Source organism: Bacillus sp. FSL L8-0199 (genome assembly GCF_038005705.1).
In the GTDB taxonomy this organism is placed as follows: domain Bacteria; phylum Bacillota; class Bacilli; order Bacillales; family Bacillaceae_G; genus Bacillus_A; species Bacillus_A cereus.
Genome location: NZ_JBBOTS010000004.1, coordinates 173,014 through 230,684, shown reverse-complemented (window position 1 = coordinate 230,684; position 57,671 = coordinate 173,014). Strand labels below are relative to the sequence as shown.

Here is a 57,671-nt window from a genome sequence, read left to right as displayed (position 1 = left end):
CACGCAGAATGTTTATATTTTTGGTATCAGGATTGGTTGGATCAATGTAGTAAACAGAGCTTGCTGGGATCTTATGTGCTTGTACCAATTTAAATACTTTTTGACATAAATCATTACTCGGTTCAATAACAGTCACACCATTTAAAAATGTTCCTTTTACTTCTTCTGTATCATAATCATTCTTTTTATACGCTGTTTCAAACTTATTTATAAAACGTACCATCCAGTGTAGATCTTGATTAATCATGGGAATAATTAAACTTGATGTTTTACCAGAACCGATTGGACCAATAATGATTCCATTTAGCGTTCTATCTTTCCCCTTAATACGAACCATCTCTTTATGCTCAATATGCGGTCCAATTTCTACGTCAGGGTATATTTGTTCCTCTTGGCTATTAAACCATTTTTGTAACTTGTGATTTTTATATTCGTATTTTTGTACCCACTTTAATATTTCTTCTCGGTAACGTACAATATGGCCACTATACCAAAGTGTAAACAAAATCATAAATACTGTAGGTAAAAATACAAAGATCATAGTGAGTGTGTGAAAATTCCCTGTTAAAACATGACCTATGGCCTCATACTCCCCAAAATTAACATGCTTTGATTTATCCGTAAGATACGGAATAACCTTTGCATGGATCGGAGCAGTTGCAAACCATAAAAATTGAATATCAACTGCAATATGAGAAGTGATCAAAATTATTAATTTCCCATTTTTCACATGCAAAGCAGGAATACGGCTGTAAAACCTAAAGCTGAATTCTCCTAATAGCAAAGAGAAGAACATTAAAATAAGCGGTACATATGTAATTTCTATAGGATAAGACGGTGGTTCAAATGCATAGTAGAGTAACTTGATGTAGTTTACTAAACCGAATCCAAATGAAAGAATAAATCCACTAATTAAGCCAATTGTAGTAAATAACGGTATTCGTTGTTTAAATGTCTCCATATAGACTCACCTACCTCTTACAGACATAATTGAGCTTTATGTTTAAACTTGAATCGATTATTGAATTCTGGTTGAAATAGTTCCTTTGATTTTTTTAAAAAGAATTTTGCTGCATCTTCAGTTTGTTTTAAATATAAATCAATACTATCTCTTGCACAGAGCTGGTTATATTCTTCCTGAGAAAGTACCGCAATATTTACTTCTATTTTTTTATTTGTTGCTGTTTCAATGATTACATCATACCAGTAGTAATTCGGTTTTCCTGGGATTTTGATATCTTGTAGAGAAACACTAAACGTTGCCCCCTCTTCTGTCATATGGTTGAGGACTAGTTCAGGATTTTTAAAAGCTTCTCTAGCAGAGAACACTCCCCCAGTAGTAGTAGTTGCATATTGTAAATCCATTTTGATTTTCCACCTTTCTCCATATAAAAAAAGGCAAGCGACACCCACTGTAAAAACAGCGTGTGTCGCTTGCCTTAATTTCATATGTTCTGATTTGATTGTAGTTTTTTGTGTTTAGTTCAAACGTAATTCTATCACCTTAAATAATAAAAATCAATAAAATTGTATAAAAGTATATAAAAAATATACGATTAATATAATTCAACAAGCTTGCGTCTTTTCGGGTGTATGTTATTTGCAGTACGTGCCATGATTTGTTCATCCGAGTCGATAGTAACACTTTCATTTTGGAGCGATAGAAGTAGTACATTGTCATAGGTGTCCATTAAAAGTATATCTCTAGCCTTTTTGCGCTTTGGATAGATCACAACAAGTGGCACCCCCTCATCACCTTCTCTTCTTGAAAACACAACATCGTCTAATCTAGCAATCATTCGGTAATCATTTTCATTGCCAAAAATAAAGAAGAAATCTTGCATAGCATCTTTATCTCTCCTATACGTTCGTCTAAGACCACCATCTATTGTTTCCTTAAATGTTTGAACTTTTTCAACAAATGCGTAGCGCCAATCAGCATCTCCTACTGTACGTTGAGATAAAGGCAAAAGAATATCTTGTTCAAAGTTTTGATTATCATCTATTCCTAGAATGATATCTGAAATAACATCTCCAGCTTCTTTCAAAGAGCAGATGTATATATTTAGATTTGGTAGATTCATTAAAAGTTCATGATACTCACGCATAGAAAATAAGAGATTTTTCATGCGTCCGTATGGTGGTTCTGCATCTTCCGCAAGGAACATCGATTTATCATACATAACAAAAACAACAGTTATATTTTTAGTGTTTTTTTGTGCATATTCAATATACTTCCCCACCTTTTCAACTAAGGTAGTATTGGTTTCTTTGCACATATCCATTTCAATATAAATATTTTTGTCTTGATATGAAATATGTTCATCGGGAATTAAGAGTAAACCTGCATCTTCAATTTCTGTTTTCTTTTGTTTTTGATGATATGAGCGAATATCTAGCTCGCATAATATCTTATTCGTATTGGTCTTCTTTGACACTTCTAAAAGTGTGCGTACTAATATTTCTCGTGAGCAGAGTGTATGTAGTGAGATTGAAGAAGAATATCTACGTTTTGATGATCCTACAGGAATCCTTCCTAGTTCTTGAAGGTAATCAACCATTCTATCTTTTAAGGAGAATGTCGCACGTCTGGTTATACTATCATCTCTTTTATCAATTTTTTTAGTTAGGATAGCACCATATTTTGAAAAACGATTTAGTTTTGTAAACACACTATCCTCAGAAAAATCCCTGCCTTCGAATGCACTATAAAGCTGAGTAATTTGTCGTGTAGTAAGATGTCTTTTGTAATATAAAAATGTAAATACAAATATATCAGCCTCTTTTAAACGAAAAGATTTCTGTGTGCCTTTACTTGTATATTTATACGTTTTACTTTTCATTATATGCAACTCCATAATTCGAATTTATTTTCAATAAATAACAACTATTTCTATATATCTTATTACAGCAAAATTTTGTTGTAAATTATTAAAATTTTAAACTGAATATGCGCTAATCTAGATACTAAAACTCGTACGCTGAAGTTTGGATTACTTCTCTACCTTCAAATTCGCTAAAAACATTGATTTAAATAGTCTTTTGGTTCTTTTAAAATTGTTCGGACGGAAGACATGTTTTAACCGAACAATTTTTTTAAGGATAAAGTATACGTATATAATTGTTAGGACGGCCTAACAATTTATTTAAACTATCATATTATGCAAAGCCGTGTTACACATACAGAAAATATAATAGATTACTTACTTGTGCATTGTAGATTTTTTTATAATCGGTGGTGATTTCAATAAAAAAAGCAGGTCATTTAGACCTGCTTTTTTTAACGTTTTTTAAATGGATTTGAAGTTTTAAGAGTGCTAATAATATTCTCTTCTTCTTGCTGATTTTGTGTTGTAGTAGCATCACTAGTCTGACGTTTAAAAGCAGAGTTTTTACCACCACTGAATCTTGATGCCCCGCCAAATCCTTGGTTTTTATTATAAGGATTGAATGTGTTTTTTTGAACACGATTTGTTGCAAAAGAAATATCTACTTTTTCTTCGTCCTGTTTACGTTGAGCTTCTGCTCTTAATTGCTCTTGTTTTTCAGCCAACTCTTTTCCTTCTCGCGCAAGAGATATATAGCGTTTAGGCATTGTCATACCAGCAAATATAGTGTAGCAAACCGCATATTCATTATCCCAAATTGGATCACCAAATTTACCAGCGATTTCATCTAATCGTTTATACTCTCCTAAGGTATTACGAATTCTATTTTCCGTATTAACATCTTTGAAGAAGTCTGCGTTAGAAGGTCTTAAAACGAAACCACCATACATTGTTGCTGTTTCAAATTGATGTTCCGCTGAGAAGAATCCCTCATCTAAGCTTCGCTTAATACTATTTTCAAGTGAATGTAAATCGAATTTAGCAATTCTCGCTTTTCCAATTGTTAAGAAACGTCCTGGAATACTTAATAGTTTTATTAAATCCGATGGGTCATATGTAACGTTATCAGAACCATAGTTCTCTGGGATTATGTTTATTTCATGTAAAGTACTCACTACATTATCGTTCGCAACTTCTTTCCAGTTTACATATCTGTTTTTCAGATCTTTCGTGCCTTTTTGTGACTCAATTATACGTTGCATTTGCGTATTATCATTAACAATTACATTTGCTAAAGGCTTTATATCAGAATTTCCAAATAATCTGTCTTGCTCTCTCATAAATTCATCAATTTCACTTAGTAATACAAGTGCATTGTTAATTTCATCAGGATCACCGGATGGTAAAGAAATAAGCATAGATACTGGACAAGGGAAAAACTGTTCACGAATTAATTGTAAAACAAGTGAACCCCAACCTGTTCCAACGCCACCACCAGCTCCAAGACAAATTAAGAATTGGTCTACAATTACTTCTCCCTCTTCATTTGTAAACTTTCGACCGAGCTCTTGGGCTAATTTATCAAGGTATCCATTAGCATTAGGATTAGTTTCAGGGTCAAATAAGTCAGTAACTACAGAAGGTGTACGTGCAGCCCCCTTTAAACCGTCAAAATGAATACGATCTTCTTTAATAATATTTTGTAAATGCATCATATCTGACTCTGCAAAGTTAACAGCTAATGTCGGATAGCAAGTAGTTCCATTCGAAAACTTGTAACCTGCGAATAAATCAGCCTCTTTATTACCTTTTTGACCAGCACCAATAACTCCCCATCGTATACTAATATCATTTACACTATGGTTAGTTGAATGGATATGTTCTAGTTCATTACTGTTTAATAACATATAAAATTCCTCCCCTATACTTATAAATTACGCATTTCCATTGCTTTTTGTTTAAAACACTCTACTATTTCTACACCTAAATCCGATAAGGTATAAATCTTAGATCTTCCTACCCTAGTTTCATCAATATATCCTGCACAATAAAAACTATTTACGGTTGCAAAAACAGTCGGTTTACTTAGCTGTATCATTTCTGCCACAGCCGTTTTATTCAGCATTTGCGCTTCACCATTTTCATTGATAAATGCCATTAATACTTGATAGGCACAATCATCATTACCAATTCTTTCTGCAATTTCTGCAATGTTTAACGTATAAAAGTGATCCCTATTCATTGTTTAACTCCCATCTATTTAATTAATTCTTGAGAGTGGAAAAATTCACCTAACCTATTTATATCACACTGGGAATGGTATGTAAACTGAAAGTTAAACTTAAATTTAAACTGTTATTTAAACCTTGAACCACACTAGATATACATATATCTTTCTATAACCTCCATAAATTTAAACCTAAAATTAAACTTAAATTTAAACCGTTATTTATTTTTGTTAAAATTCTTCTATATTTATATAAACTTAATGTCTAAATTTAATAATTGTATAGATTCATAGGTATTAAAAATAACATCTTTAAAATTATTAAAATAAAAAAGTAGCAAGTCCATTTTTAGACTTGCTACTTAAATAAACCAAACTTAGAATCTAGTTCAAAGTTTACTTTCCAAATATTTTTTGTAAGAATGATTTTTTTGATTCTGTCTCAATTCGTTCTTGACGTTCTTTTCTTTTTTCTTGAATTAAAGTATCTATAAGATCCTGATTTCTACGTGCCACGATTTGCTCAAGTTCTTGTTTCTCGGTCTTCAGCTCATGCATTTGTTTTACCATTTCCACTTGTAGTTTGATACTTTGATCCAACTTTTCAGTCAAATCTTGAATTAATTCTGTTTGATATTCTACTTTTTTCTCTAGGTTTGTTTTAACCTGGTGTTCTTCTAATGCTACTGGTAGCTCGTCACCATTTAACCAAGAGCGAACTTTCTTATAGCTCCAATTTTGTTCTTGGATCTTCTTCTTAATAGATATAAACTTATTAATGTCATCTTCCGTGTAGCGACGATGCCCACCATTAGTTCTATTTATTTGTAGATTAAACTCTTCCTCGTAAACTCTTAATAAGTCATTCGAAAGCCCAGTAAGTTCAGATACTTCTTTCATTTTATACTCATTTTGTTCTTCGTTTGTTTTATTCTCACTCATAGAAACAACACCTCCTTACAACCAAAAAACTTAGAAAATCTCTTCCATGTTATATTCTACATAGAATGGGCATTATCTTCCTATAGATTACTCTACCATAGAAAAACTAGAAAATCTTAATATAATTTCACTAAAAATCTAGTATTTTTATGTCTATAGATTACATTGTTTATCTATAGTATTCTACATTCTAATATTCATTCTACTTTTATATATCTTCTATATGGTTATTTAGCAAAACTTAGATAAGATTAAATGAAGAAAAACATTGATGTATCAAGGTTTTTTGGAAAGTTAGAATGAACTTATGCCAATTTATGTTCCAACTTACTAAAATGAACTTACCGGTTATTTCTTCAAGTTTTTCTTCTAAAATTGTACTCTCGTCCACTAAAAATAATTTTCCTTGAGTATTATAAATTTGTGGAAAACGAATAGAAAAATATATCTATACATTTAAATTAATTAAAACATAGTACAAAATTTAGCTATTAATAGAAAATATATAGAGTTATTTTTTTGTATATATAGTGATTCATAGGCGGCAACAATAAATACGAACTGTATAATAAGAACCAAGTGACCTAAACAATATGCTATTAAGCTACAAACAACTCTTGTATTTGCACTTAAATGAATACCTAGTTTCTTACTAAGTTTTTAAGTCTACATAAATATTTTTATTTAAAATTAGAATGCACATATCGTTATAAAAGCCTTTTAAATAAAGGGTTTTATTAAAGTTCGAATTAACTTATTCTAGATTTAAATCTAACTTGTTTTAATTCGTGTTTATATCTCATTTTAACTTTTATTCCAGTAATGTTTTTTGTTTTGATTTAAAAATCATATTCATCGTGCAAAAAAAGAGAAAATCAGTTTAATACGGTATATATTTATGGATTCTTGAATTTATAAAATTAGAATTGATATGTTCTAGCATTGTTTCTATGTTTTTTTTTTTTTGATCGTTTTGTTATATCATTTCTATGTTTTTTTCTTTGTTTGATATGCTAATTTATGTTAAATTAGAATTGTAAGTATTGGTCATAATCATTGTTATAAAAGGTTTTTTATTAATATTAGAATACACTTTATCTAGTTTTAAAACCGTTTTATAATAATCTTTATGTTCTACATATGGTTCGATATATTGAAAGGTTTGTCTATAAATGAGATTAAAAAACTAGAAAACTTTTTTTTTCGAAAATAGAACTATAGAATAACTGTATTAAACTTTAAATTGTTATATAAAAAAAAGACGATTTTATAAAAAATCGTCTTGCAAGTACCAAAAAATGCATATATGATTACATTAAAATGCGCCAAATCTTAGCTATAGTTATAGTTTTGCCGCAATTGACTAAAAATAAACATAAAAAAGCAAAAAAAAAGATCTTTCAGCTTGATGAAATAGCGCCAACTATTTCATCGAGGTTAATCTCTAGGAACCCACGAAACTCTTATTGATTGAAAGTTAAACTTACAATGTTACCTAGATTAAACTTTAGCTTCAAAACCTTTTTTGATTTGTATAAATTTATAAGATAATTTTACTTGATCTTATAAATTTGTGCAACTGAAAAAGGCGATTTTCTTGCGTATTTTGAGCATTGTTTATCTAGAAATATACAAAAATCATCTAGATTTGAGAAGATTTTTGTATATGTGATATTACAGTGTCTTTTTTTGTGCTCTTTTCGGAAGGAGTCATTTTAAACAATGAGTACACATTTGAATTTTTCTCAGCAGAATTTTAAAGTCCATGGAGTTAAGTTTTTTGATGGACTTTTTAATATTATAAAACTCGAAAATGAACGCAAAGAATTACCATCCTCAGCATTAGCGACTTATATCATGCTTCACTTTGAATGCAATGATATAGGAATGCTACCACGTGAATTTCAAATAATGGATCTTGCTAAAAAAAGTGGGATTCCCTACACAACAATTTATACAGAATTTCAAGTTTGCTTGGAGCGTAAGCTCGTAAGAGAAGTACCTGTTGGAAATCGTACTGTTTATGAAATTGTAGATTATGCATTGTACAACCACACTGCTGCAGAAACTACAGATATGATAAATATATCGTTATCGTATTTCCGTATTCCATTTTATTTAATTCAAACAACTATACTAAGTAGCCTTGTAAAGGCTCGAGATAATAGAGGAATTATGTTTCTTTTAGAATTAATCAACACATTTTCGAGAAAAATTGGTATGGAACATTATAAGCACAAGATTGAAGATTTCGAGATTACGAGAAAAATGGCTTTTCTAAAGGAAAAGTTGAATCGTAATGCAAAGAAAGTGCGACAATACATAGAGATTGTAAAGCCTATTATTAAATTTAATGCAGTAGATCCTAAAGATAAGAAACCAAGTGAGTCTCGTATTACACGTGTTAGAAGGCAGGTACAACAAGTTATTATTGAAAAGTTTAATGTCATTTTTTCTTCGAATTGTGTTATTGAAAATGATAAAAAAGAATTACATAGACCTATAGCGAAGTGTAGAAAAGAAGCAGTATCTCGTTTGAAACATATGGGACAAGCGTTAAGAAAAAAAGATAAAGAAAATATAATGACTGCATTTAGACAAGAAATTATTGATATCGCAATCTATTTACCAACAAAACAAAAACAAAATGAATTATTAATATATGCAATGACTTATGCATTAGATCAAGTTGAAAGTTGTACAAAAGATCAAGAAATATTCTCTATCCCAGCATTTATGCGAGTTCAGTTTAGAGAAGCCTGGACACATTTTGCTGAGAAAAGTTTGTCAGAAGAAGAAAGTATCGAGACAAGGACAAATTACCATAGGAAACAGGGGGTTTATCCAGACTTCATGTAATATTTTAAAAAAATATATAGAAACAGCCCTTCTTAAAAAATCACTAAAAAGCAAGGGTTATTTGGCATGTTCTTTACTTTGAAGACATGCTTTTTTGTTTAGGAACACGTAGCTACGAGCATTTTTACACAAGTATATAAGTTGCTTATGCTATGTTTGAGTACGATTCAGTTTGTTTATAATACGATTCATTACTTGTGAGTATCTTAGTAATATTATTTTAGACTTGTGAATTCTGAGTAATATGGTATTTAACTTCTTATTTTGTGATTTATATGATATAAAGCTTGTTTGTATTGGGGATATTACGATAGGGAATTTATCTTAATAGCAAGGAACGTATGTAATACAAGGATTTAGAGGTATTTTTGAATCTCTTTATAATTAATAATTGTGTTTAGTTATATATATATCTTGTTAATCTTATATAAAATACTTGTGATTATTTATATTTAATTTATTGAATTTTTTTAGATTAAATACATAGCAAAAATAGAGAAAAAGGAGTAAATATATGTTCACACGGATTCGATAAAAGTATTGACTTTTAAAATTCATAGAGGTATTCTTGTATGTGAACAACAATTAACTAAGAGAAATATATAAATTAATAGATTTAATTTTTAGCTAAACGGACACACCGAAGGCACATAACCTGCCATCGGTGTGTCTTTTTTTGTTTAAAAACCATAATCTTTATAAGGAGACGAGAAAAAATGAATGAAATTATTAACGAAAGCAAAGAAAGATTTGAAAAGTATTGTAAAGACAATACAGATTTTGAAACAAAAATAGAATCTCTTATTAATTACTATTTTTTATTAATTGCTGATCGAGCAAATATTTTACAAGATAGAGAATTTGGTAATGAAATTGAAGAAAAGAAATTTAAAAACGATCTTAAAAAATTTGAAACTTTATTCCCAGCTGCAAGTAAAAATGCATTTCTTAAGGGATACCAACTAGGATTAGAGTTCTTAAGACATCCAGAAACAGTAATACCAGATGAGCTATTTATTAATCCTAATTTTGTACAAGATATTCCTTTTGCAATTGTAAATGCTGCAGAGTTTAATATTTATGAATTAATTAGAACAGATGAAACCCAGGAATTTAGCGTATTTGCTGTTCGTACTTATGAAGGAATAAAGCCACTTATGGAACAAATATTTAGTGAAATAGCATTATATGGTGCAGAAATGGCAATTGACCATGAAAGAAAAGAAAAGGGGCTGCAAATAGAAGAAGGGAAAAGAACAACTCTTACAAATGTACCTCTTGATCGTTTATTTACTATTACTCCATCTATTACTGCAAATGTTGTACATGCAGAAAAACAATGTGAAATTTGGAATTTAAATTGGAATACGAAACTAACTCTAGATAATCCATTTGTTGAATTAGCGCAAGTTACCATTGTATATAAAGAAAGAACGAATATACAAAAGAATCTTCAAGAAGGATTCCTATATGAACAAATTTTATTTGGTAACATGCCGTTAGAAGAAATACAAGATCACTTTGAGGTTCGAGTGAAATACAGTCTTCTTGATAATGCCCCACGTAATTTAGAAGATTTTGAAATACAAGCACTTCTTACGGAACTACTAAAAAAATTACAAGCTGAAACACAGGTGCCATTTGAAAATATGGTATTACTTTAAAAGTATTTTTCTATAAAGAGGGGATTTTATGACGAAAAAAATCGTTTTGGCTATTAGTGATACTGTATATACGGCATATTTACGTGAGGATTTTATTGGTGCGGGATTTGAAGTAGCTGATAGTGATGTGATGCACATCAAGTATCTAGATGAAATTCTAGATACGGAACAGCCTAATATTCTATGTATTAATGACAAACGATTAAATATTGATGCGGGACATGAAGAGAAACGTGAATTGATTATCTTACAGAAATTAAGAGATATTCGCTTTAATCGCGATATTCGTATTGTGGTATTTACAGAGCGTGAAAATGATGATGAGTTTTTGGCGAAACTGATTTATCTAGGTATCTATGACATTTTTAACTCTCGTAAAATTGATATTGATAATAAAGTCATCCCGCAGCTGCTACAGGAATCGGATATTAAAAATGTGGCGGAAATTGTAGGAGCAAGTCAGGCACCGCAACAAACAAAGTTGCCCGAGGTTCCTCTTGATGAGGAAGAAGAGGAAGCATCAAGTGAATTAGGGGAAGGCGGCAACTGTGAACCTGCCTCTAATTCCAACAAACTATTTAAAAACAAACAAAAGCGTAAGTCTGTCTCAGAGAAGATGCCAAAAGCACCTGTTATTAAAAAACAGTATAAATTGGCTTTTGAGCCGGTATATGAAAAACAAATCGGTATTGCTATTCCAAGAAGAACAATTGTTGTGGCCAGCATGAACAGGAGAAGTGGTGCTACTTTTGTTTCACATCTTTTAGCAGCTTACTTAAATGAACTACAGATTGATGTGAATTATATAGAGAATCTATATGATGATGGCTATACGTATCCGTTATTAAAGGGATATACAGAAGCACCAGAAAACTATCGTAGTGAATTTATGTTGCAGCGGTATAAAGAGATGTTACAGAAGGAATCTGATATATTATCAATTCCAAAATGGAAGCAAGGAAGAATAAATTATATCGTAAAGAATCCTATAGTGGACCAAGAGCTGAAAAATGAAACAGAGCAGGACTTTGACCATTTTATTAAGGTTTTATTGGCCAACCAAGAAGCACCTATATCTATTATTGATGCAGGGAGCGATTGGGATAAGAATTTATACCATGAGATCTGTGAAATGGCAGATTACATATTCTTTGTAGCGGAACCAGATCTGCATCAATTGCTAAAGATAGCGCATCCTCTTACACCAAAAGAGAGAAAGCTCGTTTCTTACTTAGATTTAGAGAAAACGAGAATCATTGGGAATAAGTTTTCTTCTGCACTTTTAAAGCATGAAGTAATAGAAGAATGTTTTGGAGATAAGGTAATAACTGCTTTACCACCATATGAGATAGAAGATGTATTTGAATCTCAATTAAATAGTAGTACGTTACTATCTAGTCGGAACTATTATAAAGAGTTAGAAGGAATAATGAAGGAAATAGCAGAGTTATTGCTACCAAACCAATTGTTGAACCAAAAGAAAAGTTCCATTTTAAGTGGATTTCGATTTCGAAAGTCTGAAAGTTAAGGGAGTGTGAAGAGGAATGCAAAAGTTTATTATTGCAGCAAGTATGTTGCTGTTATTTGTAGGTTGTCTATTCTTTGTAACTGATATGGTGATTGGAGATACAACACATACTGATAATAAATCGTCTTTAGAAAGGGGAGGCGAGATAGCTGTGGCTAAGTCTGTAAAAGTAGGTACTCTGCGTGCAGAAGAAGAAATAGCTATTGATTCAGAAAAAGCGAAAAAAGAGTTTGAAAAAGCTTATAACGGTAATGCGGATTTTAAAGATCCTGCTTCAAAACGTAACTTTACTGTCCATGATGTACAGGAGAAACCAGCAATGATTGCTGTCGAAGGTGATGCAGAAGCTGCTAGCTATTTTAAGCAATTTGATGAGAAAAAAGAAACAATAAAGAGTAAAGCAAGAAGTATTATTATCTATGATGCAAATGCAAAAGAAAAACAATTAGGTGGAAACGTAAAATAAAGAAAAAGAGTAGGTGCATTAAGAATGCAAAATACAGTAACTACAGCTCTATTCCTTACACTTTCTTTATTATTAATCAGCCTTTTACCCGAAGGTGTTTTGTATGGAATACAGTTAGTGAAAGCACATAACTTTGCTTCTGATATGGTTGAAATCGCAGAGAATAAGGGTGGATTTCAATATGATTACAATGGAAAAAGGGTGGATTTAGTCCCCGGGATAGAGAAAAGAATGAAAGAAGAAAAGATGGATGGCTGGAAGTATGAGTATACAAAGGGACGCATTGATCATAGTCAACCTCTTTCTTTTAAGGTGAAAGCAGAACACCATTTCTTCATATTTAAGCTGATTGGGGTAGATGGCATAAAGGCTCCGATATGGGCGAGTAAAGATGGATTGGGACAAGTGTATTTTAAGTGATAAAAATTCTAAGATTTTCACTATAAAAAACTATGCTGAAAAGTATGGTTTTTTTGCTAGAAAAATATATTTATAAATAAATATATAAAAATACTTTACAAGCCCATTTCTATATGGTAATATTTTCCATATAGAACAGCGGTTATAAAAAACGCTAATTAATAAATTAATATGTTAAAGTATCTGGATTTTATGTTTAAATTCGGTACAATAAAAGAATCTATGAAAAAACTAATATATTTGGAGGAACAAACAATGGCAAACAAATTTTTAAAAACAGCAACAGCACTAACAATTATGGGTACATCTTTATTAGGAGCAGGAGCATTTACTGCTAAGGCTGATAACACAGATTCACTAAAATTCAGTGATGTTCCAGCAAATCACTGGTCAACAAAAGCAATTTATGATTTAACAAATCGTAAAGTAGTACAAGGTTACGGAAATAAAATCTTTGGTTTTGGTGACAATGTAACTCGTGGGCAAGTTGCTCGTATGATTTATATGTACGTTAAACCCGCAGATGCAGATGCTAGCTTCAAAAATCCTTTTACTGATATTAAAGGGCATTTGTTTGAAAAAGAAATCTTAGCACTTGCTAAAGCAGGACTTGTTAATGGATTTGGTGATGGGAAATATGGTCCAGATGATATTTTAACTCGTGAACAAATGGCACAAGTACTTACAAATGCTTTCAAATTCAAAGCTACTAAGACAACATCGTTTACTGACATTGATAAAAACTCATGGGCATTAAAAGCAATTAGTGCATTAGAAGAAAATGGCGTTACTATTGGTACAGGAGATAATATGTATTCACCATATACACATGTAACTCGTGAACAATATAGCCAGTTCTTATATAACTCTATTAATGCAGTAGAAAAAGAGACTAAGCCAGAAGTGAAGCCAGATCCAAAACCTGAAACAAAACCAGAAGAAAAGCCAGAAGTGAAGCCAGATCCAAAACCTGAAACAAAACCAGAAGAAAAACCAGAAGTGAAGCCAGATCCAAAACCTGAAACAAAACCAGAAGAAAAACCAGAAGTGAAGCCAGATCCAAAACCAGAAACAAAACCAGAAGAAAAACCAGAAGTGAAGCCAGATCCAAAACCTGAAACGAAACCAGAAGAAAAACCAGAAGTGAAGCCAGATCCAAAACCAGAAACAAAACCAGAAACTAATTTACCAACGAGTTTAGACAAAGTTTTAACTACAGATGATGTAGTTTATAATCCGATTGCTATGGATAATCCAATTTCTCAAAAATCCATTTCTACACAAGCGCAAAACATTATTAAGAGTGTAAATAGTAAATTTGGTACTAACCTTAAATATGCAGATTTAAATGGAACTATTAGAATCCTTGATAAAAATATGTACTTGCCAGCAGGTACAATTGGTGCGCAAGTTTATATTGATGCAAATAATGAAAACGATTTTAAAATTATTTTCTTAGATAATAATGAAGCCACTATTGAGTTAACTAAAAAATGGGTTACCATGTTAAATTCTGATTTAGTTTTAGATAAAGAAATTCAGGAAAGTGTAGATGCTCAATCAATTAATAACTATGAAAAAGGTAAATATAAAATTCGTGTAGGCCATTCTACAGCAGATCACATGATGTATGTAGAAGTAGAGCCTAAATAATCATTTAGTATTTACAGGTCGAGTTGGATATTGTATAATTATATAAGTTTAATATAATAATAAATACGTAAAGGACAAACCTTACGTACCTTACCAAGGTACAGGTTTGTCCTTTTTTTGCGTTTAAGGAGGATTTTATGAAAATGAGAAAAGGATTATTATTGACTTGCGCATCATTAATGTTGGCATTACCATCAGTTGCAAGTGCGGCGAATAATGACATACCATTTTTTGATGGCAGTAAAAATTCGATTTTAAAATCTGATGAATTGCAATTAAGCGGTAATTTGCTTAGACCGGGTAGTGGCTATAAATCAAAAGAGTTCAATTATAAAGCTGACTTACATTTTCCTGCCGTTTACAATGGCTCTTTCAATTGGGGAAATCCATGGGAAAATCTAGTCCAAAATGAAGATACATCGGATCCTTATGTTCGAATTTCAAATGATGGGTACATTAACAGTGCAGTTATTGTTGGGGATCGAATGGTAACAGAAGTTGAACAAGTTACGAAAACTGTTATTAAAGATAAGTATTGGGGAGAACCCAATTTTGTTTTGGGGAATTTGAAGAAACATGATATTAAAAAATTTAATGGTCCTAATGTTACATTAGGAAAGTTTTATTGGATTAGGGATATAGCTTACCTTTCTGGTGGTTATGCAGGAGCTGGTGGTGTAGATAGTGTGAATAGGTATAGCTTGTGGTATGTACGTACAAGTAAGCCTGAGATAATTGATTTTAAAGTTATGAGTGGAAAAAAAGATGTACCTGTGAAATTTGCGTTTAACGGTTTTGAATATGTCAGCAAGGGAAAAGGATATAACGATAGAGATCCGAATGGGACAACAGTAAATCCATATCAATCAGCTGCTGGAGAACGGAACCGAGTTAAATGGCTGTTAGATATTACAAAAGATGGCGAAACTGTGCATCATCAAGAAAATTATTTACGTTCAAATCCACAAAAAGATAATCAAAAACCAAATGAAGGTGATGCAGGGCAATTTAAGTCAGAAGAATTAAAGTGGCAGCCACAAATGTGTGGCCGATATACTGCGAAAATTAAAGTTCTTGATGCTGTTCAGAGGGAATCAAACGAGAAAATCGTTGATTTCACTATAGATGATAACTGTGGTACGGAAGTAACACCTAACCCAGATCCAGGCGATGAAGAAGACTTTAAATATAAAATTGATTTTTCTGCTGACCGAATTGAAGGAGAAACAGCAAGAGAAGGAAAGAATATTAAAACAAGAGTAGATGTATCACGTGATAATTTTAAACCAGAGCGTGATCAATATAGAGCAAAGGTAAATAACAATATTAATAAGTCCCAGCAAGAAGTAAATACTTCTGAATCTGATAGGGATAGTGCACAGTCTAGTCTAAGTTATTGTCGTCGTAATCCAATTCATGAGGTAGATGCAGAAGGGAAGGATCACTACTATGATAGAGACTGCTCTTGGGAAGAAAATAGATTGGATAGTGCTGCAAGTAGGCTAGATACAGCAAGGCAGAAGTTAGAAAAAGAGAAAAACAAAATTAAAAAGTTAGATGCACTAGAAGCAAAATATGCAAATTCTGAAACAATAGTCGTGCTCAAGCATAACGGACAACAAGTAGCATCAGAAAAGGTAAGGTTAACTGAGGGAGAAAAGAAAACCCTGAACCTTGAATGGCAACATAAAGGTAAAGGAACAATTCAAGCGGAAATTAACCCTGCTGGTAATCGTATAGACATCGAAGAAATTACGTACAAAAATAATCCTATTAAAACAGCAATCTATGAGCCTTCAAAAGAAAAGGCAATGTGTGGTGTAACGAGTGTAAAAGGTGTAGTAGAAACAGTAAGTGAACGTGTATCAAAAGAAGATATAACTGGGGAAATGTATTATGAAACTTTGACAGGGAGTATTGATAATTTAGCTCCTTCTAAGCTACATTCTGGTTATGGATTTTCGTATGAAGTAAACGGTAAGTACAAAAATGATTGGAATGCAAATTACCCTGGTGTATTTACTGCTGCTAAGGCACAATACCCATTTGCAGACGAAGGATTAAAGTCTACTCAAGATTTAGAGAAGAAAGAACTTAAAGATAATACAGCAAAATTCTTACCTAAAAATATGTATTTATCTGAAGCAACAGGACATGTTTTTGATAGTAAAAGACCAACTAAGTCTTTATATTGGGATGGACAAGAGAAAATCATTGATGGCGGCCAAAAATGGTATTCACCACTGAAGACAAAAGATGGTGTATACACTTTTAATGTAGAAACAGCTCCAGCAGGTATCAATGAAATGAGTTTATGTTTAACTGAGCAAGTAGAGATTAAGGGTGTTGCGTACGATGATTTCATAAAAAGAAGAGTATTTCCTGATGATCCATTCCCTGGAGGAAGTGGAGTAGGATGGAACTGGGTAGGGAAAGAAGAACTACTTCATAAACTGACTGATTGGTATTACATGAAGAATGGGAAATAAAAATAAAATATAGTATAATTTGATGAATCGACACAATAATATATCCATCATAAACTAGTAGCTGAATGGATAAACCAAAGGCACATCCCTTAATGGGATGTGCCTTTTTTTCATAGAAAGGGGAAATTAGAGTGGATAAAAAGAAAAAACAACGTGTTAGACGTGTAATTATTATGGGGGTTGTCGCAATGATTGTATCGCTATACATTGGAAGCGAATTTCAGGATCGGAATGGGAAGAGTTATGCTCCAGCAAAGTATTTTGAAACAGGAACAAAATTGATTTCGTTTTGATAATAATTTGGTCTCTTTTACCAACTATCGTAAACAAATCTGCATGACATGTACTATAGTTGATGTTATAATATGTGTAGAAGTATTATAACAATAGTTTTTGCATAAACTAAAGAAGACGAAGTGCTGGTAACACTTCGCCTTATGTAACTGCTACCGCAAGGTGGATGGTTGCTAAAAAAGAGTTTATTTTTTCTTAGAATCACCCTTCAAACGCTTGCCGGCATTGTGGGTGGTTCTTTTCGTTTTTCGTCGCTTTTTTTGTATTTGCTTCCAAGACGTTGATAGGTATTTACCTACTCGTTTTGCAAAAAATACAGCGACTTCTCTAGCAATTACTTTCAGTATCTCAATTGCTATCGTGAAAAGTATATCCATTCGATCACCTCCTTTCTCCATAAAATCAAAGAGAAAGGATAGCAACCGACCACCCTGAAATATTCAGTTACGTTATATTCATTATACCATATTTGAGGGTGGGTTAATAGCTTGAAAACCTTGATATGACAACGTTTTTAAGGTTTTTCAAGTTTTGGGATCAGAGATTTGAAATGGTAAAAATAATATTTTTTTTAGAAATGATTGACATGAAACTCTATATATCATAATATTGAAATTGTAATATTAAAGAAACCAAATCCAACATTTTCATATAGACTTTAGATTAGCTAAAAGGACACACCTAAGGCGCATTATGCCATAGGTGTGTCCTTTTTTTGCGTTTAAAGGCTACATAAGGAGGAATACAAACATTGAAGCCATCTAAGTTTCAAAAGAAGCAGATTGCTGCGGTAGGTTTAGCTGCTGCAACAGTAGCGGGGATCTATGGATACAATCATTTCGCGGTAGAAAATGCTGTAAAACCAACAAAGATTGTTGTAGCCGCAAAGGATATACCTGCGCATACAGAAATTAAAGAAGACATGCTAGTGGAACGAACATTACCTGGTGATGCCATTCCACCAAATGCATTACGTGTAAACAAAAAAGATGTTGTAGGAAAGTGGACAAATGATGGGCAGCCCATTACAGAAAATAGCTATCTCTTTAAAAACAAGGTAGTAAAGAAAGAGGAGTTACCTGACTCTGCCATTTTAAATTTGAAAGATGGAGAAGTTGCTTTTCCGTTACTCGTTGATTTGGAAACAAGTTCAGGGAATAGTATTATTCCGAACACGTATGTGGACTTGTATTTCAAACAGGTTGTAAAAGAAGGGGACAATGAGAAGGTTGTATTCGGTGGTCTATTCCAACGTGTACGTGTGACTGCTGCAAAAGATAGCAATACAGAAGATGCATTTGTATTAGAAAAGAAAGAGTCAAAAGAGGAACAAGAAGGAAAACAAAAGCCAAAGGTAACGCGATTATATACACTGGCTGTTTCACCTGAACAACTTCAATATCTAAACCGTGCGAAAACACTTGGAGATGTAATTCCTGTTGCAGTTGGACAAAAGGTAGAACAAACAGGGAAAGAATTAGAACCTGCTGAAGGATTCTCGCAAATATCTGATCAAAAGAACATTTTAGACTATGTAGAGAAGCATTCGACCAATCCAATTTCTAAAAATGTAAAAGAGTATGTATCGCAGTATCTGAGCGAATCTAAGTGAGAAAGGAGTTTTTAAGATGGATCGGCAAGTAAGAATCATTGCCTTTTATGCCACAAATGAAAACGTAGGAAAAAGCTCGTTAAGTATTACGATGGCGAATGAATTGGCTCATTTAGGGAAAAAGGTGCTTTATGTAGAAGCGGACCAAGTAAGACCAAGCTTTGCGGTTACAACTGGTCTTAGCCATGAGAGTAAGAACATGCTAGAGCTTGTAAGAAAAGAGAATGAATACAATCTCTTGCAGTATATTTGTACCAAGCAAGATTTACTAGAGAAAAAAGTAAATCCAAGGTTGATACAAAAATTACACGATAAGATGGATTTTCTGGTATTTCCATCAGGCTATAACCTAGTTCAATTCCCTGAGATTCAAAACAAAGAATTGTTTGTAACGGCATTTATAGAATCACTTGTAGACACAGAATATGATTATATCATTCTATCGGTGCCAACTGAATTATCGGAGGTGTTGAGTTATCCAATCCTATATCAATCAGACCTTGTTGTTCATGTGCTAAATGGAAATCCTCGTGGTGCATTAGCTATCAAACGTGAATTACAACTAATAGAAGATGCAAAGTTAACATTACCGCGAATGATTCATGTGCTAAATATGGCAGATGAGAATTATGTAGAAGATATTGAAAAGCTTTCTTCCCAACATATTGCGGTGACAATTCCGTATGACAGAGATCGTACGAGTTACGAATGGGGGATGCAATTTGGCTCCCCACAAATTAATACAAAGGTCCATCACATTATGGAAGCAGCTGGTCTTAATATTCCATCCCAGCAATCCTCTATGAAAAAGGGTCTCTTTGGTTTACGAAGTTAAAAGGGGGACAAGGAGTATGTGGGGCTATTTACAGGAAAAACAAGTCGCCTTAAAGCGAAATCGAGTGGATTTATATCATTTTGGTTATAGGATTCGTGCCAAAACAGCTCGAAAGTTAGGTACAACTACAGCTCAACAAATCAAAGATATTACAGATGAAATTCGCGCATTTTTAGTAAAAGACCATCGTGATATTTTAAGTGAATCCTTTATGAATAAAGAAAAGAGAGCAACTGTAGAACAAATTATAAAAAGCTTTCTATTAAGCAATCAAGTTGTCATTTCAGAGGTACCTTCTGAACAGTTACTAAATATGGTGTGTGACGATATTGTGGGGTTTGGGATTATAGAACCTTTAAAAGAAGATAAGGATGTAACCGATATTTATATCAATGGCACAAAAGAAATCATTTACGAAAAAATTGGAGAGGGAGAATGTACATTTCCTTACCGATTTGAGACGGAAGAAGAAGTGAAAGCTCTAGCTTATAAGATGGTAAACAGTACATCAGAGTCATTAAATACAGCAAAGCCATATGTGGACTGCGTGTTTCCGTATATCCGTATCAATATTGCGTTAGATGAACTTGGGGGACTCGGAACAACAATAACGATTCGTAAGAATGCAGATCACCTTCGTGCCTCTGAAGAACGTATGTTATCTACCAATCAAGCATCGAAAGAAATGCTGAACTTTTTGGCTGCAGCTGTGAAAGCCAAAATGAATATTCTAGTTGCTGGAGCTACAGGTACCGGAAAATCAGAGTTTATGAAATATCTTGCCTCTCACATTCCGAAAGGAAAGAAAAAAGAACGTACTCTTGTAGTAGAAGATAACCCTGAATTATATTTGCATCGCATTTTTCCGGAACATCATTTTGTTCCGATGCAATGTAGGGCATCGGAAGTAGAAGAAAATGCAATCGACTTTGATAGATTGTTAACAAATGCTTTACGTCAAGGGCCAAAGCGATTAATTGTAGGGGAATCGAGGGGGAAAGAAGCATTAAAAATGATTAACTTTTTCCAAACAGGACATCCTGGTTTCACCTCTGTCCATGCAAGAAGTGCAAAAGAAGCAGTTAGGCGTTTAATGCTTATGTGTCTGCAAAGTGGTGCGAATATTGATGCCCAGTATTTATATGAATTGATTTCACAGACATTTGATGTAATTGTCTTTTTAGAAAAGAAAGATGATGGAAATCGCTATATTACAGAGATGATTGAGTTATTGGATTATCAAGATGATATACAGTTCAATCAGCTTTCTCAATTTATCCCTTCGGGTGAGGAATATGATGAAATGAATGAAAGAGTAGGAAAGATTCATGGAGATCATATCATTACAGCCAAGATGTCAGCTGAAATGGAGAAGAAATTCCGTTCTTCTACTGTAAATCCAGCTCTTTATGCATCATTCCTTTCACAACAGGAGGTGCAGTATGCATAGTTTATTGGCTTATGGATGTATATTTTTAATCTTTATTAGTGTTGGATTGCTCGTTTTACTTTTTACAAAATCTAAGGGTTCTGCTCTCTCTCAATTTGTACAAGAAAACGAGAAAGAAGAAAGGCGCTTGGAATTAAGAAATATTAAAGGGATACGAATGTATCTACCACAATCCGTTATCCAAGAAGCTCAAAAGTACGAATGGAAATTGACAAAGAGTATGTACTGGATATATACGATTCTTTCTGGGATGAGTATTGCAGCAGTATTCTATTTTTCTTTTGGTAGAGATCCTTTTACGCTGATTACCGTTTTATCTGGGTTTTTAGTTCCAAGGTTTCTTCTCTATCGAAGAAAAAAACGTTACTACTTGGTTGTCATTGATCGTCTTTCTATCTATATGAAAGCTGTAGCAAATGCACTTCAAATTAGTAACAATGCAAAACGGGTGTTAGTTCAGGTGAAACCAATGATGCATGAAAGCATTCAAGAAGAAATAGAAAAAGTTTCTCTTTTATTAGAAGGTGGAACCACAATGCATCGTGCATTTAGAGGATTCAATGAAACGTTTAACTTTAGAGAATTGGTTTTCTTCCATGAAATGTTGGAAGTGTGCAGTCGAGAAGGTGGAACAAATTCAGTACAAGTCCTACTAGATATTGCAGAAGATTTTGAAAAACAAAAACTATACCTGGCAAGATTGCGTTCTAGTTTGTCACAAGCACAACGTGCTTTTGTACAGAACTGCTTAATCGTTATCGCCATGCCAATTGTTATTATGTTGATGTCAAAAGAAGCATATGGATTTTTAGCAGGTTCTATGATGGGGAAAATCGCGTTAGCGGTAAATATGTTCATTGTCTTTTTCTTAGCAACCCGTGTAGAAAAGATTGCAAATTATAACCCAACAGAAAGAGGGGAATAAGGTGGCTACGATTTTAGCTGTAGTGGTATTCGTTGTCGTGTACTGGGTATTCTCTACCTTTCTACAAAGTAAAAAAGACAGTGGTAGCTTACTTACGAACTATGTAGAAAATGCAAAACGAATTGAAAAGAAGAATTTAAATCAAATGATGCTCGCTCCCTTCCAGTCGTTATCACATAAGTATCTGACAGAAGAAAAGAAAGAGCAGATTCAGAAAAAATTAGAAGAAGCTGGCCTGGATACGAAACCAGAAGAATATTTAAAAATGAAGGTAGCATATCCCATCATTTTCACCTCTGTTTTCTTGATATGTACGGTGTTCCATGATTACTACTTATTTAAAGTGGGTGTTTTGGTTTCACCGCTGCTTTATTTCTATCCTGATTATCTATTAAAGAGAAGAATCAAGCAGGCGATAGAAGCTAGGAAGTTCGAATTACCAGAGTATCTAATTCCTATGCTGCAGTTGTTAAAAACACATACAACATTAGAAGCAGTAAAAAAGGCGCAAATATATGCTGGAAGACATCTTCGTCCGTATGTATCTACACTTACTGCGGAATTAGAAATGTATGCAGGATCGGATCAACCATTTCGAAACTTTGCAGCAGCCTTAAATAGTCCAGAAGTAAATACCTTTACGATTGCATTGCAACAAGCGCAAAAAACGGACAAGGTACAGAGTCTTCGTATTATGGATGCACAGATTAAAATGATGCGTGAGTTAAAACATGAGAATTATAACCGTCTCATTCAAAATAAGCCAATGGAAATGAATAAATTTAACGTGGCTGTTATTGGTTGTATTGTGATTTATCCGATGGTGATTGTTATTCAATCTTTAATGCAAGGATTTGCAAGTTTATAGAAGGCATTGTCAAAAATGGAATAGGTAAAGGAGCAAAATATATGTTAACGAAAATGAAGAATTGGTTAAAAAATGAAGACTCACAATTATCATCAGAAAATGGTATGTTAATCGCCTTGGCGGTGATTATCGTATTAGTCATTGGCCCGTTTGTATGGAAAGCAATCCAAGGTGGTTATGATACGATTCTAGCTCGATTTACAAAAGCATCAAATAATGCAGATGTGAATTCTTGGAACAAGTAATAGAAGTTTTAGATGAATGATGTTTTTTATGTATAGCTCAAATAAATGGATAAGGGAGATTTAATCATGTTAGCAAAAATGAAAAATTGGTTAAAAAATGAGGATTCACAACTATCATCAGAAAACGGTATGTTAATTGCTTTGGCGGTCATTATCGTATTAGTAATTGGGCCATTTGTATGGAAAGCGATCCAAGGTGGTTATGATACGATCCTGGCACGATTCACAAAAGCATCAAGCAATGCAGACGTAAATTCTTGGAATAAGTAATTAAAGATTTAAATAGATAAGTTCTAATTCAAGTAAATTCTTAAAATCGATATATAAAGGAGACGAAATGAAATGTTAGCAAAAATGAAAAGTTGGTTAAAAAATGAAGACTCACAATTATCATCAGAAAACGGTATGTTAATCGCGTTAGCGGTGATTATCGTATTAGTTATTGGCCCATTTGTATGGAAGGCAATCCAAGGTGGTTATGATACGATCCTGGCACGATTCACAAAAGCATCAAGCAATGCAGATGTTGATTCTTGGAACAAAAAATAAATATAAAAATAAAAGAGGGGGCTACTCTAAAAGTGGTTCCCTTTTTTACTCAGCATTTTTTTTGAAATTAAGAGGGGAGTAAAGAAAATGGGTCTGTATATTGTGGGATTATTACTAAGTTACATGTTCCTAAATGTATTTACTGATTTGAAATATAGAAAAACAAAGAATATGTGGCATCTACTATTCTTAATATTGGGGATAGGAATCACGTATTTTGCTGGAATAAGAACAGGGAAAGAGATTGCAATTGTACTAGTCATGGCCTTAGCGTGTGGTTTATTGCTAGAGACATTTAAATTTTCTTCACCTGGTGATACCAAAATGCTTGTGGTGGTAGCTCTATATGTTAGCAATGTAGTAGAAGAATCGGCTATGCTTACCGCCATTACATTAACAGCTTTCCATTTACTATTCTTTTGGATTGCTAGTGTGTATCGATTAATTAAAATTTTAGGGTTTGTAGGAGCGATTAAAGACCAATTGGAGCATGCTGCTTCTATATTTGGGGCAAAACTACCAAAAAAAGAAATCAAGCTGATACAGAGCTTTCCAGGGGCTTGTTCTATTTTATTAGGAGCAATTGTGTATGTTGCGTTCACTATCTATCAAAACGGAGGTATGTTAGCTTGAATAGTAGAATCATTCATCAAAGAGAAACATATATTTATTTCACGATATTCGCACTAGTAGGGGTACTTATTGCAAATATGTTTATTCATATGGTGTTTATACTAGCGTATCCGTTACTTATCGGATTAATTGTACAGGTTGTTCTGCTTCAGAAGATGAAAAAACCTTTTTATCGGAGCGGAAAAGAATTAACGGAACAGTTAAAACTAAAGAATATATTTCTAGTAGAATCAAACATTTTAGGGGATGAAGAAGGAACCGTCTATGAGGTGCATCAAATGCCTTTTTCATTTTCTAATGGATTAATTAATAAAGATAAGAGTTATAAAGTCATAAAACAAGAGTATGATAGAAAAGTCAAAGAGGATCTAACGAAAATTGCAAAATGGCAAGTTACCACAAAAGCTAGACTTGTTACGACAACACATTTTCGTTTATATACAATTTGGCAGAAAAATAGTACGGGTTATCAATTGAAAAAAATAGAGGATTGTGTTGATCCATATGCAAAGATGAATCTCATACAATGGATGATTGCATCATTCTGTACGACTGGTCGTATCAAGTATGATAAGAAACCAAAAGAGTGGGAAAGCTACGAATGGATTGCGTTAAAATAAAAAGACAAAAGTACATAACTTTTGTCTTTTTATTAATTTATACAGCTCAATGAACTATGCATTTTTTTTAGCTAGTTCTAAATATGCTTCATGTTTAGTTATTCCACTGATATCAAGTCCGAAATCAAAATCATCATTTTTTGATTGGTAACCATAAGATACTAAACCGAAATCCTTATGATTCTCAGGGAAGTAAATTAGTACTTTTGCATTTTTATAGTCTTTTAAATGCAATAATTCGTACAGTTTTTCAATTAGATATTCGCTAATTAGGTTAATAGCACTTGTTCCGCCAACAATAGTATAAAGGTCATCATAAATGTGCAATGCATGATTTTTTCTATCAACGAATAGTAAAAAGTGATTGTAACCTACGTGGAAGTTTTCTATTACTAAATGGTATTGCTCATCATGGCTAGTAGGAAATAAGAAAATATCAAATGAATCTTTAGTTACCAAAATAGCTGTTTCTTCATTATTTGGGTCCTTTTTGAACATTTTAAACATGAAAATCCTCCTCTAAAGAACATGTGTTTGTTTCAATTGTAACACGAATTGGATTTAGTTAATAGTAAATAAAGGAAGAATAAAAATAAGGCCTTATTTTTTTATATAGGCCTTATTAAATGACGAATGAGATATGACTCAATATCTCATGTAGGATAATTTTATTATACATAATTTTCAAAAGAAACAAAAATAAACAAGTTCATTTTTGTGAGAAAACATAAAGTTATTGAAATTTAGATGCGAATTGATTAATATAAATATATATTTAATGTTTAATTGATTCCGTTTATTCCCACACCTTATTGTGTTGTGGTTGAGTTGTAGAAGCAAGTTGCGTCTTGTTTCATTTATGAAAGGGCTTCTTTGAGCCGATTAGTGTATATATAGCTTTTTTTGCTATGCACATTTTTAATCGACTTGAAGGAGCCCTTTTTGTGTTGTTTTCAAGTTAGGAATCACTTGAAAAAGGTAGTTAGATTTAGGTATACAAATAAAAAACACTGTGAGAAAAAACACAAGATTTGTGTTTTTTTTGCTTTGGAAGGGGATCATTATAATGAAATACGAACATGCAATTACACTAGATAAACCATTACTATCATTAGACGAGATAATAAAAATTTTTCAGAGGAATGAAGTTACTCAACCAATTCGAAAGCGTGATTCTAGCATTAGCTATGATACAGAAGATTATATTGCAGATAAAATGACAGCCTTACACATCAACTCTGATGAGTATTACAATACGATTTTTTTACCAATTTTAAACCATGATTGTGAAGAAGATTGTTATTTTCCATTTGAAAGGAAGTACTGTTTAGAGGTGTATGGCTATCCATGTACGTTAGAAGATGCGTTTAAGGAATGGGGTCTTTATATTATTAACAAAATGGATTGTACATTAGAAAAAGTAATGTCTGAGTATGTAGAGGTTACAAATCCTTTATTTGATCCGACTGTAGAAGAATTGGCCAGAATTATTAAATATAACAAAGAGCGTACTAAGGAGTGTAGTAGATTATTTAATATATCTCTTGAACCATTGAAGAAATTATTAAAGGAGTCCCCCCATACCGTTATTGAGATCATTCAAAACATTGAAATGGAGGACATATCAAAACTTCCTACACACTTAGGTGTTCAATTTGCTTATAGAAGGGAAACGAAAGAACTTTACATGTATTATGGAGAAAAACATTTGCCGTGGCTTTATCGAGTATTACTTTTTCTTCATATTTTTGAGTTATCTATTCTAAGTGTAAAGTGATCAATTGTTGTGAAGTAGAAAAATAATAAATATATAACCTGGGGGAAATTGAAATGAAAATGAGTTATGAAGTATCTATATTTTGTTCTGCACATCCAGATGATTTTATGCCAAATTTGCGTGCATTACGAATGCGAGTTACAAAGGAAGGAGCATTTTGGGAACGAGATTGTTATCAGTTTTCCATTAAACCATCAAACTTGTCACAGCGAGCAGCCAAACAAGCAGGGGAAATCAATTTGTATCATGTCTATTTCAATGGATGTATACGAGATTTCCTTTTTTTATTGGAGCGATGCTTTAGAGGGACAAGTTATCGCTTTACTGCAATCCGCGGTTTCCTAGAAATAGAAGGGTATTCCCTTAAGAAATGGAAACCGATTCTACACAGCCATTATGTAAAGCCTGCAGATGTGGATTGTCTTTTTAAGAAGGATGATCTAGCTATGATTGTGCATCATAATGGAGTGTTAGAAGTGGTTAAGCGTGCAGAAAAAGGTGAAGAATTAAAAAAAGTAAACTTTCTAAATGTAGATAGCTGGTTACAGGTACTAAATCCGACAAAAGAAGATCTATTCTCTTTAACAGGTGTGAGTGTATCTTAATGAGTAATTTGCAAAATCATGTGAAAGTGTACAGACAGAGGGAATGACAGAAATCCGTAGTTAAAAACGACTATGAATTTCTGTCTTTTTATTTTATTAAGGAGGATTTTAGCATGAATTTATTTGAACTGTTCGATTTAGAGGTAAGAGAAAACATAATAGTACAAGATGTGAGGACAGATAAACAAGTTCGCAATCGATACAGCTATGATGTTGGTGAGAAATTAGTAGGAGCTAAGAAAGAGCTAAGAGCCTTAAAAGAATCATTTTTAGTATCATTTTCTTTAGAAGTTTTAGCAGAAATTGAAAAAGAATCTCCAGTAGAGGCGCTAAATGCATTGGATCGAAATACATTGATTCCATTTTCCTTTGAACTAGAAAAAGAAAATGATATCCCGGCACGTGTTGCAAAGTTAAAGCAATTACTAGTGGGCAGAATTGATAAGAAGCCAATTGTAGATACACCGACTGCAAGGAAACTGTATGTGCAAGCGTGTAGAAGAATATGGCATGATATACAGTCAGTACATACCTCAGAACAATGGATAGATCTTGTTGGTTCTTACGGTAAGGAAATGAAAAATGGTTGGTATGCATTTAAAAGAGATAAGAATGTCACGTACACATTTAAAAGAATGGTAGAAGAATATTTTGATGAGTTTGTTGATGCGGATGGTATGGAGTTATTAATATTAGGTAAGAAATTCATATCACTTTGTACAAATTCAAAAAGTATTAATTCTACGTATCTTCGTGTATCACATGAACTAACATGGAATGATTTACTTACAAAAAAGGTTACGACTCGTAAGAAGTCTGCAGCTGCTTGGAGTAGGAAACTGCCAGAAACTCTCCAGAGAAAAGGACCAGGAATAGAATTTGCTACCAAACCTGAAGAAGTAGTTGCTATGTTTGGGTTAAAGGGGATGCAATTTGGTCATTATTGCACCGAACAATATGCAAAAGAGCATATTAGTCATGTATTTGAAGCGTTACATGATGTAGCTCGTATATTGGGAATTCCACCTGAGTATATAGGGCTAGGAGGACGCTTAGGGCTGGCAATTGGTGCGAGAGGAAGCGGCAATGCATTAGCACATTATGAACCTTCTACCAAAGTCATTAATTTAACTCGTGATAATGGAGTCGGGGCATTGTGTCATGAATGGGGACATGCACTGGATCATTTCTTATATGATTGTAGTCATGATTTTAAAAATGGTAGCCTTGCTTTCCTATCAAGTGGGAAGAGTATCGGAAATATTTTGCCTGCTATTATCAAGGAAAAGATGCAAGCTGTGCTAGATGCCTGTAAACAAGGAAAAGTGGCCAGAGTAATTAATGTGGAAAGTGCTTATGATAGAAAGTGGTATTTCTATGGTAGTGTCATCAATAGTTATGATGTATGTAAGGGAAATGTGTCAGGTATTCTAGAATCCTATCACTTAAGTTCGTACAAAAAGCTGGATACCTTATCAGGGGCAGCTAAGACGCGTATGGAACGTAAGGTTGAAAAAGAATTTGAGAAAACCGCACAAATGTTGGCTGCTTATCACTATAAAAAAACAGGCGAAAAACTTAATGAAATATCGTATCAAGCGAAAGGGTCTGTATACTTTGATACAGCCATTCAGTTAGATAAGAAGAGAACCAAAAAGTATTGGTCTACGAATCATGAGATGTTTGCTAGAGCATTTGAAGCATATGTAGAATCAGCTTTGCTAGATCAAGAACATAGAAATGATTATTTAGTTTGTGATACATATTCTTTTGTATATCCGTTAGGAGAACAAAGAGAATATCTGAATAGAAGTATAAAGAGTTTAATGGAAGTAGCAATTCCATATATAATAAACAGTATACAAGGAGTGGGGAATAATGAATTATAACATTCAAAAAGGTCAATTTCGTTTAACGAGTGCTTATCCAAGAGGTAGCTGGTGGGAATTTTACCGTGTCACGTGTCCGATTTGTCATGATACAGGTAATTGCATGCTGCATATTTCGCAAGAGAAGGTTGCATGTACGCGTGTAGAAAGTAAATGGATTTATGGAAAAAATACGGGAAATCCAAGCTACATTCACTACATTAATGGAAAAGATAAGTATCAATTGCCTGAGGCGGATGAAGTTCAGATTCATGATAAGAAAAGTAATGAAGAATTAGATGTGTTTAATCGTAAGTTAATGGATTTTATACCATTACAGGAGCATCATCATACACATTTATTACGAGATAGAAAAATGACTGAAGAACAAATACAAGTACGTCAATATCGTTCTTTCTTAAAACAACAAATTGTGTTAGAGGAGGATAATACGTATACCACCGTTTGGGAACAGTTATTTAAGCAGATTGGTGAGAAAAATTGCTGGCAGGGTGTTCCGGGCTTTTATGAGATGAAGAAAGGTCAACTTTCTCTTCGTTTGATGTCAGGATCTCCTGGTATATTGATTCCTTTTCGAAATCAGTACAATCAAATTGTTGGATGGCAGGTTCGTGTGGATGAAGTGAAAAACTCAGTTCATGTGAAAGCGGCACCCACTGGAGTTCAAGCGGAATTAATCGAGCAGCCTAACGTTGTAAAGATAACTAAAGATGGTGATTGTATCTTTGAAGGCGAACTAGAAGTGAGCAAAAAGGTAGAGATTCCATTTCAAGAGGGACAAATAGTTGTAAAGATTCATAAAGGGCAAAAATATCTGTGGCTCTCATCAGCAAATAAAAATCAAGGGACAGGGGCAGGCGGTAGTGAAAATCCACTTCCTGTACATGTAGCGGTACCAAGTTCTCATTTAAAACATTGGAATTCTGGTACATTGCATCAAACGAAATCAGTAATGATCACAGAAGGACCTATGAAAGCTGATTTGATTGCTGATTTGATTCCAGAGAGATTTAATAAAGAGGAGATTTCTGAAATAGGAACAACGGTTCTTGCGATTCCTGGTGTAAATGCTTGGCGAATTGCCATGCCTGTATTAAAGGATATGGGTATAGAAAATGTCTATTTAGCGTTTGATGCCGATTTAGTAGAGAATCAAAAAGTAAGGAAAGCTCTTATAGACTTTGCGACAGAGTTAAAGCGAGTGGGCTATAACGTAATCATAGCTGCATGGAATCCAACGCAAGGTAAGGGGCTGGATGAGATGATGCAAGCTTCTTTCAAGCCCGTTTTCCGTACACTATAATAAATCATATTATTTTAGCTAGGGGATTTTATATAAAAGAAAGGTGTGTATGAAGTATATGGATATTATGCAACAATTAATGGACGTAGACAAAAAAGCTAGGGAACAAGAAAGAATGGAACTCATTCAACGATTTTATAGTGAAGGAGTTTCTATCACGACAATAGCAAATGCGACAAATATGTGTGAAGAGGATATTTCGTATATATTAAATAACTAGTATCCATATTTGATGAGATGAATAGAGGGGGGAAAGATAGAATTGTAATTCTATCTTTTTTTATGTCCTAAAATACAATTTTAAAACGAGAAAGGTAGAGGAAGAACATGAGTGTCTATGTAAAAAAGAATCTAGTAAATTTACGAGTTGATTATGCTTTTAAGCGTCTATTTGGAGTAGAAGGAAATGAAGATATATTAATAGGGTTTCTTAATGCGGTACTACAATCATCTATTGATGAAGAAATTACATCTTTGCACTTAGATGATCCGCATCTTCCAAGAGAGCAGAAGGATGATAAATTATCTATTTTAGATTTGCGAGCTACTCTGAATAATGGTATAAAATTAAATATAGAGATTCAAGTTCGAAACAAAAAAGATATGATAGAGCGTTCTTTGTTCTACTGGGCTGGCATGTATTATTCTCAAATGACTCAAGGGATGAAGTACACAGAATTAAGACCAACCATTTGTATTAACATAGTAGATTTCATTCTGTTTCCAGAAGAGCAAGAGTTTCATAATGTTAATACAGTGATGAACAAGAAATCGAAGCGCATTATTACTGAAAATATGCAGTTGCATTTTCTTGAAATTCCAAAAGTGATTCAAGAATGGCGAGGAGAACGAATGAATCCATGGGAAAATTCTTTAGCGCGTTGGTTATTATTATTCCCTGCGCATGAGGATGAGAGATTAACAACAATCCTGGAGGCGATAGCAATGGAAAAAGATCCAGTTTTGAAAAAAGCAATAGAGGATTGGGAGCGTTTAAGTAGCGATAAGGATTTTTTACGCTTATATGAGGCTAGAGAAAAAGCAATAAAAGATAGAATATCAGAAATAGAAACGGCAGAAGAAAAAGCCGCAGAAATAGCTACCAAGAAAGCCACAGAAGAGACTAGAATTGCAACTAAGATAGAGATGATTCACAATTTAATTCATGTCGGTGTACCTATAGAGAAAGTAGCGGAAGCCACTGAATTAAGTGTGGAAGAGGTTAATGAAATTTTAAAACATAAAGAGTAAATATAAATGATAAAAAATAGGTAATTGTGATTACAAACAATTACCTATTTTTTTATTTTTGATTGATGCCCATTTTGTGATTACAACTATATTTTTTCTTAAGCTATAATGAAATTAAGAGTATATATGCGAAGGAAGAGGAAATTAATATGAAGGTAACCAGGGATACGCTACATGAAATGATAGACAAGGTAAAAGAAAGTGAATTACATGAAATATAAGATGTGTCGCAATCTATTTTAAATAGTAGTGAAATAATAATTAAACCTAGAGAGGCAGCATTAAGAAAAGCGAAAAAAATAGAAGTTGTTTCGGTTGCATTAGATTCATTTTTCGAAGAGAAAGAATAATTATATACTTACTGTGTAATTTTTACATACTTAAGGGGTGTAATATTGCAAATAAAGTCGTTAGAGGTATATTAATATGCAAAAGGAAAAAGAAGGTTATTATGTACATGTGTATACACTGAGAGACAAAAGTACAAAGTCAATAAAAATAAAACCATCGCGCTCATTGAAAGAGGAAATGAATGTTTTAGGTCTTACGGACAGTGATATTTTTCAAATTCAAATGGTATGGTACGATCCAAACCAAGAGGTTAAAAAATAATAAAGATGTAAATAAGGGGTTGTATTTTTAAAATCGTATTGCTATAATATAAACGTAATAAGATTTTACAATAAAATATAAATTTAATCAGTTCGCATATAAGAGAAGACCTCAATATGCGCCATGTCCTTAGGGGACGTGTGCGTGTATTGGGGTCTTTTTGCGTTTTGCGAGCAAAAACATCCGGAGGTGCAGGAATTATGTTGAATTGGTTGTCTGCAAAACTTATGACAACATCAGTAGGAGATTTCTTACTGGCAAAAAATAGTTTTTCGAAAGGGCTTGGTGGTAATGGTGGTGGCGGTAATGCTGAAACCGTTCAAAAAAGCATGAACACTTTGGTGAAAACCTTAATTGGTTTTGGGGGAATTTGGGTAGCAGCTTGCGTTGTATTTGCAGCTATTAAACTATCTGGAGCACAAGGGAAGAACCCTGAAAACCGTACACAAGCTATGATTGGTTTAGCTTGCGCGGCAATTGGAGGCTTTGTCATGATCAAAGCTTACGATATCGCTGCTTGGGTTACGACAATCTAACATAAGAGTTTGTACAAGCTCTCCTCTATTTGGGGAGAGCTTCTCTTATACAAGGGAGGAAACAAAATGAGAAAAGTAACCGTTCCTGTTGATATGACTTCGGAACAAAAAACACTATTAGGTGTGCTGAGCAAGCGCCAATTGATTTATCTATTAGGTGGCGGAGCATCCCTTTATTTATATGTACCATTTTTATGGCGACTATTTGCACCTATTGATGCGGTAGTAGCGTTTTTTATTTGCTTAATTTTAGCACTACCGACGGTAATAGGTGTTATAACGTTTGCTTTTATATATAAAGAAAAACAACACATGTATTTAGATAAGTATCTACTTATCAAAATGCGTAGCCGTTCCGAAAAAGGTAAGTGGAGAAAAGGGTACGAGCCAACTACATGGGCAAAGGAGAACTTATAAATGTTAGAAATGATATATTTTGCAGCGATAGCCATTGTGGGATTTTTCTTTTATCGGAAAATGAATGGAAAACCGCTGTTTGGTTCTAAGAAAAAAGGGAAAAAGCAAGGTGGAGTAGAGAAACACACTACTGAAAAAGCTGGAAAGAAAAATAAAAAAAATCCGCCTGCTGAATCGGAAATTGATGAGGATAATGTTGACTTCTTTCGTGCTTTTGTAGAAGACATTAAGGAAATCGATAATCATATGATTCGATATCATGATGATACATTTGTTCTGATTGCGGAAGCACATCCAGTTAACTATTATTTACTCTCCAATATGGAACAAGAAGCAATTGATATCAAAATTGAATCATGGTTAACCACATTAGAATTTAATACGAAAGTATATATTCAAAGTAAGTTTGTAGATTTAACAGATCCTGTACGCAAAATGACAGAAACGATGAAAGGTGCGAAGGACCTTACACCAGAGACGGTTCTATATGGTCAAGAAGTTATCGATAACTTAGAGTACTGGCAGCGTTCGCAACCTCGATATGAACAAAAGCGTTATTTAATTTATCCATACAAGGTTGATATTAGTACGATTACTGCTGATACAGAGGAAGAGTTGGAAGAAAAGATTGTGGATAAGGCGTTTAACGAATTATATCGCCGTTATAATGCTTCTCGAAATCTACTATCGAAAGCAAAAATTAATGTAGAAATGTTAACGAAAGATAAATTAATAGAACTTTTATATGTAGCATTTAACCGTCGGAAAGCTGTAAAAGCTCGTTTCCAGGACTTAATTGAAAATGAGAATTTCTCCCTCTATTCAACAGGGGAAACAAATGAAAGAAAACTAGAGTTAATGAAGAAAGTGCTAGCAGAAGAAAAGGCAGAAAAATCAAATAACGGGGTGGCGTAAACATGAAGTTGTTCGGAAGAAAGAAAAAGGAAAAGAAAAAAATAGAAGCAGAAGAGAGGGACGAATTGGAGCTAGAGGAGGAAGAGTTGGAAGAAGAGGAAGTACCGACGCAATTAGACAATCAAACAACAGTGTTTGATGTTATTGCCCCAGAAGGAATGAAAATTGATGCAGAAGATTATGGGGTTATTAAACAATCTTTAGGAAGTAATACGTTCTTCCGTCCGTTTTATATTCCACGTGATGGATATCCACGTATGATGCAAACGAATTGGCTGAACATGTTAACTTCAGCCGGGGAAGTGGATGTCATGATTGATATTCATAAAGAGCCAAAAGCTAAGGCAATGCGATCATTAGATATGCAGCTGACAATGTTACGTTCCAATCTTTCTTTCCAACGTACACGAGGAAACATTGACCAAGAAAAAGACTTAGATGCAAAAATTCAAGATACAAACAATTTAATGGATGAAATCCAGTTCAATGAAAACGACTCGTATATGGTGAGTACAATGGGTGTTGCTTACGCAGAATCAAAGAAAGAATTGGACGTTTTATGTGAGTATATTGAAGATGAAATGCAAGCATCTCATTTTAAGATAGCAAGTACTTGGAACCGTGTGAAAAGTGGTTTGAAAGCTACTATGCCACTAGGGGCACCAAATACGCTGCAAGATACTTATCGAAATATCGATAGACGTGCTCTATGTACATTTGCACCCTTTGTATCAGGATCCGGAAGATTTAACGGTGGTATACCAATAGGAAAGAACAAAATTACTGGCCAAGTAGAATTTTTAAATTCATTCGGGAATGCAGATTATCGTCCACCAAACTATAACATTGGTGTGACAGGAATTTCAGGTTCCGGGAAAAGTTTACTTTTAAAAATGAAGCTCGCTCGTGAAACATCACTTGCAGATACACATGCAATGATTATCGATCCAGAGGGAGAGTTTGTAAAAATTACAAAACGTTTAGGTGGTATTAACCTAAACATTTCACCTGAAAGTAATATCATTATTAACCCTTGTGCAATTGCTGTAACAGAGCTTCAGATTACGGATAAAGATGAAGAACTCGAAGCACTTGAACAATATGATAAGAAAGAACTCGTAGAACGTGATGGCGTAAAGTATGTGAGATTTGTACCAATTTTAGAGAAAATCAATGAAATACTAGGATTCTTTGACATTATTATTCGCGGACAAGACTTTGATCAACCAGGATTAAATGTATTCCAACGTACGATGCTAGAAGATGCAATCCGTGAAGTGTTTGATAAACATGGTATTACTTCACATCCTTCTTCTTTATATACAGATGAAGTGAAGAAGGTGGATGGACAATTAATTCAGTCTCAAGTAAGAAAGCCAGAGCCGGAGTTAAAAGAAATATACGATGTCATAGTAGAACATCATGGAGACGATGTGAAGGCAGAAGAGTTAATCGCTGCGATTCGTCCGTTCTTACGTGATGGGTCAAAACCATTATTTGATGGGCAAAGTCATTTTGGTCGTGGTGTAGAAACACAGTTAAATGAATCACGTGTTGTTAACTTTAATATTAGTCATTTAGAAGAAGGATTCTTAAAACCAATCGCTTTCCACGTTATCTTGAACTATATTTGGGAGCACTGGATTAAGAGTCCAGAACACGCTATCAAACGAAAAGTACTGTATGTGGATGAGATGTGGCAGTTTATCGATTATGAACAAACGGTTAACTTCTTAGAAAAAGTAGCACGTCGTTCACGTAAAAGAAATGCCGGTATGTGTTGGGCAAGTCAGGACTTTGTTCGTATTTTAGAAAATGTAAAAGCTCGTGGTATCTTGCAATCTACTTTCTCTTATTTCTTCTTAGAACAAAATAAGATTGATAAGAAAAAGATTCAAGAGAACTTTAACTTAACTGCTGGGGAGTTAGATATTATCCTAAACAACCCTGGAAAAGGAGAAGGAATCTTCCGTGTAGGAGATAGTTCGGTTTGGATTCAAACAGATCCATCAGATAAAGAAATGATGTTTATTGAATCGAATGAAGCGGTACTTCAAGAGCTTTTAAACAATATGAAGAAAGTACAAGGGTACGCAGGATAGTAGCGTACCTTTGTAAAGGAAGGTGAAATTATGCTTGAGAAAATAATAGATTGGGTCGGAGGCCTTGTTATCCATATGGTAAAGGCCCTACTAGCGCCTATTTATGGATTTATGGATACTATTCCAGTTCTAGTCTTTGGTGGAGATAAATCTAATCTAGATTTTTTATATGAAAAGAATGCAGTTACGAATGTATTAGATACCGGTATGCCTGTCATGTTTAAACTTGTTGCTTTTTGTGTTCTCGTCAGTGTAGTAATTACAGCAGCAAAATATTCAGCAACGACTCTGAATCCAAATAATCGCACGGCATTAATTGAATATGCAAAAGACTTAATGATTATCTCGATTTGCCTCTGGCATTTAGATTTCTTTTATAATTTTATTTTTGATCTAAATTCTTGGATTATAGTAGAGTTTAAAGAGGCGTTAGGGAATTTTAACCCAGATCAGCAAATACCTCTATTAAAGAATGGACTGGCAGATAATAAGACGATTACAGAACTTTCAATGAAAGACCATAAAAATGATTATATGTTTATCATATTCGGACTATTTATTGAAGCTGGATTAATGATATGGGCAAACTTTTATTATTTAATGCGTGCTGTGACACTATACGTATTAATGTTACTAGGCCCTGTAATGGTAGGAATGTGGATGTTCCCACAAAAGAAACAACAGACTTTATATTGGATTCGTGAACTTATGGGTGCAGTATTAATTCAAGCGATTCACGCAATTACCCTATGGTTAGTTATTACACTTATTGGGGGTGCGCAAAATCCTATTATAAAATTAATATTACTTGCGATGTTTATCCCAGTTGGTGAAATCGTGAAAAGCTTTATTGGCCTTAGCACCAATGCATCCGCTGGTATTCATAGAGCAGGTACGATGATGGGTATGGGTGCTTTAGCAAGTGTGGCCGGGCTAGTTAAAGGTGTTCGTGATGACTACCGCAGCGCAAAAGATAAAGGGAAAGAAAAGAAAGATGGAGAGAAAGATAATAAAGAAGATGCGGATAACCCGAAAGATGCATTAGGAGCGAATTTAGGGACAGATGTTGGTACAACATCTCGTGCAGCTCGTATGTTAAAAGCTGGTCAAATTGGAAGTTCAATTGGTAAAGCAGCGACAGGACTTGCAGGTATGGCAGCGGGAGCTGGTCTTGGACCGGGAGCGATGGTAGCAGGATCGCAAGTTGGAAGTGCATTAGGTAGTGCTCCTGGTGCAGTGGCTGGTAGAAGTGTTGCTGCAGTCGGCGAAGGAGCTGTAGCTTTAGGAAAACATATTGGTTCCAGTGTAAAAAAGGGTGCGGACACGTATTCAAATCTAAATGGCGAATCTTATCCGGAACTAACCGATGAAGATATCGCACAGGATTTAGCTACAAAAGACTTTGAAAATTGGAAAGCAGATAATCCGGATTCTGCAGTTGCAAGCCGTTTAAAACAAGCATTCCCTGGTGCATCTGATGCAGAGATTGCTAAAAAAGTAGCGAAAACAAACAATGATCAAATGTCTCGTTTCTCAAATCAGCGGAAACAAGATTTACAAAATATGAAGAAAGCCGCTACACCATATGGAAATGCTAGAGATTTAGTAAACGCTGCAACGAATGCATTCCAAAAGGGGTATGAGGCAGACCATAAAGACACGTTTATGAGTCAGTTACCAGAAAATATGTCAGCAGAAGAGAAAGAGAAACATTGGAACGATCATCTGAACACAAAAGTACAAGGATTTAGAAATCACGCAGAACAGGCGGCAACAAAAGCGGGAGCTATGCCAGTTGATGCGAAGGACAAACAAGGAAATAATCTGTTTGATAAGTCCTATGTGAATAAAGATGCGTTTGCTTCTCGACTTGCATTAGGAAAAGTCGGAAAAGCAGTCGAGGATGTAAAAGGAGAAACGTTAGAAAGTGGCCATCAAAATATGGGACAAGTCGGTGCTCTTGTCGGTGCTTCTACTGCTGCATTTAAGAAAGCGTATAGTGCAGACCATAAGGCTGGATTCATGAAACAATTCCCTGCAGATATGCCGCAACAAGAAAAAGAAGCCGCATGGAATAAGCATTTAGATCAAAAAGTACAAGGATTTCAAAATCATGCGCAACAAGCGGCGGAATCAGCTGGTATTGTACAGCAAAAAGACGGTACAAACTATGCGAATAAAAAAGCTTTCGCTGCTCATTTATCACAACAGTTACAAAAAAATCCTGGCTTAAATGCGATGGGTGTATCTAGTGTGGCAGGCATTCAGAAGGCAGTCAACGGCGTGAAAACGCATGGTTTGACAAGTGGAACAGGAAGCCAGCAAGCAAAACAAGTAAGTAATGTTGGGAACCTGGTACAAGCTTCTACAGAATCCTTTAAACAGGGCTATGCAGCAGAACAACAGGCAAGCTTTATGAAAAAGTTGTCTCCAACTATGTCTCAACCACAAAAAGAGCAAGCTTGGCAGTCTCACCTGAATGAAAAAGGAAATGAATTTAAAGCAGTCGCACAACAAGCGGCAGTACAAGCGGGAGCGATGCCCGTACAGGCAAAAGATATGAGTGGTAAGAGTCTACATAATCAATCGTATATTAATAAAGATGCCTTTGCTTCGCAATTAACGAAAGGTTTACAAAGCCATGCAAGTCTTGGAACGGTGAGCCAACAAGTAGGTTCTGGAATTACTAGTGCGATTCAAGGTGTTCGTTCACATGGCGTTGCGACAGGTGGCGCAATCAATAAAGCTGTATATGCAGCGACACAAACGCAAGCGAGTATCGCACGTGCAGGAGATCTTTCCGTTGCGGAAATTGAACGCTCTTATGCAGATGCATCAACAAGTGTAGCGAATATTGCACAAAGTGCTGGTAAAATGTCTATCCCAACTTCCGCAGTGGGACGTATGACACAGCAAAGTACAAAACTTGGCATGAGTGTAATGGAAGGTGCGAAACACCTTATGCTTGCGGATCGCATTGATACGGTATCAAATGCATACTTTAGTGCCGCGAGTGCTGTTCAACAATCCGGAGGGAATGCAGTACAAAGAGTAATAAGTGGGACTACTGCTGCAGTTAATACATCATTAGGTGGGAATGCAGCAGAGCGTCACTATAATGTGACAAAAGGCTTAAGTTACGCCGCAGGTGTGATTGGTGGTGCGGGTGCTTATCAAGCAACTGCACGTATGGTAAGTAAACATAATCCGTATAACAGTGCAGTTCGTACAGAAGCAAAAGAGATTCAGGAAATTCAACAGATGGTACCGACAACAACAGATCATACAGGCGCGCAATCGGTTGTAAAAGGTGCCGTACGTCTTGTGACGACAAATAATAAATCTTGGATTGAAGCAAAAGACGCTAGTGGTATGACGCAAGTTGTATCTCGTTATGGTAGTGGAGATAGCAGTATACGATCTGGACAAGTCGTATATCAGGACTTAAATATTTCAGATGGACAATTAACGCAGTATCGTAATGGTGCGAAAGCATCTCCAGCCTATATACAAGATTCAAGTGGTGGAAAAATCAATATCAATCGCTCGATCAATGTAAATCCAAATCAATTAGTAGGAAATCAAAATCAAAGACCGTTGCAACAGAAACCGGTATTTAATGAACCACCACTTACGGTCAATCACAAGGTAGACAATGGTCACTTCTATATGTCTGATTTAGACCAAGGTGGTTATAAGAATGTACAAATGGTGGTAGAAAGAGATCGTAGTTACATGGTTGCGACAACAACAGACGGTACAGTGTCACGTATTTCGCCATTCGGAAAAGGAGATACGCGTTTACAAGCAAACCAAAGGATTGAAAGAGCTTGTGAAGTGAAAGACAGTAGTATTAAGCCAAAAGAAGAAATTTTAGTCACACATACACAGGACGAAGTTGTTCGTACAGAGACGCATCTGAATTTATCAGAACATGACCCGCAAAATCTGATTCCATTTGCGCCAAATCCTCGCTTAGCGCAGCGAAGAGGAAGAAATTCTCAAAATGGAAAATATGGTGTGATAAGTCTATGAGTCAAAATCCTAACGATCCAAATGAACAGAAAAAAAGTAATCCTTTAAAAGATGTAGCTTCCCACTTTATTAAGAAAAAAGGGATGCAAGCGCGCGGGAAGATGGCAAAATTGGCAGGAAAAGCAGGAAGGGCGGCAGCGAAAGCTGCTGCCAAAATGCTAAAAGCAGGTATATTAAAAATTGTGGGTGCTGTTGTAGCAGCGGTTGGAGTACCTGCCGCTTTGGTAATGGGAGTAATTATTGCTGTGTGTGTGATTTTAGTCTCTTTTATACCTTTTACCGATGATGAAGGTAAGACAGAGGAACAAGTAAAAAAATATATGGAAGTCTCAATGGCTTTGAATGTGGATTGGAAAGAGGTCGTCGCCTTTGACATGGCACGATATGATAATGATTTAACTGGTAAAGATCCGCATGATGCTATATCATATTTCTTGGATATCCAATATGAAGAATATACGGAAAAAGAGGTATGCGAGGCGGGACCGAATGGTCCTTGTGAAAAAAAGAAAAAGGAGATGCAAAAAACAAAATCTGAAAGTTACTCCGGACCAGATGTAAAAAAGATATTAGGAGATACAGATTTTAAGAAAAAAATAGATGAGATTAATGCGAGTGGAAGTAAAAAAGTGACAACATCTTCTCATGGGCTAGAGAAAGCGATGGAACTCGCAAAGTTTAGTAAAAGTCAAAAAGAGCGTGCGCGTGAGATATTAGAAGCCGGGATGTTAGAAGGTATGTATGGACATCTAGCACCTTCTAGTAATTTTGTTGGTGGTATGTGTGTAGGTAATGTGAGCCCTGGCGGGGAGCCTGTCAATCTTAATGCAAAAGTTACAGGATATCTTCCAAAAATTAAAGAAATGGCAGAAAAACATGGTGTTGCTCAATATGTTGGTATTTTGGCTGCCCAAATGATGCAGGAATCAGGTGGAGCAGGAAATGACCCGATGCAGGCTTCAGAGGGGCAATATGGAGACATGAGCTCATCTTGTATTGGTGTAAAGGGAAATGCTCGTGTAGGGTGTATTAAAGATCCCAATATTTCTATAGAAGCAGGTGTACGGGAATTTAAAGATGTACTAGGAAAGGCCAATGGTGACATTGCACTCGCTTTGCAGTCATACAACTTTGGCGAAGGTTTTATTAGTTACGCTTTAGCAAAGGGTGGCTATTCAGAAGAAACAGCTATTGAGTTCTCAAGAAGTAAGAATCATTTAAATCCAGGTGGTTGCTCCGATCCGAATAACTTTCGAACCAAGGTAAATGCGTGTTATGGGGATTTTGTGCGCCCATAAGGGGGCAAGGAAAAACGGTGATTGCAAGCTGTTAGGTCAACCCTAAAAGACCTAGTATCACTTGGCTAACCTTGGAGGGAAACTGAAAGGGGACAACAGCATGCTAAGAAAGCCGTAAGTTGGCTAAACATCAAGTCAAGACTGAGCGGCAAGATATAAAGTATAGATAAGGATGAAGGCTAAACTGCTTGAATGATAGCACAAGGGAGGCCACCGTAACTAGTCTCGAAAGATGTTTATAAACGAGATTCAACAGATATCATAAAGATAGTATGAGTCATCTTATATGAATAGGGTTATCTGTTGCCCACTTCTATATGGAAGAAAAGTGTGAACGTCACATCCGACACTATACGTGCAAATTCCTTGTTTACTAAATGGGGATTGTCTAAGTTAGAATGTCTGCGAGGCTATTGAGGATAACTTCAAGATGTAACAGTCAAGAAGTATGGCTCATGAATATCTAATATGACAACGGAGCCTTCGTAGTAGTCAGAGCTAGGGAAAGCCTAGTACAGGGCGAAGGAAGGCAGTCTGTTAGCTTATTACCAAATTGGGGAGGTGCGAAAGGCACTATGCAATGTCCAAAAATAGTACTAAGCAATCTGCGAACGAAGAGTCTTAATAAGGAATATCAATATACAAGACTTTATCGTAATTTATATAACCCAGATTTCTTTTTATTAGCATACGATAATCTAAGTAAAAATGATGGCGCATTAACGATAGGAGTAGACCAAAGGTCTATTGATGGTTTTTCTATGAAGGAAGTGGAAGACTTGATAAGTGTTTTAAAAAGTAAAAGCTATCAACCATATCCATCTAGAAGAACCTATATTGAAAAGAAAAATGGCAAGAAAAGGCCATTAGGAATTCCTAGCTTTTATGATAAATTAGTCCAAGAAGTTATACGTATGATACTAGAAGCAATATATGATTCAAGCTTTTCTAGTTCATCACATGGATACCGAAAAGGAAAGGGATGCCATAGTGCGTTATTAGAGATAAAGCGCACATTTACAGGTAGTAAATGGTTTATCGAAGGAGATATTAAAGGATTTTTCGACAATATTGAACATCATACTCTAGTTACAATTCTTAAAAGAAGAATAAAGGATGAGGCGTTTATAGAGTTGATCTGGAAATTCTTACGAGCTGGATATTTAGAAGAATGGAAATTTCATAATACCTATAGTGGAGCACCTCAAGGTGGAATCATTAGTCCAATACTTTCTAATATTTATCTAAATGAATTAGATGCTTATATGAAAAAGTATCAGGATAGATTTGAATCAGGGAAAAAGCGACAAATAAATAAAGAGTATAGTAATTTACAGTATAAAGTGCGGAAGATTCAAGAGAAAATCGATACTGCCTATCTAAATGGAGAAGTAACACGAATTACGGAACTAAAAGAACAACACAAAGTTTTGAAAGGGAAGTTGTTACAAACACCTTATAATAATCCAATGGATGAAAATTATAGAAGGCTCAAATATGTAAGATATGCGGATGACTTTCTTATTGGAGTAATAGGTTCTAAAGAGGATGCAATTCTTATTAAAAATGAGATAGCTTCATTTTTGAAAGAAGAGCTAAAACTAGAATTATCTATGGAAAAGACTCTGATAACAAATGCCTTCAAGAAACACGCTAAATTTCTAGGATTTGAAATTAAAGTGTTTAAAAGTGAAGCAACACGCATTAACAGTCTTGGGAGAGCTTCTAGGGTTCTTAACGGTAAAATTCAATTAAAAATGCCACATGAGGCATGGATAAAGAAACTTCAAAAGTATCAGGCCATTAAAATGTGTGCCGATGGCACTTGGAAACCTCAGCCAAGAGGATATTTCCAACACAATGAAGATTTAGAGATTATCACGCAATATAATAGCGAAATTCGAGGGTTATACAATTACTATCGACTAGCTGAAAATGTGAGCAATCACATGCACCGCTTTGCATATTTCATGTATTATTCAATGTTGAAAACTTTTGCGTCAAAATACAGAACACGTACGAAACAAATTCGAAAGAAATACGAAAAGTACGGACAATTTACTGTACAGTATGAGACAAAGAAAGGAATGAATAAAGTTCATTTCATTGAAAGAAAGTTTCCAATGACAAGAAATTTATCACTAGAAGGAACAGACATTTTACCAAATACTCGGCATGTAATGAGTACGACTAAATTGTCAGATAGAATCAAGGCGGAAACATGTGAACTATGCAGAGCTAGCAATGTTGTGATACATATGCATCACATTAAGAGATTAAAGAATCTACGAGCAAAGTCAAATAAATCATATCTTGAACAACAAATGATAGCGAGAAATCGAAAGACTATCGCACTCTGTAAAGAGTGTCATATGAAAAGACACAAGGGCGAGATATAAAATGCAGAAGACAGATGGAGAGCCGGATACATTGAGAGATGTAAGTCCGGTTCGGGGAGGAACATTTGGAAACCTATCACAGGAATGTAATAAGGCGCTGGATGTTTACTCTACACATATGTTTCCAAAGTTTTAAAATATTACAAAGATTTAGGTTGTGTAGCAAATGGAGATGGAGAATGGATTTCTGATAAAGGTTGGAAATGGCCAACGAAATCAGGGCGTATTACAGGTACATTTGATGAAATTCATAATAACAAACCGCATAATGCTGTAGATATTGGAGCCATGACTGCTGGAAAACCAGGAGACCCTGTATGGTCGATGGAAGCAGGAATAGTTACAGCTCAAACAGGATATGTAAACTACGGTGGTCTAGGTGTCTATATTGACCATGGAAATGGCATTGTATCCCGTTATTTACACTTGAGTAAGATTTCAGTTACTCCAGGAACTATGGTAACAAAAGGACAAATTATCGGGGAAATGGGTGGTTCTAACTATGTTGGTGGTGTTCTGAACATGCTTGGATACGCTGTCCATTTAGATTTCCAAATTCGTATAAACGATCAACCGATGGATCCAATGAAGTTCTTTAAGAAAAATGATGATCCAGGGTTATCATCTGGTGGTTCTCCTACCATGACAAATGCTAAACGACAAAAGGTACTGGAAGAAGCGAAAAAATGGCTAGGGCAAGGAAAAGTCAGATATGTATTAGGAGACCGTAATCCACCAGGTGGCTCTTCAGATTGCTCAGGATTTACGCAGTATGTCTTTAGAACAAGCATAGGTGTACAACTTGGAGATTGGACAGGTGCTCAAGTCGGACAAGGTAAACAAGTACCAGATATCAATCATGCACAACCAGGGGATCTTATTTTCTATGAAAACCCAGGGCACGTTGCAATTTATATGGGGAATCAAAGAATGATTCATATTGGTGATAATAAAGGTGTACAAATTACAGGTCTAAACTATACGGCAAGAGGTCAACATATGACGCAAATTCGTAATGTTATAGACTGATTTGGGATGTGAAGAAATGAAGAAAGTCATGAATGTGTTAGCGAATCTGCCTCGTAAGTACTTAGTTATATTGGGGATTATTGTGTTGGTAGTAGGCGTTGCTACTTATAATACGATTCATCGTTACATGATGAAATCTCAAGTACAAGAGGAAGAGCAAGTCAATCAAGATGAAATCGAGATGCTTGGAGATAAGCCAAAGGGATTTGATACAAAAGAAGAGGAATATATCGCAAAGACAAAAACTGTAGAGGATTTACTACGAAAAATTTCTAATAGTAGTTATGATGTACCGTACTTGTTTACAAAGGCTGGATTTGGTATTGAACCAATGAAAATGACAAGCAATGAGCGTATGCTTGCTACAGAAGCTGTACAACGATATTTCCTAAATGGGGATAAGTTTTACAATGCGCGAATTACCAAAATTGACCGTGGGAAAAAAGTAGATACGTTTCATATTGAAGTTTTAATTCAACAGGTAAACTTCTTAGAACCACGACAATTTAAAGTGCAGGTAAACAAATATGCACAAATTGTAACACCAATTGCACAAATTCCACATGGACAAGAAGAAGTACCTGTGGATTAAGAAGGAAATGAGGGTTGTGGAGAAAAACACAACCCTTTTATAAAAAAATAAAGAGTACCTAAAATTATTTATTGAATATTCATAATTTTCTGATATAATAAAACCATGGTTAAAAGAAATTTGTATATAACGCTAAATGAAATGGATATGGAGGAATACAAATGAGAATGTTAATTGGTACTGCTGCGAATTTTGTTTCGGGGTATTATATAGGACGAAATTCTGGATTATTAGGAACGTTGCTTGGCTGGGCTTTTCTGTTGGGTGGTGGCTATCTGTTAATAGAAAATTGGGATAGTATCACAGTATGGATGCATAGTTTGAATATTGTACAAGGACTAGATGGTTACGAAGACATGAGCAATGGCTTTATTTTTATATGCTTGGTAGTAAGTGGCTTTATTCTCATCTTGTTGTCACCAATTTTCGTTATATTATTAGTAATTTGTTTCGTATTAATGAATATTGTAGCTTGTACACTTGTGTTATTAACATCACCAAGTACGTACATAAAGAAGAAAGATAAGGAGAGTGAATGGGAATGAGTACAATTCTAGTTTTAGGTGGATCAAATGGAAGAACGTTAGAGAAGTTGGCCAAAAAAAGAGATTGCCAGGTTATTTTCCATGATGGGAAAAATCACGGAGGCGTAAAGAAAACCTTTCGAAGTGTTATAAAAAAATGTGATGTTATTGTCATTCAAAAAGGTGCATGTGGCCATGTATCTATTGATGTAGCAAAAGAGTACGCAAAGAAGTATGATGTCCCCCTTTTATTTAATCAAGGATTTGGTGGAACTGGTGCGCTTGAAATGGGATTAAAGCATTTGAAGGTTGCATGAGGTTTGATACATATCTATGGAATTATAATTGTTAAATTAATATATAGCATTTATAAAGAGGACGGAGGAAGCTAGTGTTTAAAGATATATATGTATTATTTCCACCAGAAGGGAAAGAAAGCATTGAATTTCAATTCTTTTTAGATATAGAGGGAGAGAAGTTTTACGAATATTATAAGGAAAAATATAAAGACCCTATGTCCGATGTATCTGCATATTTTCCAATGTTTCAAAATACGTATGAATCCTATTTAGAAAGATTTTTGTACCCGTATGTAAGTAGCTTTAAAGAAATTCGATTAGGACGGGATACATGGGAAAATGAAGGTATTTGGTTTGGTATTCATCAAGACGGAAGGGAACTGGGGATTCTTTTGCCTAGAGTTGATTTTACGTATTACAAAGGAGCTTTATCCTACAAAAATTGGCGAACAAAATAACTGTACAAAGTCTTTATTTACATACAAAAAAAGGAGAAATGAGAATGACACAAACAGCCGCATATCGTTATACAGTTCCGTCAGTAGATGGAGAAGGATGGGGGGTATTTTTATATGATCAATCCGGAGTTTTTACAGCTGTTACAGACTTCGGTAACTTTGCTCATTGGTTTTCATTAGGAAGAAACAAAAGTATAGAAGATTACATAATTAGCCGAAGACCGGATCAGATACTTTGCAAAATTGCAAAAGAAGATGTGATTGATATTGAAGGAACCATTACTTATATCAAAAAGAATTTGCTATATGATCGCAGAGAAGGGCGCTTTACAGAAGATGATGCAAGGACAGAATGGAAGCTTATTGAGGAATTACAGGTAGATTTGGAAGATTACTCAAATGAAGTAGCATTTCAATATTGGTACGACAAAACAAAGATACAATTTGACGACGGTTTTTTTCAGTACAAATATCCAAGTGCAGCTGTTCGATTTTCAAATGAAACATTTGTGAGATTTCAAGAGAAATTGAAGATGGAATTAAAAGAGACACAAGCATAAGACGGGGGTGAGCTTATGAAAGAAGGTCTTTATTACGAAGATATCAGAAACGGTGAGATTTTAAAATGTAAGACGTTTACAAGATCTTGTTATCTATTTGAAACATGTAATGGTGAACTAATTGAACGTGTAAAAACAAACCACTATAAGAGAATAACAAGTAAGAAGAAAATTGCTATATTTGAAGGGGAAAACCGTGAAAAGAAATTAAAAAAGCCGCGAAATAGGAAGGAAAGGGTAGAGTTTCTTATCAAAAAAATGGGTTTTGATGTCATCGGTAGCTCATTGGTATCTATGACAGACAAGGATGTTAAATATCTATTTGAAGGAGCATATCTAACATACAAAGATAAGAAAGACTATCAAACCCCTGAATATAGACTTCCTAAATGCCTTGTTTGCGAATGTGAAACGGTCATTCATTGGGATTGTAGTTGTGGCCATGCAATTATTGATGAAAACGATACATCATTACAAGCATTAAAAGATAGTGGAGAGTATGTTGAAATACGAAATAGTCTCTGCACTAAATAAAAAAAGTAAAATATAAACACTAGATTTTTAACAAAAGCGTTATTTGGATACAAAAGGAGGAGCCAGAAATGAATAGTTACAAATTGTGGTTAGATGGTGACGAGGAATTTAAACATACAGAATTAGGAGAAACGCCAGGTAAAGCAAAGTATCAATTTTATAAGTACTTACAAGATGGGGTTTGGGAAACGGATTTTAAAACATTTTTGAAATATGTGAGATGTAGAAAAGTAAGAACTGCTGATATTACATGTATGTTTGGAGATAAAAAGCAATTTGAACGTATGTGTGAGTTGAGAGGGATCAAATTTGCTTATCAAGGCATGAAAGTTGAAGTATGTGGACAAGCGGGAATTATTGTTGGAAGTACATCGGGCTCAAATTTAAAGGTCGCTTTTTATAGTGATCCGTGGGCTGCCTATAATTGTCATCCGTATTATGAAACGGTATATTACGATAAAAATGGAAATATTGTTGCTGACTATCGCAAAGAAGTAGCAACAGTTTAATCGAAAAGGTGGAATGAGAGATGGAACTATTAAAAACTCAACAATGTCCGTATTGTAAGTCAATTGTAGAAGATTGTCACGCTAAATGGGAAGATGGTAGTCACGAGGTAGAATGCGATTCATGCAACAAAAAATATCAAGTACAAACAATTTATGATTTTAAGGGTTTTGAAGTTCAAAAGATTTGTGATCAGTGCAACGAGGTGGAAGAAGAGTGTTATTGTAATGCAGAGGGAACTGAAAAATGATTATAAAAAGAAAATTGCATACCAAAATGCCACTATTATTATTCTAAAATTCCATTATAAATGAATATGAAACTACAATGTTTTAAGTTTGAAATACTAATAAAAAATTAAAAGGACCCGAAAAGGATAACAGAGGCCCTTCTACAAAAGTGCATAAGAGGAAAACAATGATTACCAATATAGTATCAATGAATTCGATTAATTTCTAGGTGCTAGGTATTGAGAAATATATGTTAGAAATACTGTTAACATAGCGTATGTAAAAACCATAATGAAAGAAATATTCTTACCTTATGTACGGATATTTTTTGGGTAAGTAAAAAAGAGCGCTATTGAAGTAGACTTATAAAAGTTTTTTTACTTATTGTTACTGCGATCAGCAGTAGCGAAAACATAATGAAAGTGGAGGATGGAATTAAGAATATGAGTAGTGGTATTAAATATAAATCGGGTTTCGTCATTTTGATTTATTTTGTTATGACACAATTTGTAGGGATAATAGGTGTACTTTTGCTAGCAAAGACAGGTTGGTATGATATTCAGGGAAACCAACAACAAGCAATTCAACAACTTCTTGTGCATTGGGAACTAATTGGTTTTTCACTTATGCTGATAATCATTTTTCTTATATATAGAAAAGAATTAATAAACGATCCAAAGTTATCGATTAAATTATCAAGAAAATCATTCATATGGATTTTAGTTGGGATCATATTCGTATTTTTTGCGCAGGTGGTTGGTAGTGTATTAGATAAAAGTGTATTTCAGCTAACTACGCAATCAGCAAATACGTCTAATACAGTCGCTGCTGCAGCAATATCTCCTGTGGCACTTATTTCAATTGTTCTTCTTGCACCGTTAGTAGAAGAGTTTGTTTTTCGTTATGCGGCCATAAACATTTTAATGTCCAAGTTTAAGCAAACTTGGAGCATACTAATAAGCGCATTGTTCTTTTCTATTATGCATTTTGATTTTCCATTTGTATTTGGATATTTTTTAATTGGTTTTATACTAGCTGTAGTATATGTGCGTACTAATAGGCTACTAGTATCATTTGTTGTTCATGCTAGTATGAACTTAATTGTTGTTATACTCCAAATTTCTTGATGAAAAAGCAGTGGATTCGCACATCTTACTAGTGATTTAGTTTTTTATGTTTATGAATTCTAAAATTATGGTAAGATTAATAAGACTACATTTGAAAATGTGGGTTCAAGTTGCTGTATTGACTGAATTGCACCAAAAAAACCAATTCCATTACACGGGAATTGGTTTTTTTGGTGTGTGTTGTTAGCATAATTATTGACGGCCTAAAGGAGATTTGTTTCTTTGTAGTTTAGTATAACTTAGATAAAAAGAAAATTCAAAAACAAAATGATGAATCTTTACATATTTTTAAATTACAACACAAAAATGTAAAGATATGGTTTATAATAAGTGGTGAAACACTCTCCTATGTTTCTAGTGACTGTAATTTTTATCTGTTTTTGGTGCGAAATCTGTTGATAGATTTTGCACTTTTTTTTAATGTTTAATAGGATCAGAATGATATAGTGCCCCTATTTCTTGTAAACTCCTTTTCTCCATATCCACTCAATAGGACCATAACGGAAATATTTACTCCAAATCTTGCTAAATAGTATTTGTACAAAAATAATTAAAAGCCCAAAGATACATAGTTTCCAGTAATATACATGTGAGACATCTTTAAAGCACCACGAAAGAATGACAAGTGTAAGTATGCTTTGAGTGATGTAATTCGTTAAAGCATACTGGCCAACGTTCATAAAGGGGTGCAGGCATTCTATATATTTTTTATTCTCACAAACTCTCAGTAGAGTACAAATATAGAATATAGCTAGCATTTTCCCTCCAAATAGAATCCATAGTTGTACATCCTGAGAGTAATAGACATCTGTTTTTATAAAGTAGTAGATAATAGGATAAGAGAAAAGGCATGAGATACATAACGAACTCCACTGTAAAAATCTAATTTTCTTTATTAATTCCGGTACCCTTTTAAAAATATTTTTCTTACCAGCCCATAACCCTATTAAAAATAAGCCTATATATTCCGGAATTCCTATTAGTAGTTGCTGGAATTCCTGAGTCATTAGAAAGAAAAGACGTGCTTTTACTTGATGAGAATAATGTATAAATAGATTTACAGTGTGATTGGTAGTGTTACCTGTGAACATATATTGATAGTAATTTGGTACTTCAGGAATAGAAGAACTTGCTCGTAAAAATACAATAATATGTAATACATAACTAACCGTTAGGAAACTACAACCAGTTATAAAAATAAGCTTAGTAGATCGCTTATAAAAGAACAATAGAATAAATCCAGCTATAGCATACGCATGTAGAATATCTCCATACCATAGAAAGGTGAAGTGGAGTAAACCGAAGACTAGTAAAATACATAGTCTCCGGGTAAATAGCTTATACATAGGATATCCTTTTGCTTCTGTATTTTTCATAAAGATATAAAATCCTACTCCAAATAAGAGTGCGAAAATAGTGTAGAACTTTGCTTGTATAAACAAATCTACTAAAAAACGAATCGTTTTATCTGTACCGGTGTAACCTGCCTGATTAAAGGGATCTAGTCCCGTCATAGTGGGTAGATTCGCAAATAGGATACATAGTATGGCGATACCTCTTATTATGTCTAAAGAATGAATACGGGCGTTTTGTTGCATGTTAATTCTCCTTTCTTACAAAGAAAAACGAGCACTATACTAGCTAGCGCTCGAATTACGTCTTGCAAAGAATCCATCATATGTAGCAGCTGAAACAGCTCCTTCTAAACGTTCAACTTCTTCACCTCTGTTATAAGCTACAACAACTGGAGTACCTGGAATGTCGAACTCTTGAAAGGCACTTTGATTTTCTGGTGTAGAGATATCAATACGATAAATGGTTCTATCATGCTTTTTTGACATACGATAGATATCTGGTGCAGCTTTTTTACAAAAATGACAGGTAGGTTGATAGTAATACGCAATGAACTCTTCATGGGATTGTATTTTGTGCTTTAATTCTTCTTTTGAAATATCTTTTATATTCTCAGGTGATCCTTTTACATCTGCCGCAGATACAATTGTTTTTTCTGGTGTTATAGTTTCTGTTTTGACTGATTCATTCTTAGTTAAAGTAAAGATCGCGATACATGCAACGCATAAAGTTGTGATAACGGCTCCAATTTTGTAGACTTTTTTCATAGTAAATTCCTCCTTAAAGTAAAAAAAGGACAAACCTCGCCCGAGTTAACAGGGCGTAAGGTTTGTCCTTCACGCTACGTACAATAGAGTATAAACAATGGAAACAAATTTTCTATCTCTATAATACCATAAGATTTATATAGAATGCTATAAGAATTTTAAAAGAAATAGAAAGGAATAACTCAATCTATATAATTTCACGTACCAAATTTTTATAAAAAATCCAAACACCACATTACGATAAGGAGGGCAGTACATTTTTATACCTTTGGGATAGTGTGAAAAGATATCAAATTTGAATTATTAGTTTAATATTTATCATGATACAGATTAAACTAATAAAGTTGCAATTATGTTAAAATTAGGAATATATATATTATGTAGGGGGTGTATGTTAGTGCATAGAATTATAAATATTATTTTCGGAATATTATTAGTAATCTATACTATTTATTCGATTTTTATGAAAGATGGAAATGATATTCAAATCATCACCTTGTTAGTGATTGTACTTGTACTCTCAGTAATTATGGATAAAAAACAGGTAGGTAAGTCTTAGTATAAGGTTTGAAGGCATAACAACAGTGCATTATAGCTGTTGTTATGCCGTTTTATTTATAATAAGGGGGATGAGTGTGAAAATATTAAAATATACGTTATTTATTCTTTTGTTTTTTGGCCCTATAAATGTTATTAATGCTGCTACCTCTAATACTGATTCGGAATTTTATACTATCTTGTTGAGAGACGAGGTAGTATATGAAGATTTCCAAAAAATATTACAGGAAAGTAACATAGAGATTGTTTACTCTATTCAAGAAGTTGGAATGTTGCAAGTAAAAGCTAGTGAAAATAGCATGAAGAAACTTGGTGTTAGTTCTTTTGTAAAGACATATGGTAAGTCAATAAGAACAGTAAAATCAAGTTTTGACTATCAATCATCTATTGATGAAAATAAAACAAATACTCAATGGGACATGGATAAGGTAACAAATAATGGCGAGAGCTACAAAATATTTCCTGGTACTAAAAATGTTGGTGTAGCTATTATTGATAGTGGTTTAGATATTGAACATCCTGATTTAAAAAATAATGTACTTGATGGATCAAAAAATTTTGTTCCAGTCGGTGGATTTAGGGGAGAGGAGTTAAATGAAAATGGAGAAAGAGATCGTATAGATGATTTGTTAGGACACGGAACAGAGGTTGCTGGACAAGTTGCAGCAAACGGTTTGATAAAAGGTGTAGCACCAGGCGTTGGTATTAAAGCATATAGAGTGTTTGGAGAAAGAGAAGCTGAAACAATTTGGATAATAAAAGCGATTGTAGAAGCTGCGAAAGATAATTCTGATGTGATTAATTTGAGTTTAGGAGATTATCTTCTAGAGGGAGAATATATTTTAAACGGTAAGAAAATTGCTTCCGATCTTCCTGAAATTGAAGGGTACAAGAGAGCTATTAAATTTGCGAGTCGGTTAGGAAGTGTTGTGGTTGCAGCTGCTGGAAATGAGGGTTTGAATGTAAGGAATCAAAATCAGATGAATGATTTCTTTAAAAAACATTTAGAAATTTACGATTTAGGAGATATTAGTTTCAAAGGTGTGGTTCGTGATATTCCAGCTGATTTGCCAGGGGTTGTATCGGTCTCTTCTATAGGGAATGATAATACCCTTTCGGTATTTACTAACTATGGGAATAGATTTACTGATATAGTAGCACCAGGTGGGGATAATAAATTACTGAACCAATATGGTGGAGAGGTCTGGTATAAAAATAAAATGTATGAGAGAGAGCATGTTTTAACAACTGCTCCAAATGGGGAATATGTATATCAGTTTGGTAATTCTGTAGCAGCTCCGAAAGTTTCAGGTGCTTTAGCACTAATTATTGATAAACAGAATTTAAAGAATAGACCTAATGAGTCTATTAGATATCTATATAAATATGGTGTAGATAAAGAAGGGAACCATTTTGGAAATGGCATTCTTAATGTATACAAAATTGTTTCTAGCTAAAGATTTGATTCAGAGTGCTTAGTTTGTATAATAAAAAAAGTGATTCGTAATGAATCACTTTTTCTTTTATTATCGCGGGATACATGAATAAATAGTTGCTGATTGGTAAATTAGAATGAAACCTCTACCATTCCAGTTACAAAGTCCAGCACCAGCTGCAAGTGCCGATAAACAAGCCGCTATTATTGCTGGCACTCCGAAATAAGCAGCAATGGCAGCGATGGCAGCGCCAGCTAATATCATTTTTTGGAGTTTAATAGTTTGATCGTTTGAGAATTTATAAACCCCACCCCTTGGTGTTGCTGCTGATTGAAAATCCAATTGACTAGTGGATGTAGAAAGGTTTGTTCTAGGTAAATTGATATCGAGTAGGCTGCTTCCGAAAGAGATTTCACCTTTCTGAACCATCTCATTAAGTTGTCCAATAGTTGATTCGAAACTATCAAATGCCTCTTCACTTACACCAGCTTCTGAAGCAGATGTGTAGTAGTTTTTGATGAGACCAGCTTCAGTAATAATAGCTTTTTCCTCAAGATCGGATTTAGCAATTTCCATTCCAAGTTTAAAACCTTTGTCTGTATCTTGGACATTAATCGGATCTCCGAAATTTGAAATAAGTTTGTTGTAACTTTCTTCAGAAAGTGGTTCGCACTTGTTGCAATCATCACCTTGTTCATATGCAACTTTATTTCTTTCATATGAGGTTTGAGCAAAGCTGTAACTTGGTAGTAGTGAAGTGACTAGAGAAGCACTTAAAACGCCTATAATTATTTTTGACTTTAATTTTGAACCTCGCATTTTATCACCTTTCCTTTTTACAAAATTAGAACAATCAGTAAATATTAGAACAAATGACTAATAATTGATATGGGGACCCCAATTTTTTTATTAATAAATGATGAATTGAAAATAAAATTATATTTCCATTCGTTTGAAAAATAATGCTATTTTACCGGTATTTTCTAGCACGCTTCCAATACTAACTTACAAATATATCAAAATAAACAATTTTCAGATAAAAAAATCTACAAAATAATTCGACACCACCCCTTAAAACTATATCCTTACTGGGGTTATACTGATTTTTATATAAATAATTGCATCTTTACAATCTAACGATTTACCGATACCTTTTACGTCAATTGATAAAAATTAAATTAAATATTCTGAATATTGTTTATAAAATTGTTTTTTACAACTTATTACAATTAAACTTTGTTATGATTGTTTTTATATAAACTGAATAAAGGAGATTATGATATGATAATTCTGAATAATGAAAAAGTTACTAAGCTATTAAATGAATGGTATAAGGTTATTTTATCTAAGCAAATAACAAAAGCGACAAGAATGAAAGAAGAAGTTGATGAAAAGATTAGTGTCTTAATGGTCGAACAAAACCGAGATCTACAAGATCAAAATCTCTTATTGTATTATTCTCTATTGGATTATAGTTATAAAGTGTTAATAAATAAATCATATGTAACTCGTAGTGATTTTGATGCAGTTGAAAAACTTACAACAAAAACTATTGATGAGTATTTAAAATACTACTACCATTTCTATAAAGCTGTGCATAACACCATGATCGCTAACTATATGGAAGCTATGGAGCAATTTGAAGAAGCGGAACGACTTTTAGAGTATATTCCTAATGACATTGAAAAAGCTGAATTTAATTATAAACTTGGTGAACTATATTACCATCTTCAACAACCTTTATTAACAATTAAGCATGTAATGAAAGCAAAAGACATATACAAAAAGTATGAAGATTATGTAATAAATCAAATTGAATGTGATACAATTCTGGGATTAGCAAGTGTCACTTTAAGTCAGTTTGAACAAGGAGAAGAACTTTTTGTTAAGTGTTTGGATATGGCTAAAAAACATAACTGCACTCGACTAATTACCTTAATTCAATACAACTTAGGTTTTCTTTATGCAAAACAAGGTATATCCGCAACTGCAATTCGACATTTACTGGATGTGTATAAATCTGAAAAACCATATCATAAAACTGTATTCTTACTGGCTCGAGAACATTTCAAAGTAAATGAAATTGAAAAAGCACAAGAATTTTTGACTCAAGGCTTTGAATTAGCTGATGTTGAATATACACATCATTTACGAATACTTCGAGCACAATACGATGAAAATTATAAACAGAATCTAGAAACAACGATTGCAGATGGACTAGATTACTTTGAATCCCAAAAACTTTATGGATTTATGGAAGAGTACTCTGGAATTTTAGCGAAAAAACTTTATCAAGAAGGTAATCATGAGAAGGCTAGCCAATACTTTAATATATCTTATGATGCTAAAGAATTACTTCAGAAGGGAAGTGCGTTAAAATGAAAAAAGTACTAATAGGATTTTTTAGTTTTGCTGCTGTTTTAACTATTGGAAGTTTTGCAGAATCTTATACATCACAAGCTGATCATGGTAGACCGCCTGCACCGCAACGACCAGATTATGTTTCTAGTTATGAAAATAAGGCACATGGAAATACTGGAGTGGTTGCTCTTGACCATGGTAGACCGCCTGCACCAGCATACGAATACAGTGATGTTTATACTGATCATGGGGAACATATTTAAATACCTAAAAAAGAGGACGCTGTGGCGCCCTCTATTTTTGTAATATCATACATTACGACCATATTAATTTAGAAATAACATAAGTAGCAACAGGGAGAAAAAACATAAGAGAAAGTGTTCCATGATTCTACGGGCATCGTACATACCTTGCCTAAGTTTCGTTAATAACATCGAATGCAAACAAAAAGGAATATATCTATAATTGATGAGAGGTCTCCTGAATAAACTGACCTTTTCCTTTGAATTCCGCAAAAAATTTGGTGTCTATAATTCCAAAAGCGACTTTACACGGAAATGGGTTTTTATCTTCTGAAGCAGCATGCATACAAGAAAGTACCCAATGTTCTAATTCTAAGGGTAAGCGATACACTTGGATACTACTATCATTGTTTTTCACTGTCACGATCGGTGCATTTATCCTGGTTGCAGCAAAACCATCCGTTGTTATCATTGGTACTGCATCATTAGCTTGAAAACCAGCGTTTAACACCTCATAAATGATCCCATCTTTCTTATTAATAATCATAGGTATATTTAGAATGGGATATCTATTAATATTATTATGAATAATTGCTCCTGCGGCGTTCTTTCTTAACTGATTTCCTTGCATTTTTACACTCCTTTTTAATAATCCAAACGTGATTACATTAATTCATTCTATTTTACATCTATTATATTAGAAAATTGTAGTTTTATCTTATTATAAAAAGCATCCGTACATATAACAGCTCTATTTGAAGGATCGATATCAACAACGGTCATATAACTAGTGAGTAAATAACCATCCTCATAATATGTAATCATTATTTCCTCTTCAGATACTAAGG

57 protein-coding genes and 2 pseudogenes (2 of these 59 only partly in view) are annotated in these 57,671 nt (G+C 34.1%); 46 read left to right on the top strand and 13 right to left on the bottom strand.

The window, feature by feature from the left end:
- The 6 genes from NST86_RS32890 to NST86_RS32865 all read right to left on the bottom strand — a co-directional run.
- A protein-coding gene (locus NST86_RS32890; protein WP_340935405.1) for a conjugal transfer protein TraG crosses the window boundary here: on the bottom strand, positions 1-961 show its 5' portion. It extends 719 nt beyond the left edge of the window; only the first 961 of its 1,680 coding nucleotides appear in the window; its start codon is at positions 959-961; the stop codon falls past the left edge of the window.
- A gap of 17 nt (positions 962-978) precedes the next feature.
- Entirely contained in the window at positions 979-1,365 is a 387-nt protein-coding gene (locus NST86_RS32885; protein WP_179880220.1) for a hypothetical protein, read from the bottom strand.
- 191 nt (positions 1,366-1,556) lie between these two features.
- Positions 1,557-2,843, bottom strand: coding sequence for a replication-relaxation family protein (locus tag NST86_RS32880; protein ID WP_340935403.1), 1,287 nt, complete (start codon positions 2,841-2,843; stop codon positions 1,557-1,559).
- Between the two features lie 437 nt (positions 2,844-3,280).
- Entirely contained in the window at positions 3,281-4,735 is a 1,455-nt protein-coding gene (locus NST86_RS32875; RefSeq protein ID WP_325835017.1) for a cell division protein FtsZ, read from the bottom strand.
- A gap of 20 nt (positions 4,736-4,755) precedes the next feature.
- On the bottom strand, positions 4,756-5,070 hold the full coding sequence (locus NST86_RS32870) for a MarR family winged helix-turn-helix transcriptional regulator (protein ID WP_001078053.1): 315 nt from the start codon (positions 5,068-5,070) through the stop codon (positions 4,756-4,758).
- 381 nt (positions 5,071-5,451) lie between these two features.
- Positions 5,452-5,997, bottom strand: a complete 546-nt coding sequence (locus tag NST86_RS32865) for a MerR family transcriptional regulator (RefSeq protein WP_086423534.1) — start codon at positions 5,995-5,997, stop codon at positions 5,452-5,454.
- A 1,722-nt stretch (positions 5,998-7,719) separates the two neighbouring features.
- On the opposite strand from NST86_RS32865, the gene NST86_RS32860 reads away from it, so the two are divergent.
- The 8 genes from NST86_RS32860 (at position 7,720) to NST86_RS32825 (ending at position 17,369) form a co-directional block, all read left to right on the top strand.
- Positions 7,720-8,856 carry a hypothetical protein gene (locus NST86_RS32860; RefSeq protein ID WP_340935396.1) on the top strand — a complete coding sequence of 379 codons (1,137 nt, stop codon included), beginning with the start codon at positions 7,720-7,722 and terminating at the stop codon, positions 8,854-8,856.
- A 716-nt stretch (positions 8,857-9,572) separates the two neighbouring features.
- Positions 9,573-10,520 carry a hypothetical protein gene (locus NST86_RS32855; RefSeq protein WP_086423536.1) on the top strand — a complete coding sequence of 316 codons (948 nt, stop codon included), beginning with the start codon at positions 9,573-9,575 and terminating at the stop codon, positions 10,518-10,520.
- Between the two features lie 28 nt (positions 10,521-10,548).
- Positions 10,549-12,048: a hypothetical protein gene (locus NST86_RS32850; RefSeq protein ID WP_340935395.1), complete on the top strand. Its 1,500-nt coding sequence runs from the start codon at positions 10,549-10,551 to the stop codon at positions 12,046-12,048.
- A 16-nt stretch (positions 12,049-12,064) separates the two neighbouring features.
- The gene (locus tag NST86_RS32845) at positions 12,065-12,514 is read left to right on the top strand and encodes a DUF5411 family protein (protein ID WP_199689522.1); all 450 of its coding nucleotides are present in this window, start codon (positions 12,065-12,067) and stop codon (positions 12,512-12,514) included.
- A gap of 24 nt (positions 12,515-12,538) precedes the next feature.
- Complete coding sequence (locus NST86_RS32840; protein ID WP_044798381.1) at positions 12,539-12,934, top strand: DUF4320 family protein; 396 nt, start codon at positions 12,539-12,541, stop codon at positions 12,932-12,934.
- A 192-nt stretch (positions 12,935-13,126) separates the two neighbouring features.
- The gene (locus NST86_RS32835) at positions 13,127-14,587 is read left to right on the top strand and encodes an S-layer homology domain-containing protein (RefSeq protein WP_445661338.1); all 1,461 of its coding nucleotides are present in this window, start codon (positions 13,127-13,129) and stop codon (positions 14,585-14,587) included.
- A 137-nt stretch (positions 14,588-14,724) separates the two neighbouring features.
- Complete coding sequence (locus tag NST86_RS32830; protein WP_340935390.1) at positions 14,725-17,076, top strand: hypothetical protein; 2,352 nt, start codon at positions 14,725-14,727, stop codon at positions 17,074-17,076.
- Positions 17,077-17,207: 131 nt separating this feature from the next.
- Positions 17,208-17,369, top strand: coding sequence for a hypothetical protein (locus NST86_RS32825; protein WP_000358431.1), 162 nt, complete (start codon positions 17,208-17,210; stop codon positions 17,367-17,369).
- Between the two features lie 186 nt (positions 17,370-17,555).
- On the opposite strand, the gene NST86_RS32820 is transcribed toward NST86_RS32825, so the two are convergent.
- The gene (locus tag NST86_RS32820) at positions 17,556-17,747 is read right to left on the bottom strand and encodes a hypothetical protein (RefSeq protein WP_000353181.1); all 192 of its coding nucleotides are present in this window, start codon (positions 17,745-17,747) and stop codon (positions 17,556-17,558) included.
- 374 nt (positions 17,748-18,121) lie between these two features.
- On the opposite strand from NST86_RS32820, the gene cpaB reads away from it, so the two are divergent.
- The 10 genes from cpaB to NST86_RS32770 all read left to right on the top strand — a co-directional run bounded on the left by cpaB (position 18,122) and on the right by NST86_RS32770 (position 25,107).
- Complete coding sequence (gene cpaB / locus NST86_RS32815; RefSeq protein ID WP_098341194.1) at positions 18,122-18,982, top strand: Flp pilus assembly protein CpaB; 861 nt, start codon at positions 18,122-18,124, stop codon at positions 18,980-18,982.
- 16 nt (positions 18,983-18,998) lie between these two features.
- Positions 18,999-19,817 (top strand): AAA family ATPase, encoded by an 819-nt coding sequence (locus NST86_RS32810; protein ID WP_324656744.1) that lies wholly within the window; start codon positions 18,999-19,001, stop codon positions 19,815-19,817.
- A 16-nt stretch (positions 19,818-19,833) separates the two neighbouring features.
- Complete coding sequence (locus NST86_RS32805; protein ID WP_340935385.1) at positions 19,834-21,267, top strand: CpaF family protein; 1,434 nt, start codon at positions 19,834-19,836, stop codon at positions 21,265-21,267.
- A complete protein-coding gene (locus NST86_RS32800) occupies positions 21,260-22,192 on the top strand; it encodes a type II secretion system F family protein (RefSeq protein ID WP_000555822.1) in 933 nt (310 codons plus the stop codon). The genes NST86_RS32805 and NST86_RS32800 overlap by 8 nt, the downstream gene beginning before the upstream one ends.
- Before the next feature lies 1 nt (position 22,193).
- On the top strand, positions 22,194-23,060 hold the full coding sequence (locus tag NST86_RS32795) for a hypothetical protein (protein ID WP_000201171.1): 867 nt from the start codon (positions 22,194-22,196) through the stop codon (positions 23,058-23,060).
- A gap of 41 nt (positions 23,061-23,101) precedes the next feature.
- A complete protein-coding gene (locus tag NST86_RS32790) occupies positions 23,102-23,305 on the top strand; it encodes a hypothetical protein (RefSeq protein ID WP_000956352.1) in 204 nt (67 codons plus the stop codon).
- A 66-nt stretch (positions 23,306-23,371) separates the two neighbouring features.
- The gene (locus tag NST86_RS32785) at positions 23,372-23,575 is read left to right on the top strand and encodes a hypothetical protein (RefSeq protein WP_000879955.1); all 204 of its coding nucleotides are present in this window, start codon (positions 23,372-23,374) and stop codon (positions 23,573-23,575) included.
- Between the two features lie 72 nt (positions 23,576-23,647).
- Positions 23,648-23,854, top strand: a complete 207-nt coding sequence (locus NST86_RS32780) for a hypothetical protein (RefSeq protein WP_000879960.1) — start codon at positions 23,648-23,650, stop codon at positions 23,852-23,854.
- A gap of 87 nt (positions 23,855-23,941) precedes the next feature.
- Positions 23,942-24,487: a hypothetical protein gene (locus NST86_RS32775; RefSeq protein ID WP_000525020.1), complete on the top strand. Its 546-nt coding sequence runs from the start codon at positions 23,942-23,944 to the stop codon at positions 24,485-24,487.
- The gene (locus NST86_RS32770; protein ID WP_063676498.1) at positions 24,484-25,107 is read left to right on the top strand and encodes a hypothetical protein; all 624 of its coding nucleotides are present in this window, start codon (positions 24,484-24,486) and stop codon (positions 25,105-25,107) included. Before NST86_RS32775 ends, NST86_RS32770 begins: the two co-directional genes overlap by 4 nt.
- Positions 25,108-25,161: 54 nt before the next feature.
- Here the strand turns inward: NST86_RS32770 and NST86_RS32765 are convergent, their stop codons facing one another.
- Positions 25,162-25,614, bottom strand: coding sequence for a hypothetical protein (locus NST86_RS32765; protein WP_340935381.1), 453 nt, complete (start codon positions 25,612-25,614; stop codon positions 25,162-25,164).
- A gap of 559 nt (positions 25,615-26,173) precedes the next feature.
- Here NST86_RS32765 and NST86_RS32760 point away from each other — a divergent pair.
- The 25 genes and pseudogenes from NST86_RS32760 to NST86_RS32640 all read left to right on the top strand — a co-directional run bounded on the left by NST86_RS32760 (position 26,174) and on the right by NST86_RS32640 (position 50,106).
- Complete coding sequence (locus NST86_RS32760; protein WP_000873000.1) at positions 26,174-26,884, top strand: hypothetical protein; 711 nt, start codon at positions 26,174-26,176, stop codon at positions 26,882-26,884.
- A gap of 53 nt (positions 26,885-26,937) precedes the next feature.
- On the top strand, positions 26,938-27,489 hold the full coding sequence (locus NST86_RS32755; RefSeq protein ID WP_000784217.1) for a hypothetical protein: 552 nt from the start codon (positions 26,938-26,940) through the stop codon (positions 27,487-27,489).
- A 113-nt stretch (positions 27,490-27,602) separates the two neighbouring features.
- Positions 27,603-29,378: an LPD1 domain-containing protein gene (locus tag NST86_RS32750; protein ID WP_340935380.1), complete on the top strand. Its 1,776-nt coding sequence runs from the start codon at positions 27,603-27,605 to the stop codon at positions 29,376-29,378.
- Complete coding sequence (locus tag NST86_RS32745; RefSeq protein ID WP_340935379.1) at positions 29,368-30,681, top strand: DUF3854 domain-containing protein; 1,314 nt, start codon at positions 29,368-29,370, stop codon at positions 30,679-30,681. Before NST86_RS32750 ends, NST86_RS32745 begins: the two co-directional genes overlap by 11 nt.
- Positions 30,682-30,739: 58 nt before the next feature.
- Positions 30,740-30,901, top strand: coding sequence for a hypothetical protein (locus tag NST86_RS32740; RefSeq protein WP_179878555.1), 162 nt, complete (start codon positions 30,740-30,742; stop codon positions 30,899-30,901).
- Between the two features lie 107 nt (positions 30,902-31,008).
- A complete protein-coding gene (locus NST86_RS32735) occupies positions 31,009-31,932 on the top strand; it encodes an Rpn family recombination-promoting nuclease/putative transposase (protein ID WP_340935377.1) in 924 nt (307 codons plus the stop codon).
- A 224-nt stretch (positions 31,933-32,156) separates the two neighbouring features.
- A complete protein-coding gene (locus NST86_RS32730) occupies positions 32,157-32,282 on the top strand; it encodes a hypothetical protein (RefSeq protein WP_340935376.1) in 126 nt (41 codons plus the stop codon).
- Between the two features lie 76 nt (positions 32,283-32,358).
- The gene (locus NST86_RS32725; RefSeq protein ID WP_086423082.1) at positions 32,359-32,544 is read left to right on the top strand and encodes a hypothetical protein; all 186 of its coding nucleotides are present in this window, start codon (positions 32,359-32,361) and stop codon (positions 32,542-32,544) included.
- Positions 32,545-32,660: 116 nt separating this feature from the next.
- Positions 32,661-33,080, top strand: coding sequence for a hypothetical protein (locus tag NST86_RS32720; protein ID WP_001216651.1), 420 nt, complete (start codon positions 32,661-32,663; stop codon positions 33,078-33,080).
- A 66-nt stretch (positions 33,081-33,146) separates the two neighbouring features.
- Positions 33,147-33,497, top strand: coding sequence for a PrgI family protein (locus NST86_RS32715; protein ID WP_001233532.1), 351 nt, complete (start codon positions 33,147-33,149; stop codon positions 33,495-33,497).
- On the top strand, positions 33,498-34,412 hold the full coding sequence (locus tag NST86_RS32710; protein ID WP_340935373.1) for a hypothetical protein: 915 nt from the start codon (positions 33,498-33,500) through the stop codon (positions 34,410-34,412).
- Between the two features lie 2 nt (positions 34,413-34,414).
- On the top strand, positions 34,415-36,514 hold the full coding sequence (locus NST86_RS32705) for a VirB4 family type IV secretion system protein (RefSeq protein ID WP_000765120.1): 2,100 nt from the start codon (positions 34,415-34,417) through the stop codon (positions 36,512-36,514).
- Between the two features lie 30 nt (positions 36,515-36,544).
- Positions 36,545-40,549 (top strand): hypothetical protein, encoded by a 4,005-nt coding sequence (locus NST86_RS32700; RefSeq protein WP_340935370.1) that lies wholly within the window; start codon positions 36,545-36,547, stop codon positions 40,547-40,549.
- A pseudogene (locus tag NST86_RS32695) lies at positions 40,546-41,835 on the top strand (lysozyme family protein); the annotation flags it as partial. The gene NST86_RS32700 and the pseudogene NST86_RS32695, both read left to right, overlap by 4 nt.
- A 587-nt stretch (positions 41,836-42,422) precedes the next feature.
- A complete protein-coding gene (locus tag NST86_RS32690) occupies positions 42,423-44,246 on the top strand; it encodes a reverse transcriptase/maturase family protein (RefSeq protein ID WP_001149933.1) in 1,824 nt (607 codons plus the stop codon).
- 111 nt (positions 44,247-44,357) lie between these two features.
- A pseudogene (locus tag NST86_RS32685) lies at positions 44,358-45,275 on the top strand (peptidoglycan DD-metalloendopeptidase family protein); the annotation flags it as partial.
- Between the two features lie 16 nt (positions 45,276-45,291).
- Positions 45,292-45,867, top strand: coding sequence for a hypothetical protein (locus NST86_RS32680; RefSeq protein WP_000757467.1), 576 nt, complete (start codon positions 45,292-45,294; stop codon positions 45,865-45,867).
- 161 nt (positions 45,868-46,028) lie between these two features.
- Positions 46,029-46,412, top strand: coding sequence for a hypothetical protein (locus NST86_RS32675; protein WP_001242521.1), 384 nt, complete (start codon positions 46,029-46,031; stop codon positions 46,410-46,412).
- Entirely contained in the window at positions 46,403-46,708 is a 306-nt protein-coding gene (locus tag NST86_RS32670; protein WP_073541001.1) for a DUF2325 domain-containing protein, read from the top strand. The genes NST86_RS32675 and NST86_RS32670 overlap by 10 nt, the downstream gene beginning before the upstream one ends.
- A gap of 74 nt (positions 46,709-46,782) precedes the next feature.
- Complete coding sequence (locus NST86_RS32665) at positions 46,783-47,148, top strand: hypothetical protein (protein WP_073542995.1); 366 nt, start codon at positions 46,783-46,785, stop codon at positions 47,146-47,148.
- A 44-nt stretch (positions 47,149-47,192) separates the two neighbouring features.
- A complete protein-coding gene (locus tag NST86_RS32660; protein WP_340935361.1) occupies positions 47,193-47,708 on the top strand; it encodes a hypothetical protein in 516 nt (171 codons plus the stop codon).
- A gap of 15 nt (positions 47,709-47,723) precedes the next feature.
- Complete coding sequence (locus NST86_RS32655; protein WP_340935360.1) at positions 47,724-48,242, top strand: hypothetical protein; 519 nt, start codon at positions 47,724-47,726, stop codon at positions 48,240-48,242.
- Positions 48,243-48,310: 68 nt separating this feature from the next.
- Positions 48,311-48,751, top strand: a complete 441-nt coding sequence (locus tag NST86_RS32650; protein WP_340935359.1) for a hypothetical protein — start codon at positions 48,311-48,313, stop codon at positions 48,749-48,751.
- A gap of 20 nt (positions 48,752-48,771) precedes the next feature.
- The gene (locus NST86_RS32645; RefSeq protein WP_340935358.1) at positions 48,772-48,999 is read left to right on the top strand and encodes a hypothetical protein; all 228 of its coding nucleotides are present in this window, start codon (positions 48,772-48,774) and stop codon (positions 48,997-48,999) included.
- Between the two features lie 423 nt (positions 49,000-49,422).
- Positions 49,423-50,106 (top strand): CPBP family intramembrane glutamic endopeptidase, encoded by a 684-nt coding sequence (locus NST86_RS32640; RefSeq protein ID WP_325834903.1) that lies wholly within the window; start codon positions 49,423-49,425, stop codon positions 50,104-50,106.
- A gap of 452 nt (positions 50,107-50,558) precedes the next feature.
- On the opposite strand, the gene NST86_RS32635 is transcribed toward NST86_RS32640, so the two are convergent.
- Together NST86_RS32635 and NST86_RS32630 are read right to left on the bottom strand one after the other, a co-directional pair.
- Complete coding sequence (locus NST86_RS32635) at positions 50,559-51,704, bottom strand: DUF418 domain-containing protein (protein ID WP_340935357.1); 1,146 nt, start codon at positions 51,702-51,704, stop codon at positions 50,559-50,561.
- Between the two features lie 39 nt (positions 51,705-51,743).
- Entirely contained in the window at positions 51,744-52,226 is a 483-nt protein-coding gene (locus NST86_RS32630; protein WP_340935356.1) for a thioredoxin family protein, read from the bottom strand.
- Positions 52,227-52,855: 629 nt separating this feature from the next.
- On the opposite strand from NST86_RS32630, the gene NST86_RS32625 reads away from it, so the two are divergent.
- Positions 52,856-54,241 (top strand): S8 family peptidase, encoded by a 1,386-nt coding sequence (locus NST86_RS32625; protein ID WP_340935355.1) that lies wholly within the window; start codon positions 52,856-52,858, stop codon positions 54,239-54,241.
- A 69-nt stretch (positions 54,242-54,310) separates the two neighbouring features.
- On the opposite strand, the gene NST86_RS32620 is transcribed toward NST86_RS32625, so the two are convergent.
- Complete coding sequence (locus NST86_RS32620) at positions 54,311-55,039, bottom strand: hypothetical protein (protein ID WP_340935354.1); 729 nt, start codon at positions 55,037-55,039, stop codon at positions 54,311-54,313.
- A gap of 462 nt (positions 55,040-55,501) precedes the next feature.
- Here NST86_RS32620 and NST86_RS32615 point away from each other — a divergent pair, with 462 nt between their 5' ends.
- Together NST86_RS32615 and NST86_RS32610 are read left to right on the top strand one after the other, a co-directional pair.
- On the top strand, positions 55,502-56,602 hold the full coding sequence (locus NST86_RS32615; RefSeq protein ID WP_000584820.1) for a response regulator aspartate phosphatase: 1,101 nt from the start codon (positions 55,502-55,504) through the stop codon (positions 56,600-56,602).
- Positions 56,599-56,844: a hypothetical protein gene (locus NST86_RS32610; RefSeq protein ID WP_000756627.1), complete on the top strand. Its 246-nt coding sequence runs from the start codon at positions 56,599-56,601 to the stop codon at positions 56,842-56,844. Before NST86_RS32615 ends, NST86_RS32610 begins: the two co-directional genes overlap by 4 nt.
- Positions 56,845-57,040: 196 nt before the next feature.
- Here NST86_RS32610 and NST86_RS32605 read toward each other — a convergent pair whose 3' ends face one another.
- Complete coding sequence (locus NST86_RS32605) at positions 57,041-57,454, bottom strand: hypothetical protein (protein ID WP_340935353.1); 414 nt, start codon at positions 57,452-57,454, stop codon at positions 57,041-57,043.
- Between the two features lie 47 nt (positions 57,455-57,501).
- Positions 57,502-57,671 carry the 3' portion of a YolD-like family protein gene (locus tag NST86_RS32600; protein WP_340935352.1) on the bottom strand. 139 nt of this gene lie beyond the right edge of the window, so 170 of the gene's 309 nt are visible here — the last part of the coding sequence; the start codon falls outside the window, past its right edge; it ends in the stop codon at positions 57,502-57,504.

Coding starts and splice junctions, on each gene's coding strand:
- NST86_RS32610 (WP_000756627.1), top strand. CDS start 56,599: ATGAAAAAAGTACTAATAGGATTTTTTAGTTTTGCTGCTGTTTTAACT.
- NST86_RS32885 (WP_179880220.1), bottom strand. CDS start 1,365: ATGGATTTACAATATGCAACTACTACTACTGGGGGAGTGTTCTCTGCT.
- NST86_RS32855 (WP_086423536.1), top strand. CDS start 9,573: ATGAATGAAATTATTAACGAAAGCAAAGAAAGATTTGAAAAGTATTGT.
- NST86_RS32875 (WP_325835017.1), bottom strand. CDS start 4,735: ATGTTATTAAACAGTAATGAACTAGAACATATCCATTCAACTAACCAT.
- NST86_RS32635 (WP_340935357.1), bottom strand. CDS start 51,704: ATGCAACAAAACGCCCGTATTCATTCTTTAGACATAATAAGAGGTATC.
- NST86_RS32755 (WP_000784217.1), top strand. CDS start 26,938: ATGAAAATGAGTTATGAAGTATCTATATTTTGTTCTGCACATCCAGAT.
- NST86_RS32660 (WP_340935361.1), top strand. CDS start 47,193: ATGACACAAACAGCCGCATATCGTTATACAGTTCCGTCAGTAGATGGA.
- NST86_RS32860 (WP_340935396.1), top strand. CDS start 7,720: ATGAGTACACATTTGAATTTTTCTCAGCAGAATTTTAAAGTCCATGGA.
- NST86_RS32750 (WP_340935380.1), top strand. CDS start 27,603: ATGAATTTATTTGAACTGTTCGATTTAGAGGTAAGAGAAAACATAATA.
- NST86_RS32765 (WP_340935381.1), bottom strand. CDS start 25,614: ATGTTTAAAATGTTCAAAAAGGACCCAAATAATGAAGAAACAGCTATT.
- NST86_RS32845 (WP_199689522.1), top strand. CDS start 12,065: ATGCAAAAGTTTATTATTGCAGCAAGTATGTTGCTGTTATTTGTAGGT.
- NST86_RS32640 (WP_325834903.1), top strand. CDS start 49,423: ATGAGTAGTGGTATTAAATATAAATCGGGTTTCGTCATTTTGATTTAT.
- NST86_RS32840 (WP_044798381.1), top strand. CDS start 12,539: ATGCAAAATACAGTAACTACAGCTCTATTCCTTACACTTTCTTTATTA.
- NST86_RS32820 (WP_000353181.1), bottom strand. CDS start 17,747: ATGGATATACTTTTCACGATAGCAATTGAGATACTGAAAGTAATTGCT.
- NST86_RS32800 (WP_000555822.1), top strand. CDS start 21,260: ATGCATAGTTTATTGGCTTATGGATGTATATTTTTAATCTTTATTAGT.
- NST86_RS32655 (WP_340935360.1), top strand. CDS start 47,724: ATGAAAGAAGGTCTTTATTACGAAGATATCAGAAACGGTGAGATTTTA.
- NST86_RS32880 (WP_340935403.1), bottom strand. CDS start 2,843: ATGAAAAGTAAAACGTATAAATATACAAGTAAAGGCACACAGAAATCT.
- NST86_RS32710 (WP_340935373.1), top strand. CDS start 33,498: ATGTTAGAAATGATATATTTTGCAGCGATAGCCATTGTGGGATTTTTC.
- NST86_RS32705 (WP_000765120.1), top strand. CDS start 34,415: ATGAAGTTGTTCGGAAGAAAGAAAAAGGAAAAGAAAAAAATAGAAGCA.
- NST86_RS32700 (WP_340935370.1), top strand. CDS start 36,545: ATGCTTGAGAAAATAATAGATTGGGTCGGAGGCCTTGTTATCCATATG.
- NST86_RS32715 (WP_001233532.1), top strand. CDS start 33,147: ATGAGAAAAGTAACCGTTCCTGTTGATATGACTTCGGAACAAAAAACA.
- NST86_RS32675 (WP_001242521.1), top strand. CDS start 46,029: ATGAGAATGTTAATTGGTACTGCTGCGAATTTTGTTTCGGGGTATTAT.
- NST86_RS32805 (WP_340935385.1), top strand. CDS start 19,834: ATGTGGGGCTATTTACAGGAAAAACAAGTCGCCTTAAAGCGAAATCGA.
- NST86_RS32620 (WP_340935354.1), bottom strand. CDS start 55,039: ATGCGAGGTTCAAAATTAAAGTCAAAAATAATTATAGGCGTTTTAAGT.
- NST86_RS32740 (WP_179878555.1), top strand. CDS start 30,740: ATGGATATTATGCAACAATTAATGGACGTAGACAAAAAAGCTAGGGAA.
- NST86_RS32615 (WP_000584820.1), top strand. CDS start 55,502: ATGATAATTCTGAATAATGAAAAAGTTACTAAGCTATTAAATGAATGG.
- NST86_RS32650 (WP_340935359.1), top strand. CDS start 48,311: ATGAATAGTTACAAATTGTGGTTAGATGGTGACGAGGAATTTAAACAT.
- NST86_RS32830 (WP_340935390.1), top strand. CDS start 14,725: ATGAAAATGAGAAAAGGATTATTATTGACTTGCGCATCATTAATGTTG.
- NST86_RS32690 (WP_001149933.1), top strand. CDS start 42,423: ATGCAATGTCCAAAAATAGTACTAAGCAATCTGCGAACGAAGAGTCTT.
- NST86_RS32790 (WP_000956352.1), top strand. CDS start 23,102: ATGTTAACGAAAATGAAGAATTGGTTAAAAAATGAAGACTCACAATTA.
- NST86_RS32630 (WP_340935356.1), bottom strand. CDS start 52,226: ATGAAAAAAGTCTACAAAATTGGAGCCGTTATCACAACTTTATGCGTT.
- NST86_RS32745 (WP_340935379.1), top strand. CDS start 29,368: ATGAATTATAACATTCAAAAAGGTCAATTTCGTTTAACGAGTGCTTAT.
- NST86_RS32865 (WP_086423534.1), bottom strand. CDS start 5,997: ATGAGTGAGAATAAAACAAACGAAGAACAAAATGAGTATAAAATGAAA.
- NST86_RS32780 (WP_000879960.1), top strand. CDS start 23,648: ATGTTAGCAAAAATGAAAAGTTGGTTAAAAAATGAAGACTCACAATTA.
- NST86_RS32835 (WP_445661338.1), top strand. CDS start 13,127: ATGTTTAAATTCGGTACAATAAAAGAATCTATGAAAAAACTAATATAT.
- NST86_RS32670 (WP_073541001.1), top strand. CDS start 46,403: ATGGGAATGAGTACAATTCTAGTTTTAGGTGGATCAAATGGAAGAACG.
- NST86_RS32735 (WP_340935377.1), top strand. CDS start 31,009: ATGAGTGTCTATGTAAAAAAGAATCTAGTAAATTTACGAGTTGATTAT.
- NST86_RS32680 (WP_000757467.1), top strand. CDS start 45,292: ATGAAGAAAGTCATGAATGTGTTAGCGAATCTGCCTCGTAAGTACTTA.
- NST86_RS32870 (WP_001078053.1), bottom strand. CDS start 5,070: ATGAATAGGGATCACTTTTATACGTTAAACATTGCAGAAATTGCAGAA.
- NST86_RS32720 (WP_001216651.1), top strand. CDS start 32,661: ATGCGCCATGTCCTTAGGGGACGTGTGCGTGTATTGGGGTCTTTTTGC.
- NST86_RS32775 (WP_000525020.1), top strand. CDS start 23,942: ATGGGTCTGTATATTGTGGGATTATTACTAAGTTACATGTTCCTAAAT.
- NST86_RS32760 (WP_000873000.1), top strand. CDS start 26,174: ATGAAATACGAACATGCAATTACACTAGATAAACCATTACTATCATTA.
- NST86_RS32785 (WP_000879955.1), top strand. CDS start 23,372: ATGTTAGCAAAAATGAAAAATTGGTTAAAAAATGAGGATTCACAACTA.
- NST86_RS32850 (WP_340935395.1), top strand. CDS start 10,549: ATGACGAAAAAAATCGTTTTGGCTATTAGTGATACTGTATATACGGCA.
- NST86_RS32625 (WP_340935355.1), top strand. CDS start 52,856: ATGAGTGTGAAAATATTAAAATATACGTTATTTATTCTTTTGTTTTTT.
- NST86_RS32725 (WP_086423082.1), top strand. CDS start 32,359: ATGCAAAAGGAAAAAGAAGGTTATTATGTACATGTGTATACACTGAGA.
- NST86_RS32645 (WP_340935358.1), top strand. CDS start 48,772: ATGGAACTATTAAAAACTCAACAATGTCCGTATTGTAAGTCAATTGTA.
- NST86_RS32605 (WP_340935353.1), bottom strand. CDS start 57,454: ATGCAAGGAAATCAGTTAAGAAAGAACGCCGCAGGAGCAATTATTCAT.
- NST86_RS32810 (WP_324656744.1), top strand. CDS start 18,999: ATGGATCGGCAAGTAAGAATCATTGCCTTTTATGCCACAAATGAAAAC.